Genomic DNA, 46,830 nt, shown 5'->3' on the forward strand with positions numbered 1-46,830 from the left:
ATGTCGCTCAGGATGAGCCCGAGGTGCACATCGAGCCTGGTTTCGAGAGCGAGCTTCGGGCATTCAATCTCTTCAAGTATCTGTCGCGCTCCGATGTGACGTGGAATCCGTCCGTTACGTCGGTCTGCGGTCGCAGCCTGTTCTGTCCGACGACCGAGGAGTTCATCCTGCCGGTATTCCACGGAAACGACCGCGTCGAATGGTTCCTGCAACTCTCCGATGAAATTGTCTGGGATGTCGGCGACAAGAACTCGGGGGCGCCGCGCGCACGCATCACGATGCGCGCAGGCGACATCTGCGCGATGCCGGCCGACATCCGGCATCAAGGGTACTCGACGAAGCGTTCGATGTTGCTCGTCTGGGAGAACGCCACACCGGATCTTCCGCAGCGATACGAGAGCGGCGAGTTCGCGCCGTACCCGATTGAATTCTAAGTAGCGAGTCAGCAACTCCCTGAGAACGAATTATGCAAAACCAACTTTTCATCGACGGCCGTTTTGTTGATGCCGCCGAAGGCGGCACCATCGACGTGCTCAATCCTCACGACGGTTCGCTTATCACGAAGATCGCAGCGGCGACCGCGGTCGACGTGGACCGCGCAGTCGAGGCGGCCAGTCGAGCTTTCCCGAAATGGTCGGCCATGGCGGCGGCAGAGCGCGGGCTGCTGTTACTTCGCCTCGCTGATGCCATCGAGGCCAACGCAGAGGAACTGGCCCAGTTGGAGTCGCTGGACACCGGTCACCCGATTCGCGATTCCCGGGCGCTCGATGTGCCGCGCACGGCAGCCTGCTTCCGGTATTTCGGTGGCATGGCTGACAAGCTTCAGGGTTCCGTGATTCCGGTCGAGACCGGCTTCCTGAACTACGTGCAGCGCGCCCCCATCGGGGTCGTCGGGCAGATTGTCCCCTGGAACTTTCCGCTCATGTTCACGAGCTGGAAGATGGGACCTGCACTCGCAGCAGGGAATACGGTTGTGCTTAAACCGTCGGAAATCACGCCGCTCTCGACCCTGCGCATCGCTGAGTTGATGGCCGAGGTTGGCTTTCCTTCGGGCGTGGTGAACGTCGTACCAGGCTATGGCCACACGGCTGGTCAGCGTCTCGCCGAGCATCCCGGCGTCGGCAAGATTGCATTCACGGGCTCGACGGCGACAGGGCGACGCATTGTCGAAGCGTCGCAGGGTAATCTGAAGCGCGTGCAACTGGAGCTGGGCGGAAAGGGCGCAAATATCGTCTTTGACGACGCAGACCTGGATGCCGCAATTAACGGCGCTGCGTGGGCAATCTTCCACAACCAGGGGCAGGCATGCATCGCTGGCTCGCGTCTCATTCTGCACGAGCGCATCGCCGATGCTTTCCTTGAGCGCTTCGTCTCGCTGGCGGCATCTATCCGTGTCGGCAATCCGCTCGACCCGAATACAGAAATGGGCCCGCTCACCTCGCTGCAACACCAGGAGCGCGTGCTTGCGTTCGTCGATGTGGCGCGCGAGCAGGGCGGTCGCGTGCTCACAGGCGGTAGCTCCCCGCAAGACCCTGCTCTCGCAAACGGCTACTACGTCCGGCCGACCGTCCTCGAGGCGAAAACGCCGGCTGACCGCGTGGCTCAGGAAGAGGTGTTCGGCCCCTTTGTGACGGTACTGCGTTTCAACAGTGACGAAGAGGCGCTGTCCATCGCGAACGGGACCGACTACGGTCTCGGCAGCGGCCTGTGGACCCGGGACCTTTCACGTGCCCACAAGATGGCTTCGCAAATTAACGCGGGAATGTGCTGGATTAACTGCTACAAGCGCGTCAATCCTGGCAGCCCATTTGGCGGCGTGGGGAAATCGGGCTACGGCCGTGAGATGGGGTTCGAGGCGATGCACGACTACACCGAGGCGCGGTCCGTGTGGGTCAACGTCGACGGCAACGTGCCGCCGCACTTCAAGCGCTGAGGTCAACGTGGAGCGCTTCGTCTATCAGGGTACACCGTCCCGTGTGGTGTTCGAATGGGGGGCGCTTGCGCGGCTCCCAGACGAGCTTACCCGACTCGGCGCGCGTCGTGCGCTCATTCTGTCAACGCCCGAGCAGCGCCACCTTGCTGACCGGGTGAGGGAGATCTTAGGCGAGCGGGCTGCCGGCGTATGCGCTCAAGCAGTCATGCATGTGCCCGTCGAAGTTGCGCGCGCAGCTCGCGAGATGGCTAGGGGACTGGACGCGGACTGCTGCATCGCGATTGGAGGCGGCTCGACAATCGGGCTCGGTAAGGCGATTGCGCTCGAGTCGTCGCTGCCCATCATCGCCGTGCCGACAACTTACGCTGGCTCGGAGATGACGCCGATTTTCGGTCTCACGGAAGGGCATCTGAAGAAGACGGGTCGCGATGCACGCGTGTTGCCGCGTACCGTGCTGTATGACCCGTCTTTGACGCTCTCCCTGCCGCCGGATATCTCCGCCGCTTCAGGAATGAACGCCATGGCGCACGCAGTGGAGGCGTTGTACGCCGAAGACGCGAACCCGGTTATCAGTCTTATGGCGGAGGAGTCGATACGGGCACTCGGTGAGGCCTTGCCTGTGGTCGTCCGCGCGCCGGACGACCAGGCGATGCGCGCACGCGCACTGTATGGCGCGTGGCTCGCTGGGACCTGTCTCGGCGCGGTGGGGATGGCGCTGCATCACAAGCTCTGCCATACCTTGGGCGGCACCTTCAATCTGCCCCACGCGCAGACCCACGCAGCGGTGCTTCCGCACACGGCCCACTACAACCACACTGCGGCGCCGGAAGCGCTGGGCAAAGTTGCCCGTGCCCTCGGCGGTAACCACGCTGCAGATGCCGGTCCGCTGCTGTTCAGACTAAACCAGCAGCTCGGCATATCGGTGGCGCTCGCAGATATCGGCATGCCGGAAAGTGGCCTCGGTAAGGCTGCGGACCTCGCTTGCCAGAACCCATACGCGAACCCTCGTCCCATTGAGCGCGAAGCGATTTACCAGTTGCTTCGGGACGCGTGGAAGGGGAGAGCACCACATTGAGCGGGGAGACAGAGAAATGGCGCGATTCTTCGCAGTTTTTGCCACGGACCAGCCAGGTATGCGTGAGGTCCGCGAACGCGTTCGTCCCAGCCATCGGACTTACCTGCGCTCAGCCGCGCAGCACGGTGTGTTTGTGAGGCTAGGTGGCTCGACGCTGGAGCCGCTTTGCAACGTAATGAACGGAACACTTCTGGTAGTCGAGGCCGACGATATCAACGCAGTCATGCAGTTCGTCGGCAACGACCCTTACATGAAGGAAGGCCTATTCGCGCGGGTCGAAGTACGCCCGTGGGACTGGAGCCTTGGGAATCCAGAGCGAAGGGTGTGAGCGATGAGTGCAGGTCAATTATGTCGGTTCGCCGAAGTGCCGGACGGTGGTGCGCGCGTTATCGACGAAGAACGTGCCGGCCGTCCAGTGGTGGTTGTGCGGCGTGGTCAGCAAGTGTGGGCGTATGTGAATCGTTGCCCGCACTTTTCGGTACAGCTCGATTTCGAGCCGGGAACCGTCTCGTGCTACCGGTCGCAAGTTCTGATGTGTGCGCACCATAGCGCGTTGTTCAGGTTCGATGACGGGCAGTGCATTGACGGTCCCTGTACAGGCTCTGCTCTGGAGGCGGTCCCGGTCAAGGTCGACGAGAAAGCGTGGGTGGCGCTCGTTTGATTCGCTCAATAGTGGTGGCGGCTCACGCGAAGGTCGACGACGCTTACGCGTCCCATTCCGGCGCGAACGGCGGAGTGACGAAACGCTGGTTCTTCGGCAATTCCGCAATAGCGTGCCGGTCTTCATCGTCGAGTTTCACCGCCAGCGCGTCGAGATTGGATTTTTGGCTTTCGCGGCGTTGAGCCTTAGGGATGACGGCGACCCCTTCTTGTTCCAGAAGCCAGGCAAGTGCGACCTGGGCCGCAGTCGCGCCGCGCCTGGCGCCGATTCCCTGAAGGACAGGGTCGCTTGCTGCCCTGCCTTGTGCAAGCGGGGCATAGGCGACGAGTGGAATGCCCTTCTCGCGCACGTAGCTCAGCATTTTCGACTGGCCCAGGAACGCGTGGTATTCAATCTGGTGGCAGGCAATCGGTGCGCCGATTTCTTCGACGGCCTTTCGCAACATCGTCATGTTGAAATTGCACACACCGATTGAACGAACGGTCCCGTTTTGCAGAAAGCCCTGCATTGTCTCCATGACGGCGCCGAGGTCCATGTCACGCGACGGCCAATGCACCATGTACAGGTCGACATAATCGACACCGAGCTTTCCGAGACTGGCGTCCAGTGCGCGACGAATAGACTCTGGCTTGAGGTTCTCGTGCCATACCTTGGTCGTCAGATGCAGTTGCTTGCGCGCGAGACCCGCAGCAGCAATGGCGGCGCCTACAGCTTCCTCGTTTTGATACATCTCGGCGGTGTCGATGTGCCGATATCCGAGCTCCAGTGCACTTTCGACTACCGGCTGGCAGCCGCCGCCCGGCATACGAAATGTGCCGAATCCGAGGCGCGGCAGTTCAATTCCCTGTGTCTTCAAAACTTCCATTGCTACTCTCCCAAGCTGGTTCAGGTCAGCCGCGCAAGCCACCGCGGGGTCAGGACGACAATCTCGCATTTTCTGATTGTTGAATAAAGTACGTGCTGTTCAAATCACTCGTGACTAAACTCTCCAAATGAGATAAGCATTGGAGAAAGCATGACGTTTGATGGCCGACTGTTTGCGGGCATCACCGTACTCGCTGCAGTCGCGGAGAGCGGCAGCTTTGTGCGTGCAGCAGACGCTCTGGGATTGTCGCCATCGGGCGTTAGCCGCGCTGTTTCCCGCCTCGAAAAGCGGGTAGGCGTGCGGCTGCTCGACCGTACGACGCGCTCGCAGACATTAACCGACGAAGGGAGGCGGCTGTATGAAGCGGTCGGCCCCCATCTGACCGGCATCGAAGAGGCGGCTTCAGCAGCGTCCGGTTCAGCGAACGTTGTGCAGGGAAAGCTCCGTGTCAACGTCGACCCGTTCTTTTCAAGGACGGTGCTGGCGTCACGATTGCCAGATTTTCTGGCGCGTCATCCTGACCTTTCGCTCGAACTCATCATGCGCGACGACGTCGGCGACCTCGTGGCTGATGGATTTGACCTCGCGGTGCGTTTTGGCTCCCCGCCAGGGGGAACACTGGTTGCACGCAAGCTGCTTGAGACGCGCATCATTACGGTCGCGTCTCCGCGGTACGTGGCTGAGCACGGGAAGCCAGGCAATCCGGAGGAGGTGAGGAAACATCAACGAATCATGTTTTACAACCCGGTGACAGCCAGGCCCTTCGAGTGGGAATTCCATCGGGGCAAGAAGGTCGCGGAAATACCCGCGGAGGGGCGCCTGCTCGTGTCGGATGTGGAAACCATGCTCGGCGCGTGCATCGCCGGCGCTGGCATCGCCCAAGTGATGGAAATTGGCATCGAGCAGATGATGCGCGACGGCTTGCTCGTGGACCTCTTCCCGGATTGGGCGGACGAAAGATTTCCGCTGTATGCGCTCTTCCCATCCCGGCGCCATCGGGCTGCGAAAGTCGAAGCGTTCATCATTTTCTGTCTTGAGTCATTGTCGGTGGCCGCGCCCGTCGCGCACCGTCAGGTGAGCTCTCGGGTGAACGGCCGCCGGGTACAAGCTAAGGCGCGTACGTCATGACGACCATCAGGATTTACGCGGCTCCGCCGGCAAGGAGCGAGTTAGCGCTTGCCCTTGAGTGACAGATGCTCTGCAAGCACCGCCTTAATCGAGTAGCGATTGCTGCCCGTCCTCCGGTGGCTTCTCTTTCGGAAACTTGGGTTTGGACGTTCTTGGCGGCAGCGGAAAGGGCTCTGCTTGCATCTCGCCCGCCGGGTACAGCTGGAGGAAAGACCTCGCCTCGTCGGTGTTCCGACATCGCAGCCAGTCCTCGTACGCATTCGGTCGAACCATGACCACCGACCTCTTCTCGTCTCCAGGTTTGTGAAAACGCCGCATTAGTGGATGGTCGTCGGCATTGAGCGTCAGCATCGTGAAAGAGAGCGATTTGCCGCCATCGGGCTCGTCCCATTCACGCCACAACCCTGCAACGGCTGTCGGCTCATTGCCAGCAAGCGCGATGCGCCAGCGGACCGGCTTTCCAGTCTCATAACCTGGCTCAAAGAACGATCGGCACGGTATGAGACAGAGTTGAAGCCGGCTCCATGCGCCACTGAAGCTACGCTTTTCGCCTACTGATTCGGCGCGTGCATTCATTGTGTCGAACTGCTTAACGTGGGGCAGAATGCGCTTACGCGGGACCATGCCGAATGTCGCGGGAGCTGTCTCGAAGCCGGTCTCTACGCGCCGAAATATTGGCGCCACGTAGTCCTTAAATATCTCAGCCTTGTAGTCAAAATCGGGCGCCGGGAAAATGCTGAACGCGTCGAAATCTTCCTTCGGATTATTGGACTCGTAACTTGTGCACATTCGCGTGACCTCCTCAGATGCCTGAATATATTATCGCTTTCGCATCGAACCGTTCGACCGGCTCGGAGGCGAGTCTCTCGATACCTTTATCGGCCGTCAGGTGACAAGACGTTGGTCTCTACGTTTAACGTTGCGGATAAAGCAGTCGGGGCTTTCACTTTGACATCAATCAGTTACCCTGCATTCAGGCAGGTTGTCCACAACCTTGCCCACAAAAAATGGGGATAACTCGCTGAGGTTGGTGGAGGATAGGGCGGACAGATCTTCCATTGGGAGTCTTTCGGATTTTTTGGCACCACAAAAACTGAGGCCTGAAAATTGCGATCAGGCGGGTGTCCGCAGTATCGTTACCATTTGAATTTATGAACATGGACGCGAGGCTAGAAAGGAATGGACTTGTGGATTCAACCCTGCGCACGTTGTGCAGATTTGTACGGGCAACCGGCAGCGGAGCCACCACACCAGGACCTGACGCTTAACGGCGCCGGGGCGGTCAAGGAGGCTCGTATCGAGGAACACTACACCTGCATCCGGTGCCGCGCAGTGTTTGCGCGCATTCTTGACGGCCCGGCGAGGCGGCAGGTTTGGATGCTACTGAACGCGGGCCAGCATTGACGCAATGCATGAACCGCTGTCCGGGGTTGCGGTCGCGGGTTCACTCGATGACGTCGCTTGCAGCGATGAGCGATACCGTCCGCGGTGTTGGCAAGCAAGCTATTTAACTCGTCAATGCCGCGCTCGTAGAGTTCACCCACGCCAATCAGATTTTCTTACTTACTGGAATCTTCACGACACCGGCGCAGTCGCAACCTGGCCGCTTTGCCACCGAGTTCGGCTTCGCCGGTCTGAGGGAACAAGAGGTCGGAAGTGCGATTCGAATTTATCCGCCACAGGTGTTTCCGGCCTCGCAATTTTCGGCGGCAAGCGAAGAAAGCTTCGTTGCCAGGCCAAACACCAGCTTCATCATGCCGGAGACACAGCCATAAGCTGACCATGTGAGGGACTATCAATGCGAAACCTACGGAAAATATCCCGCGTCGCAGGTATTTCCGGGGCTGACTGGCGAAGCGGTAGATGTCAGTTGCCGGTCGTCATCACAGATAGCGGCATTTCGAAATTTCAGGTTCGAGAGGCCTATCTGTACGATTACAAGATCTCGGTCAGACTGCTTGATATCGATGACGATGGACTGATTGTGTCACGCATTCGGAACGTCACGCTATCCCGATAGGCGGCCTGTTCGAACGCTTGCGGACCGCTTCTGTCGGAGGCAGAGAAAGCAGGGTCTTGGCGTTATCGCTGCACTCGTGCCAGTGGGCTGCCCGCAAACGGGTCATCGCGCCAGTCAACCTTTCCTGGTTTCTTCGACGATGGCTCCTGCTTCGACGACACTTCGAAGTGTTCGATGGCTTGTCCCGCGCTAATCGCCTGGTTCAACCATTGCGGCATCTCTCCTTCGCCATTCCAGGTGTCGCCCGTCGCACTGCGGTAGCGTGCTCCTTGCTGCGCTAGCTGGTCGCGCGCAATTGCTGACGCCAGGTCATCCGGCTTGATGCCAAATTCCTTCATACGGCGGCGGAGATAAGCCACTATGCTGTCCCGCTTTCTTTCATCCATACATTACCTCTTTGTCCACAATCAATTACAACGGATGAATCGCTCATCCAGCCGAGGTTTAAAGGCTAACGTTCATTTAGCAAATTGAGTGCCTTAAGCGTGCGGCGCGAAACGCCCCGCGCAGTTAGGCCAGGCATGCTCATACCGTATCGCCGCTACAGACACTATGAGTGAGGGTTCGAACCGGGGCGTGGTGCCGGGGCTGGCATCGAAATTCAGAAAGGCCGCAACGTCATAGCCATATTATGCGCGCTCACGGCACAGTGCGCGCAATCGAATTATGAAAAATGGAGTTGCCGTGGCTACATTAATACAAATCCACGAAGCTGGCCAGATTGCAGGCGCAGACGGACGGACTCATTGCAAAGCAATCGTCTGCCCTCATCGAGAAGATTCGTGACCTGATGGCAAAACACAATTTAACCATTGCCGACATCGACGCTCATGTTGGTGGCAAGAAGCGCAGACCCAAGCCGGGTACGAACGCCGCGGTAGCAACGGAAGCGTCGGCGGCCAAGGAGATTGTGGTCGGGAAGACCACCGCGAAGCAAGCTGTTGCGGAAAAGGCGGTGGTCTGAAGAACTGGAGCAGGCGACGATCTTGAGTGACTCCACCGCGGAAGTCGCCATCGTCGAGCGTGGATACGAGGGTGTCGCGCTCGAGGGCGTGAATATTTACCACCAGGGTTTGCGGGGGGCATTCAAAATCCGCGAAAAGGTGCATCGGCTTCCATTGGAGACACTGTCGCGTTTTAGCCATGAACGGTCTCTCTCAACGACGAAGTTTCATAAATTCTGGAGCAGCAGTTCGGCAACCTGAGATGAAACGGGCCTGAAATTTACTCTGATGATGCCCCGTTATAGCGATCTGGGGCGGGGAATCGTGCGCACGTGAGACGGGTCACACGGCCAGAGCGCGAGCGGACGGGTAATTAGCAGTACCGAGGTGCTGCGGGCATGCACTGCTACTCAGGTCGTTGCGGCCGGGAGGGCATATCTGTGAGTTGTATGGCGTGGTACGCGTGTTCGCAGGACCCTCGGATTGTCTTCTCAAGCGTTCCGATTTCCCTGGCGGACGTGATTGCGCGCACCGCCTGCGCACCGTCACCCACCCGTGGCTTTGCAGCCGTCACCAACCTTGCATCGTCGCAAGCAACTTCAGTCGGTATTAACCCGCTTGCGGGGGTGTCGCTGACCGGAATGGTGTTCTGCATAATCTGCCCGGGTACGATGCGACCATCCGTCTACGCGCCAGCAAACGAAGTGAACCTCAGCAGTGCCGCCGCTATATACATGGCGACAGCCCCGGACGCCTACCGACGAACCTTGGCGCGATTTGTGCGTTCCGTCACAGCAGTTTTGATCGGAACCGGACACAATCAGAGCGCCTTGGTCCTCGCAACACGATCTCGATACCAGAGGCTTTTAGCGTCGGCTTGAACAGCCGACGCTCCTTTTCTTCACCTAAATGCAATCGTCGGACGCTGTCACGAGCATCGAGCCTGTACTGCTCACCACCGACCCTAACCTATCCTGCTGCAAGGTTACGGAGTCGTAAGCGATCGCAAATGCGAATCCGTCGTCCATCCTTGGCAATCACACCGCGATCCTCAAGTGATCTGAGCACTCGGGACACTGTCTCGCGGCTAACTTTTGCCATTGCGGCAATTGTCGCCTGGTCCGGCAGTTCAATCAGCGGTGTTGTTTCGCCTTTTATGCCGTCAAGCGCCGATTCAATGATTGCTGAAATCCGCGAATCAGCGCGAGGTGATTCTTTGGCGGCATGGCGTGTCACCAGATATTGAACCTGTGATGCGAGGATCGTGCTCAATGCGCGCGAAATGCTTGGTTCCTTGAGCAATTCGGTTGCATCGCTGCGATTGAAGAGACCAACCTCACTGTCCTCGATAACCTCGATATTTACAATAATGGGTACGCCTTTAACAATTGCCGCTTCTCCCGCGGACTGTCCTGGGTAGACCATGCGTACAGGCACTTCGCTTCCTTCCTCTGAGACCGTCGAAGAGCGTAACCACCCCGAAATCACGAACACGAGAGGGGACTGCGGGTCGCCTTGGAAGCAAATGCGGTCACCGGCCTTAAATTGTGCGATACGCAGCATCGCGCTGGCTTTGGCTATGACACGGTCATCTGACAGAGAAAACAGGCTCTGCTGACGCAGCAGTGCTTCTTTTTCTTTATGCATTTCGCCGCCGCGACTGGCCGTGCTATGGAAATTCTGCAAACTTTTCAAGATGTTTCACATTAAAAACGCCCCGGTCAAAGTTGTGCACGTACCAAACGCTTGGTATGCCTTTCAAGTTATGGGATTTCATAGCTTTCAGGCAATAAAGACGAATAGCATCACGCAGCCAATAAAACATTGTTGCGTGAAGTTCTGCATAAAATTACAAATTGCTTTAGCCGGTCGCTAACTTGTGCAATGCAACGGAATCGAGGACTCGAATTCGTCGCCCCTCTTTTGAAATCATGCCGCGACGCTCAAGCGTCTTTAGCACGCGCGAGACGGTTTCTCGACTGACTTTTACCATGGCGGCAATAGTCACCTGGTCCGGAAGCTCGATTATTCCGGATCCGCTCTCTTTGATGACATTATACGATGCTTCGATTAAAGCGGAGATTCTGGAATCAGCGCGTGATGGTGCTTGCGTTGCATCTTGTTCAACAATGCGCCGAAACTCGCTGGCCAGGACGCTATTAAGCGCTGGCGATACGCTGGGCTCCTGCAGGAGAGTTCGCGCGTCGGCTCGATTGAGGATGCCAATGAGGCTAGTTTTCACTGCCGCGACATTTAGCGGACTCGGTGAACGGCCTAGTATTGCGAGAATTCCTGCAACTTCGCCTGGATTAATCACCTTAAATGGCGCTTCCACGCCGTATTCAGACACTGTCGAGGCGCGTAGTTGCCCTTTTATTACCATGACAAGTGGCGAACGGGGGTCCCCTTGGTAGTAAATGGGATCTCGAGTCTGGTATTCGACAAAGCGAATGACCCCGGCTGCGTGACTTATGACGCTCTCACTGGCAGCGGAAAATAGGATTTGATTTCTCAGTATTTTTTTTACGTCTACGTCCACTTCATCACCTCGGTAGCGGCGGGCGCAATTATATCCAGATTTTACTCCTGCATCGCACATCATTTTCTCGGAAACGTTTTCAGTTTGATTTAATGTCTGATTTGCAATAATCGCTGAAACTTGAGGCCAATTTCTCTATAAATTTGAACAATTGCTTCCCGAAAACGGTGTCAATTGCTGTGCTGGCAAGCATAGTCGACGACTGCGGAGCTCAAAGCATAGGCACCAAGGCATCGTTGTTTTTTCTTGCAAGACGTATGGGCCTACACTTTGCGTATCGCGCGAACACTGCGGCGCTCAGGTCATCAACGATTCCATGCCCGTTCGGGCTTTGCCAAGAACGCGTGTGGATTGCGGGGGCTCGACGCCTATGACTCTTCCAGCCGTGGGTAGCCGAGATGCCATTTGGGGTGACATTTTTCCCTGATGGTTCGCAAGTTCGACCTTAATGTCACGAGCGTCTAAAGTCCCCGTCACACCCAGTCATACGCTTTCCGTGCAGGGCGAGTACCGCCGTGCTCAGGTCGCGGGTAATCCGTCGTGCCTGCTCAGGCTGCAACGCCAGGGTGTATCGAAACACGAGATAGAGCCGCCAAGCAAAACGGGCCGCGCGAAAAAAATCGCGTGACCCGTTTTGCGAAATCTGGTGCCCCCTGTCTGATTCGAACAGACCACCTCATGATTACAAGTCAAGTGCTCTACCAAATGAGCTAAGGGGGCGGATACTGCTACGCGTTGACACCAAAAGTCATCAAGGCACAGCTTCAGACACAAACTTTGGTGCCCATGGGCAGGATCGAACTGCCGACCTCTCCCTTACCAAGGGAGTGCTCTACCACTGAGCCACATGGGCGTACATACCACTTAACGTTGCAGCGGCAGACCCTGCCCGAACTCGCGAGCTTAACCTTTGCAAGGTTGCGCTCTAGCAACTGAGCTATGAGGGAAGGGACCTTTGCGAACAGGGCGAGATTGTATCGCACCAGTTACGCTTACTAAACCCGGAACGGCGTCTATTTCCAAAAGAAAATAGTTGCGTGTCGTTGGCCAGGCCTGGTCGTTGGCCGCCCCGGCGTACCAGCTCCACTCGGGCGACCAATCCTTTGTCGCGCAGTCGGCGCAGCGAATGTTGAGTGCAGGCGATTGCGCTGCGCGACGCCGTCCCGTAAATGAGCAGCGCGACCTAGCGCGCGGTCATTGCTTCAACGCTCGCGATGCAACTTATTGTGTCGCGCTCGACCTCGAGCGCCCGATTTTTGTTGTTGTTCATTGTGGCGTATCCCCCCTTCATCAACGTATAGCAACTCGTTGCAACGGTAGAGACTAACATCAACGTCAACGACCGAAATCGTTCACTTCCCGTTGCTGAACGCGCCGACGTGAACTAGCTCGCTAGGGCCCCAAGAGGGTCCTGCCGCGAGACAATTCAGGTTATACACCATTGCCTATTCGTCCATGCCGGGATGACCGGCCACGAGACTCCAGAGTGCAAGTTACTCACGACTGAGCTGTGAGTCTTCGAAGTCAAACCCAGCGTTACGCTTTGCGTCCAGGGTGAGTACCGTTGCGCTCAGGTCCCGTATCATCTGACGCGTCTGCTCAGGCGCCAGAAGAAAGCCTTGTTCGCGAGCGGAAATCGAGAAGGCTGAAGGCCGTTCTGCGCATATACGCAGGACCACGTGTTGGCTCCTCGCATCAGTCTTCCACTTGTCCACCGGTATGAGCAAAGCGGAGTTTGTGCCGCCTCCCACTGATGCAGCGTTCTTTCTGTGTAACGCGGGTGTTCTGCAACCCTTCAGAAAACGAACGGCCCGGCAAGCGGATGGAACCGGAACCCTTGCTCGGCTAACGGTGCTTCGGCGGGTCAATCCTCCGGCTACGGGTAGTCCCAATGACTGACCAATCCTTCACCCTCGGCAGCCCGGGCAACGGCAGCAACCCGTTGGAGCTCCAGTTCGCGCAGGGCCGCATTCAGCGTCGAGATGAGCATGTGGGCCTGGTCTTGGGTGAGAAGGATGGTCTGCACCCGTTGCTCCAGTTTCGACATGTCCGAGAACGCGTGGCCGGACAGGCGGATGGAACCCTGGTCGTTGGTCGAGTCGGTGTCGGCGTCAACCTTCCAGCAGCCCGTGGGAATCAGCAATCGCGGCATGTTTGCGTTTGCCTGTGTACTAGATGTCGCTGGGGATGACATTTTTTTGGTTCGAAAATTGGTCAGATGAGACGCCATAGCGAAGCAAGGCATTCGCTCGGACAGTCGGATGGTGGCATGCCAGCCTCTGGAATGTAGCGGGATGAGCAAAGGAGGATTCACGTGTCTTCCTCTGGTGCCGGGTTATTTGCTTGTGACATATGTGTTCTGAAGCTCTTCAAAAAAGGCTAAGCGGAACGACGATGGGAATGTAGAAATGCTGGCCGGGGCGGCATTCAATTTGGCCACCGCGCGCATATCGATTGCGCTGGTTGGCCACTAGCCCACGTCCCCGACTACCGGGCGGCCTGGCGTGGTCTGCGTCTTTCCCACTTTCCGCGCGACCTGGACCGCCGCACCATCGACCCATCGCTCAAAAACGACTGCGAAAAGCGCCGTAACGATTGTCCCAACTACTCCCGCCACGGCGACGGCCGCTCCATAGCCCAGCGGTATGAACTCAAGGAATGTCGCGCAACTGATGGTGAACAATATGGGGAAGTGCACCAGATAAACGCTGAACGAGAGCTTGCCGAGGCGCTGAAATAGCCGCGAGGACAGCCATCGCTGAACCCAGACCGATGTGAGAACAGCCAGATAAACGAAGAGGGCACCGAGCTGGCTCTGGAAGTGAAACAGGTCGTCGCCCCGGACGGCCACCGGTGCAAACAATTGTCGGAGACTGTCGACTATGCGCCAGTCGCGGCTACAGCAAAGTGCAACGCCCAGCGCCAGGGAAGCCGCCGCCGCGAGCGAACGCCATACGGATTTTCCGTGTGGGTGCAGGGCGAAATCTGCCAGCAGGTGGCCGGCGACAAACAGCATCAGCGGATGACTCCAGAACAGGAACGGCGTCGTAATTAAGAACAAGCGATAGAGCTTGCCGCTGGCGTGCTGCATTGCCACGAGGGCCATCACGAGGAAAGAGCCCCAAAGTTCAACGTGCAGCGTCCAGAACGGTGCGTTGAAGGACCCGCTTATCGTATCGAGGTGCGGTTCGAGCGGTACAAAGAGCGTGCTCCACTGATAGCCGGTGAATAGCGACTCGATGGCGACTTCCCGCACAAAATGGCGCACTGAGAATGGGTCTGGGCCGATGGTTGCGAGCCATTTCGTCGAACCTGTGATGGCGCCAACGGCGACATGGCTGGTTGGGTAGAGCGAGAATAACAGGCTCGCTAGCGCGGCGGCAAAGAACACCGGCATGATGAGCCTGACCACGCGGCGCATGACCTGTTGGGGTATCTGCAGGGGAGCGGCGCGAAACGAATAGGTCAGTACCGTGCCGCTTAACAGGAAGAACAGATAGACCGCCGAATAACCGTCGAACAGCCAGAAGAGCGGTGATGGCCGGGCTATCCAGGCCTCCCAGCTGTAATGAAACGGAGCGGCGCCCCGGTCGTTGGCGCCGGGGAAAAATGCCGTCAGATAGTGCAGCAGAAATACCTGTAACGTAGCGGCACCCCGTAGGCCTTCGAGCCAGACAACTCGTGGGGCGTGGGAACGGTTTGGCGTCATGAGGCTCGCGTGAAGACGAACGAAAAGACTTTTCCCATGTACGCCCGCTGTGGAGCGTGACGCAGGCGCCAGATGATGCCGTCCATCACAAAGTGAGTCATCACCAGCGAGAGATAAACCCCGAAGAGGAACGCCCGCACCGGGCTGTCGCCTCCGCGCTGGAGAGCCGCGAGCAAGCCGCCAAGGGCGAGCGTTAGCACGATGAGTCGCGTCCAGCTGCTCAGTCTGTGGCGCTGGCGGTCGCCGATGTAGCCCATGAAGACGAGATATTGCAGGCCGTGCGCCAACGCGTAGGAAAGCACGGCATCAATCGGGTGGGTATAGAGAAAGCTAGGCAGGAAGAAAAGCGTGCCAAGGCCAATTACCAGAATGCGCCGGGCGGCACCCTGCTGGCGACGTATCGAGAAGGCGACGGTCAGCGCAGTCAGGACGGCGATGCCTTGCAGGCACGCGGCAGCAATCCAGATGACGTGCACGACCGGCGACTGCACGAGACCGTTGCCGAGGTCGTACAGCTTGACCAGCGCGAGGATTGCGGCAGCGACGGCCAACTGCATCGGAAGCTTCTCTTTGTTGCTTAGTGGCACCTGCTGGCCGGCGCGCATCATGAAGCTCGCGACGCCGAAATTCTGGCGCTGGTAGTGCCACGTCTGCCAGACGAAATAGAAAAGCAGCGCTGCGGCCTTCAGTGCTGGGGTTCCCTTCAGGAAGACCATGCCGTAGGCGATGGCAATGCATAGCGGTAAAAGGATGGTTCTGGGCCAGTGCGCAAGCAGGATGGCGCGTCCTTCTTTTTCCAGAAAGAAGTAGTAGCCGGCGGCGACGTGTGCGCCGCCACCCGCGAATTCGATGAGTATCAGCATCTCGGCCAGAGTTTTGATATTCGGCACGAAATTCAGGAGCGGTACGGCGAAATACGGCAACGCGGTGGCTAGTATCAAGGAGCTAATGAAAATCCGGAGTTGCATGGCGAGCGCGGGAGTTCTGCTTGTTGTCGGTTTATTCGAGCAGACCAGGCATGGTCTGTTGTGATGGAGTCCGGAAGAATTTGCTTAGTTATCCAAGTATGTCAACAGCAAAAAACCCCGCCCTCTTTTGAAGGGGGGGGTGGAGCCGGCGGCAAAAACACCGCCGGAAGCGATCTGGCGGTTTGGCTTCTGCACCTGCGGTTGCCCGAGGTTAGAAGCCAACCAATCCGCTGCGCTTACGCGAAGTGGAGAGCACCAGCTGCCGTGACCGTTGCGTGCGACAGGTCGACCGTGCCCGCAATCTTCACCAGTTCGGCCGTGGCGGTACCGCTACCCGAACCCGAACCACTTTCTTCGACGTAGGTGTTACCGCCAAACTGGAACCACGTCACCGTGTGAGCCGTTGCCGATTGAGCGTCTCCCACGATTTGCGCGAACGTCAGCGTGCCAGCACCCGCGCCGGACGGCAGCGCGGTTGCAACACCCAGAGCACCAGCCGCGTTAGCAACAGTCACACCCGTGAATGCCAGCGTGTTTCCGCTCAGCGTGCCGCCCAACGTCAGGTAGTCGGCCACACCGCTACCAAAGTGCAGACTGTCGTTGACCGTCGCCACGCCGGAGCCGAACGTAACGTTATGAAGGTCACCACCGACTGCGCCCGTGTCGTCGCCGACATTGACTGTCACGGCCGTGCCCGAGCCCAGCGTGACGCTGTCCGATAAGCCCGACAGGTTTGCTACCACGGACTTGCCCGAACCCAGCGTGGCGCTATCGCTAGTGCCGTTCAGGTTGACCGTATCGTTGCCCGAACCCAGCGTAGCGCTATCGTTGTTGCCCAACAGCGTGACGTGGTCGTTTGCAGCCGACGCGGAGTCGTTGATCGAAGCACTGTTGCCCGACGCGGTCAGCGTGTTGAACGCCGTAACGGTGCTCGAATCTGCAGCCGTTGCGCCTTCGGTAATAACACCGTTGTTGGTGGCGTTCACGATGGTGTCACCACCCGTGCCGCCGTGGATGGTCACGCCCGTGAAGTCGAGACCCATACTGTTGCCGCCGGTACCAGCAGCTTCAGTAGCGCCCACCGTGATGTGCAACGCACCGGTTGCGGCCGAGCCGTCAATCGTCTTTAGTGCGGACGCGACTGCTGCGGTAACGCCCGTATCAGCGAAATCTGCTGTCGTATCCAGAACCAGGTTCAGGTTAAGTGCAGCCGAACCCTTGATCGTCAGCGTCGAAAGATGGTTATCCGTCTCGAAGAGATTCAGGTTGTTCGTGCTGCCCGCTGCGCCGCCAGAAGCCACGGTTACGCTGGAGTCGCCCGTCGAGGTGATAAAGAGCGTCTGGACACCTGCCACAGCCGACGAGTCTGCGAAATTCACAGCCACGCTGTCCGTTGCCGTACCAGCGTGCGTCAGCACGAGCGTGCTGTCATCGCCGCTGAACGTGTCGGTCACCGTCACGGCTGCCGCCAGGTTTTCCAGCGTCGCAACTGCGCCCGTGTTCGAGCTGATAGCCACGCCCGAAATCGAGGTTGCCAGGAGCGACGTGTCGATCGTGCCGGTATAGCCCGAAACGTCCAGAATCTGGAAGTTTTCGACCGTAGCACCGACGCTGTTGGCGATCAGCGAAGCCGAGATGGTGTTCGCACCGCTTGCACCACCGTCAACCGTGACACCGCTAGCAATATATTGGCCGCTATTCGACGCCAGCAGGCTGTTGTCGCCTGAGCCGAACGTGATTGCCTTGGACAGGTCGTCCACACCAGCGCCCAGCGTCAGGACATCGTTGCCCGTGCCGGTCGAGGTGAATGCTTCGCTGGCATTGTTCAGGGTCAGCGTGACACCTGCGCTGCCGCTCACGTTGACAGCCGTAATCGCGGTCGAGCTTGCGTCGAGCGTGATGTTCTCCGTACCGGAAATGTTCAGCGTTGTCAGGGCTGCGTCATTGAACGCCAGCGTCGAAGCAGCAGCACCGCCCGTCACCAGATTCAACGTCGTGATGCCTGCGTCAATCACGGCGGCCGAGGCGCCAGTGACTGCGTCTGCAGTCAGGTTCAGCGTCGTGACCGGAGTCGCGAAAGTGCCAGCGTTGATAGTAACGGCAGCGCCCGTACCAGCCAGCGTCAGGTTGCTCAAACCGCTGTCGTAAATCGTTGCGCCACCGCTGAAATTGTTCAGCGAGACGGACGTAATCGCACCAACCGATTTCCCGGCGGTGTAGTTCACGTCAGTGATAGTCACAGCACCATCTGCAACGCCGCCGACAGCTGCAACAGCGGGGGTACCAATTACTGTGGGGGTGCCTGCCACAGCGGTGATGTTGGTCGTGCCGTCGTTGCCGGAATCGGTCAGCGGAGCGCCGACGCCAGTCGTCGCCGAGGTCAGGAGAATTTCGTTACCAGAGACAGAAGCGCCGGTGAAACCACCTACCCATGGCCCGGTAACTACAGCACCAGCCCCACCAGTAGTGGCAATTGCGCTTGTTGCGGCCGCAAGGCCCGAGCCGGTAGCCTCGGCCAGGTACAAGGCGGCTTCTTCTGCTGCCGAAACGCCGTTGGTGCCGCCGTTGATCGTAGTGCCACCGATGGTCACCGTCGCGCCGGCGGCGACGTTGCCAAAAATGATGTCATCGGTCGCGTGAGTGCCGGCATTTGACAGTACCACTGCCTGGCCCTCGACAGCCGCGACAGCAGCGGACTGGTTCACCGTAACCGACGTTGTCGTTGCGCTGCCGTTCACGTTAACCGCGCCGCCAACGGACGTCGCGGTAGTACCGGTAGAGCCGAGAACGTTCTGTGCGGCGATGTTTTCCGTCACGCTGACCGTGGTGCCGCCGTTAACGTTGATGATGCCTACTGTATTAACCAACTCCACGCCGCCGGCGTTACCAACAGACGTCGCTGCAGCCGTTGTTGTCGCCGTCACGGTGATTGCGCCTGTCGGAGCGACAGTGGCGGAACCGATGGTGATGCCATCAATAACCGCGCCCGTAGCCGACACTGTGACAGCGCCAGTCGTGGCGGTGTTCGCATCGATGGCAATCGTATTGACGTTTGTAGTCGATGCTGCCGTCACATTGACCGACGTGCCGCCATCGACCCCGACAGAACCCGTACCTGTCTCGTTCACCGTAATAGCACCGGCCGGGGCCGTCGTGCCACCGATAACGACGTCGCCGTTCGTGTTAACCGTGACGTTGTCGCCACCGTCAACGCTCACCTGAGCGGCAGTCGTAGTAGCCGCAGGCGTTTCCGTAACCGTCACGTTAGTCGTGGCAGCGGAAATCAGGGTAACCGAACCACCTACTGCATTGACATTGAAAGTCGTCAGGCCGGAGAAGCCCGTTGCGGTATCCAAAGTGACCGCGTGGTTACCAGATTCCGTGAAGTTAAATGTCTGAACGCCGCTCACCGTGGCGCCTGCAGGCACGCTGCTCTGCGTCTGCGCGGTGGCCACATTAAGCGTGTTGCCCGTGCCGGTACCCGTGATGGTGTCGAGCGCACTCCATGTTTGCGTGTTGCCGTTCGTGCCGCCGTCTGTCGCGTTGACGACGTTGTTGTTGCCCGTCAGGGTGATGTTGTCCACACCAGTAGTGAGCGTATAGACCGTACCAACCGTACCCGTACCAATGTTCGCCACCGTCGTCGACAGGTTAGCGGCCGCCGATGCTTCCGATGCCTCATCCGTCACACCTGACACTGCTGCGCGTGCATTGGTCCCTGCAGCTGTGCCCGAGTAAGCCAGTTCTGCCGAAACCGATTGGCTGACTGCCGACGTGAATGCGTCAGCGTATTCGAGCTTCGCAGCCAATTGCGTTGCGTCCGAGCCCATTGCGCCGTTGTAGATGTTCAGCGCAACCGAAGCCAGCGAGAACGTGCCGTTGTTAATGCCGTTCACGTAGAACGTCAGACCCGGGAGGTCAGCTTGACGGCCAAACAGCTGTTCATAGATCGCGTTGACCTGTGCTTGCACGCTCGAACCGCCGTACAGGGCGGTCGACTCGGTAGACGTACCGAATGCGTTGATGATCGAGCTCAGGTTGCCGTTTGCTGCATCCAGTTGCTGGGCCCAGTAAGCCTGGCCAGCGGGATCAGCCGGGCGGCCGTAGTAGGCCAGATACGCTTCTTGTACTTGTTCGTAATATTGTGCTGCAGCCATTTAATTCTTCTCCAAAAGGTCTTTTCATGAACCAACACACGTGTGATACGCAGCAAGCTCATGCGGTGATCAAGAAGCAAGCCACGATAGCGGTCCGGCTGCGTCGTGATCACAGCATGCTTACAACGCAGGGTGGATTCTCATTGGCCTCTTCCCCCCTTTGTGTGATGGCGCGCACAAAATCGCAAATAGTCTGACGTAAGAGGACGCGGCGCATAAGCGTGGGGTGATGGCTTCGCTGCGGGATCGAGCCGAAGCATCGGCGCGCCCTGAAGGAACGACCGGCATGGTGAATGATGTGCACTCTCGCCTGATGATGAAGGAATTCGCATCTCTTGATGCGCGGCACGCCGCAGAGCTGACACCTGTATTCGTACGAAGGTCAAACGCAAATATGCGCGCACGATAAATCAGGTGGGCAGGAAAAGTTGTGATGGCCGTCACATTTTGACAGCGCCTGTCACACAGGTTGATAAGCGCAGCAACCAGGCATAGGTCCCAGGCAAAGCCAGGCGCAAAGCAGGAATGTGCGCTCCCGCACAACTTGTGCTGCGAACGTGCGATAGATTACGCCGCATTGGCGCGGTGTCGATGATGTTTGTCTAACGCGCTGCGCAATCGAATCCACATCGCCAAAGAAACGCTATGCCACTCCCGTCAAACCCGAAAAGAAAATCAGCCCGCAGGAAAGCTAGCGGTCCGAAGCTATGGATTGCGGAGTGGCTTATCGAACCGTCAAGTCCGCCAGGTGAGGTCAACTTGTCGTTTGTCGCGGTGCAGGAGTCGGGCGATAACGTGAGTCGTTTGACTACACGGCGCTTCATGTTGCGTTGTGAGCGGGCAGAGGAGTTCGTCAAGGAACTCAAAGACGTGCTGGAGAATTTCGCGGCGACACGACGTCTGGAAGAGCAGGCTGCGAGCGAAACGCGAGGCTTCGGCGATGAGCCCGGTGCGACACCAGCTAGCGCGCCTGTTGATGACTTAGACGCGCTGTCGAACCATTTCGCCCTGGGTGCTTACGGCCTCGTTGGAAACTAACATCTAGACGCAAGGACGCCCTTTCGATCTGAACAGGCTCGAAAGGGCGTCCCCGGGTCGGCGCCTGCTTATGCAAAGCGGCACCGTAAATCAGTACCACGAATCACCTCAAGGCAGATGGAGGCTGGTTGCGCTGGTTTTAGCGGTCGACACCGTCTGGTTGGTTGGCAGGAACCACTGCGCTTCCTCGTAAAGATCTTGTGCCCTCAATACACCGGCTGCGTGCTTGAGTTGCAGGTCGGCTAGCAGGTACTGATAGCGAGCGTGGGCGAGATCGCGTTTCGCCTCATACAGTTGCTGCTCCGCCGTCAAAACATCCAGATTGGTCCGCATGCCCGCCTGCACGCTTTTGTGAGTGGCCGTGATCAGCAGCGTGGCCGACGCAACTGCGCTTTGCAGCGCATCGATCCTCGCAAGACTGCTCACACACAGGTTGTATTGCTTGCGCACGTCGAGCAATACCTTGTTCGTTTTGTCCTGCAGTTCAAACTGCATGCGCTCGTAGTTCGCCCGCGCCTGCGCCGAGCTGGCGCTGACCATTCCGCCCGAATAAAGCGGAATGGTGATCTCCACGCCAATCGATTTGGTCAGATAGCGCTGGTCGATCGTATCGACGCTATTGGACTGGCTCTTGCCGAGACTGCCCACCAGGTCGACGTGCGGATAGAAGCCGGCTCGCACGACTTCGAGTTGCTGGTGGCTGGCCTCGACCGAATGCCGTTCTGCATCGAGTTCGGCATTGTTGTCGAGGGCGATGTCGCGCCATTGTTCATAGCTCGCAGGTGAGATCATTTTCGGCTGATAGTTGTCGCTCAACCGGTCGAGATCGTCGACATTGAGCGTAGCCGGCAAACCAGTGAGCGTTTCTAGCACATGGGATGTGTTATCAACATTGTCTTGCGCATCAGCGACATCGGCCTGCGCCAGTGCCTGTTTTGAGCGGGTTTCGAGAATGTCGGTACGGGTGCCTTCGCCATTGCTGAACATCGCCTCGTTGCTGGCAAGCTGTTCATCCAGCGCTTTCTTTTGGGCGGACGCAAAGGCAAGCTGGTCAAGCGCAAAGACCGTATCCGTATAGGCGGCAAGCACGCGCACAAGCAACTCTTCACTGTGGTCAGCGAAGGTTGCGTCGCTGGCTAGTGCAGTTGCCTTGCCGTAGCGGTAACGGGCAAGGCCTTCAAGATTGATAATCGGCTGACGCAGCGTAATCCCTTCCGAATAGGCGCGGTAGCTCTGATTGGTCGAGGTGTCACCTTCGGGTGACCCAAAGAAGGTTGTACCCGTCGCATCGCGGTAGTTCGAATAATTGGCCGACAGATTGGGCAACAGATACGATCGCCCAATGCCGATGTTTGCGTCGCCGGCTTCCTTTTCTTTCAGGGCGCCCGCATACACAGGATCAGCACTCAAGGCTGCATCGTACGCATCGGCGAGGCCGATTGCGTGCGCTGGCGCAGTCATCCCGATCAGGACCGCTATCGAAGTTGCGAGACACACCCTACGCAGGCGCGTTGGAGCCGGGGCGGGCAATGAGCCGCCGGCGCGTGCGGCGTGGTTCCGCGCGCGCATTTTATTCACTGCTTGCACGTCATTCCTCCGTCAGTGCTGTATGCGCCCGATCGAAGATCGGCTTCAGGAGGTAGCTCAGCATGGAGCGCTCGCCTGCATTCACGAACACCTCGACCGGCATGCCCGGCTTGACGTTCAGGTGCTGGAGCAGCTTCATGCCACGCGGCGTCACGTTCGCACGGACGCGGTAGTAGGGCTGGCCGGTATGTTCATCCTGCAACCGGTCCGCCGAAATGAAGGTCAGCACCCCAGGGATTCTCGGCGTGCTGTTCTGGTTGAATGCGGTAAACATCATGTCGACCGGCATGCCTTCCTTTACCTTGTCGATCAGATTGACGGGCAACTGGCCTTCAATCTCCAGCGGCGCACCGCTCGGCACAACCTCCATCAGTTTCGCACCGGCGCCAACAACGCCGCCGCTGGTAAACACATTCACGCCAATCACTGTGCCGTCGACTGGCGAGCGAACCTCGCTATTGGCTAGCTGGAATTCGCTTGCGTCCAGACGGCTGCGCAGCGTGTCCGTATCGCGCTGCACTTCGGTGAGTTGAGTGCGCACGTCCTTCATATAGTCTTCCTGCTGCTCGACTACATGCAGGCGAGCTTCAGCAATCTCGCTCGTCAGTTGCCCCGTGGCACCCGTCTGGGAGGATATTTCGCCGTCAAGGCGAGCATCTTCGCGTTCGAGATCCTGGAGTTTCGACTGCGGCACGTAGCCTTCGCTCGCGAGTTGACGTACGCCGTTCAGCTGACTATCCAGTGCCTTTTGTTCTGTCAGCTTGTATCCGCGTAACTGATTTGCGCCGGCCAGTTGCGCGTCGTATCCCGTGATGGTTTCCTGCAATGCACCGACCGATGATTGCAGGGCCATCCGGCGCGCGCTGAACAGTTGCTGCTGCAACTTCATGTCGTCTTCGACCTGCTGGTTGTGCGCGGCGGCACTCGCGACGAGTTCCGGCGCGAACGTGATGGTTTTGGCGTTCGTCGCTTCCGCGACGAGGCGTGCTTTCATCGCGAGTTCAGTCAGATACTGCGCGCGGACCGTTGATTCCTCCGATTGCGCCTGGACATTATTCATCGTGACAAGCACCTGTCCGGCTTTCACCTGGTCGCCGTCGTGCACCAGGATGTTCTGGATGATGCCGCCGGTCGGATGCTGAATCTCCTTGCGGTTGCCTGTGACGACCACCGTGCTTTGCACGGGAACGCCTTTGCTCAGGGGCGCAAATGTGGCCCAGAGCAGGGAGCCGACGACGCCGACCAGAACGATCGTCCAGCCTGCCTTGACATAGCGTGATTCGTCGGTATTGAGGGTAGGCGGCAGGGCGGCGCCGACGATCTCTACCGCGGGAAGACCCGTTTTCTTGGATGTGGTATTGAACATGGGACTGTGCGGGTCAAACGGAGGCTTCCGCTGCGTCAGCGGTTGCGGCCTGATGGTTCGAGGATGGCGTGGCGCTGGCGGCAGGTTGCGGCTGCTGTGCGGGTGCTTTTTGCAGTGCGGCGAGTACTTGCGATGTTTCGCCAAATAACCGCAGTTGCCCTTCGACCAGCAGAAGCAGCTTGGTGGTGGCCGCGATGATGCTGGTTCGATGCGTAATCAGCACAACGGTCTTGCCAGCCGCACGCAAGCGGTCGATCGCCAGCTTCAGCGCGGCTTCGCCGATTTCGTCCAGATTCGAGTTGGGTTCGTCGAGAACGATCAGCGCCGGGTTGCGATAGAGCGCACGGGCGAGGCCGATACGCTGCTTCTGGCCGCCGGAGAGTCCGGCACCGGCATCGCCGACGAGCGTGTCGTAACCTTGCGGCAAACGCAGGATCATGTCGTGCACACCGGCGAGCTGCGCGGCCTCGATCACCAGTTGCGAGTCGATCTGACCGAAGCGGGCAATATTTTCGGCAATCGATCCGCCGAACAGTTCGATGTCCTGAGGCAAGTAGCCAATATGCGGGCCGAGCTGATCCTTGTCCCACTGATAAATGTCCGCGCCGTCCAGGCGCACGGTACCGACCGCGGCTGGCCATGCCCCGACGAGCAGGCGCGCAAGCGTCGACTTGCCTGATGCGCTCGGTCCGATTACGCCAACCACGTCGCCAGCTTCAATCGAGAAGCTCAGTCCTTGCAGCACCGCAACGCGACCGCCAGGAGGCGCCGCACTCACGCCTTCGAGGGTCATCCGTCCAGACGGCGCCGGAAGGCTCATGCCGATCCGGCGTTCCGGGTTAGAGTCGAGCAGGTCAACGAGACGCTCGTATGCGCTTTTCGCGCTGCTCCATTGACGCCACACGGCAATCACGGTTTCGAGCGGGCTCAACGCCCGGCCCATCAGGATCGAGCCGGCGATCATCATGCCTGGCGAAACTTTCCCGTCGATGGCCAGCAAAGCGCCAAGTCCCAGCACGAGTGACTGCAGCGTCAGGCGGACGAATTTGGTGACGTTGCCCACGAGCGCCGCTTTCTCGCTCGCGTCGGCCTGCCGGGAGAGAAATCCCGCGTTGAGCACCGACCAGCGCGCCATCAGGTCCGGCAGCATACCCATCGCCTCGATCACTTCAGCGTTGCGCAGGTTACTGGTGGCAAGCGAGGTGGAGCGGATCGATAGCGTTGTCGCTTCCGAAAGGGGGCGTCTGGAAACACGCTCGTTGGCGATCGCGAGCACAACAAGCAGCGCAGACCCGAGCAGCGAGAAGACGCCGAGCCAGACGTTGAATATAAAAATGACGATCAGATAGATCGGGAACCAGGGTGCGTCAAAGAACGCGAACAATGCATTGCCGGTCACGAACTGACGGATGGTAGTCAGGTCGTTGAGCGACTGGCCGGCATTAACGCCCTGCTGCTTGAGGTTGGTCTCGAATGCGGCGGTGTAGACACGCTTGTTCAGATGCATGTCGAGTTTCGCGCCAATGCGGATCACGATGAAGCTGCGTACATATTCCAGCGCGCTGATCATGCCGTACATGCCCATCATAATGAGCGACAGCATCGCAAGTGTGACGCCGTTTCGGCTAGGTAGCACGCGGTCGTAGACCTGCAACATGTAGAGAGACGGCACTAGCATCAGCAGGTTGATGAGCATGCTGAACGCGCCGATCGTGCGAAACACACGTCGGTAGCTTAATAGTGCCTGAATGATCTCATTCGACGGAAGCTTGATTTTCTTGGCCATCTTCTAATGCGCAGTCGCTTGCAGGCTCGCTCGCGACTATCCCTCGGCTGGTCTATGTTTTGATTGTTTCTGGCCGGTTGGACTGCCCGGTCCCGGTAACGACGGCGCAATTCTGAGTGATCGACGCGCGGTGAAATGTGATGGCCGTCACATTTATTCGGGGAAACCGGTCTGATACTTACGCTGCTTTCGGGGTTGTCTATATAAGGCAGTGAATGACCACAAAATATTTATCTGACGCGCCGCTTGAGATAGCGATGGGAGGGCGCGCACTGCTGACGCCATTGACCGGCATCGGTCAGTACGCGTCGCATCTCGCGCGTGAATTCGCGCAGCAAGGCCACAACGTCAGGCTGTTTTATGGCACGCACTGGTCGTCCTCGATTGCCGAAGGCCGGGGCAACTCGCTGGTGGAGAGCGGAGGCGGTGCGTCGCTGCTAACCACCGCGGCGAGCATGGCGAAGCGCTTTGCGCGGGCCTACGTGCCCAGCATTTACCGCTTCATGCCGCATGTGGAGCAGTATCGGTTCAATTCCGGTCTGCGTCGGCGGCAGACGCCGCATGTCTATCACGATCCGAATTTCATTCCGTTCCGCTTCCGCGGACCGACAGTCATTACCGTGCATGACGTGTCCTGGGTGCGGTATCCGGAATACCATCCGCCGCATCGGCTGCAGCTGCTGCGCGCGAATTTCGACAAGGCGCTGGAGCGCGCAGACCGCGTGATCGTGGTGTCGGACTTCGTGAGGGATGACCTGATTGCCTGCTTTCCCGTTTCGCCAAGCAAGGTGAGTGTGGTCTACAACGGCGTGTCGCGGCGCTTTAAGCCCTATACCGCCGATGCGACACGCGGCGTGCTGGAGCGACACGGCCTCTCGCATGGTCAATATTTCGCTGCGGTCGGCACACTCGAGCCTCGCAAGAACCTGCTGACCGCGCTTGCTGCCCACGCGCGGCTTCCCGCAGCGGTGCGCCGCTCGGTTCCGCTGGTGCTGATCGGGGTCGAGGGCTGGATGACAGATTCGCTGCATACGGCGCTTAGCGCTTCGTTGAAGGACGGCACGGTGCGCAAGCTGGGTTATGTATCCGACGAAGACATGCCGTTGTTGATGGCCGGCGCGCGCGCGCTGGTGTATCCGTCCATCTATGAAGGTTTTGGCTTGCCGGTACTGGAGGCCATGGCAGCGGGCGTGCCGGTACTCTGTTCGACTGCGCAAGCCTTGCTGGAAGTGGTCGGCGACGCTGGCCTGACGCGCGATCCCCACGACATCGAGGGTTTTGCCGAGGACATGCAGGCGTTGATCGACGACAGCGCACTGTGCGATCGTCTGGTCGCGGCAGGTAGTGCACGAGCGGGCCAGTTCAGTTGGCGGCATACGGCCGAGGAGACGCTCAACGTCTACCGGCAGGTACTGATGTAACTCTCCGGCTTGCATACCCCGTACGCAGCGGTCCAACTCAAACTCTTCAATGAATAATTTGCGAACCAGCCTCGGTCACGTCTGGCTACTGTCGCGCCAGGAACTGGTTGACCGGCACCGTGAAAACGCACTTGGCGCAGCGTGGCTGTTGATTCAGCCGCTGATGTTTGTGGTTCTGTTCAGCACGGTGTTTTCCCATTTCATGCGCTCGCGGCTTGGCGCGGACACGGACCCGTATCTCTACACGGTGTATCTGATCGGCGGACTCCTGACATGGAACCTGTTCGCCAATCTTCTGAACCGGTTGACGCCCGTTTATGGCGCAAAGGCTCATCTGATCCGCAAGATTAGCGTCGATCTATGGCTGATGCCGCTGCATATCGTCGTCGCGGAATGGGTGGTGTATCTGATTACGATGACGTTCTTCGCGGTGTTTCTGCTGGTGATCGGTTACCCGATCGGTGTGCAATGGTTGATGCTGCCGGTCGTAGCCGTGCTGCTAAGCGGCTTTGCGTATGGTATCGGGATCATGCTCGGGACGCTCGATGTTTTCATTCCAGACATCAAGAACCTGTTGAATATCGTGCTGCAGTTTGGCTTCTGGCTCACTCCGGTTGTCTACCTCGCAACGATTCTGCCGCCGTGGGCGGCGAGAAGCCTGCATTTCAGCCCGATTTTCTGGGCCGTCGATGCTGTGCACGGTGTCGTCGTGTGGCATCGGTACCCGCCCTTCAAGGAACTGGCGGGTCTCGGCGTTGCGGCGCTTGCAAGTCTGTACGCGAGCCGCCTGCTGTTAGCGCGTCTGCAATCGGAAGTGAGGAATCTGTTGTGATGGACCGTTTGCAAGGCGATGGGCCTGTGCTTGAAGTCAAACATCTGTTCAAGCAATTCAGGATTTATAACAGGGCCGCTGATCGTCTGATCGAGGCCTTGGCGAATCGAAAGCGACACCGGCTGCATGTCGCGCTCGACGATATTTCGTTCTCGCTGAAGCAGGGCGAAGCGATCGGCGTGCTGGGACAAAACGGTGCGGGCAAGTCTACGTTGCTCAAGCTCGTCAGCGGCGTGCTGCTGCCGGACGCCGGCCAGATTGAACGGCGTGGCCGCATTACCGGTTTGCTTGAACTCGGTACCGGCTTCGACGGCAAGCTGTCCGGACGCGACAACATCGCGGTCAACGCGCGGCTGATCGGCATGACAGGTGCTGAGATCGCTGAACGTTTCGACGAGATCGTGGCGTTCTCCGAGCTGGGCGAGTTCATCGACGCGCCGGTGCGTACCTATTCGTCGGGTATGGTGATGCGACTGGGATTCGCCGTGGCGATCCACGCCGATCCCGTTTGCTTCATTGTCGACGAAGCGCTTGCGGTGGGCGATGCCCGCTTCCAGCAGAAGTGCCTCAAGCGTATTCGCGAGTTTCGGGATCGCGGGGGGTCGATTCTCTACGTGTCGCACGACATCAACTCGGTCAAGATCCTGTGTGACCGGGCGCTGTTACTTTCGCACGGCAAAATCGCATTCGACGGGTCGCCCGATGAGGCAGCCCAGAATTACTTCCGCTTGATTGCAGGCGTCGACGGCGAGGAGCCTCAAGCGTATGAGGCGGAATCAGCTTCGTACGGCGCGCTTCGCACGCGCATCAAGCACGTCGTGGTGGCGAACCGGTTTGGACCTTCCGAGCGCTTTGCGTCGGGAGAGGAAGTCACGATCACGCTGGATTGCGAGTCCAGCCAGGATGTCGCGCTGTCGGTGGGCATTCTGATTCGCGACCGGTTTGGACAGGATGTATTCGGCACGAATACGGCGTTACTGCGCAAGGAAGTCCGCTTTTCAAGCGGTGAGCGTGTGTCTTGCCGTTTTTCGTTGCCGCTCAATTTCGCACCTGGTAAATACACGGTGACAGTGGCCTTGCATTCAGATGATACGCACGTCCACGACTGCCAGCACTGGTGGGATGCCGCTGCGACCTTCGAGATCGCCGGTTTTACGAGCGAGGCATTTTCCGGGCTGTGCTACGTGCCGGTGCAGTTCGAGCAGCGCTGCGAGCAGGACCTTCTGGAATCAACACGATAACAACTATGACTAACGCGGTACTCCATGCGCTAATCCAGCGCGTCAAGGCCGAAGCGGCAGCGCACGACCATGCGAATCGCAGCGGCACTGAAGCTTTCGAAGACGGCGACAAGCTGCAGTACACCGGTGTCGTTGCCGGCTCTTACATGATGGACCTCACAGGCGAATCGATTGTCGACCAGTTGCTGATGGCCGAGCCTGGCGAGTTCGTCGACGCAGTGTATCGGTTGTTGCTGCGCCGCGAAGCGGATGACGTCGGTCGGGCCAACTATGACGCTCAACTGGCGAGCGGGACAGGCCGGCTCGTTCTGGCCGCGAAAATCCGTTTGTCCGGTGAAGGGCGGCGCATCGGTGTGCCATTGACGGGGCTCAGAACGGCGATCGTGCTTGCGGCGGCCCACAAGGTCATGGGGCGCATCGGTCTAAGCAAATTGGCTTCCTGCGTGCAGCGGTATCTCGACGCGGCCGGCGAAAAACGTGCGTTCAAGCGCACGCTCGTTAGTTGGCGCAGACGTGTCGCCGGTTCCGCGCAGCAACATGAGGCTCGACTCGGCGAACTGTCCCAGTCGCTGCAACGGCTTCAACGCATGATGAAGCCGGTGCCGCCCGTGCCGCCTGAAGTGATCGATGAGTATTACCTGGCATTCGAGAACGCGAACCGTGGGTCCAGGCAGAGCGTGCTCGACAAACTGCGGATCTATGAGCACTGGCTCGCCTACAGTGTCCCTATCCAACCGGGCCTTAAATACGAGATCGTCGATATCGGCTGCGGCCGAGGGGAATGGCTGCAGTTCATCACAGGGAAGGGCAAGGCGGCGATTGGCGTTGACGCTAACCCTGTGATGGTGGCTGCGTGCGAGGCAAGCGGGTATAACGCTCGCCACGTCGATGCGCTCACCTTCCTGCGTAGTCTACCGAGCGGCTCGGTAGCGGCGGTAACGGGCTTTCACATCATCGAACACCTGCCGTTCGATTACCTGTTCGCGATCGTCGAGGAATGTTTTCGCGTGCTGGTCGAGGGCGGCTCCGTGCTGTTTGAGACGCCGAATCCGGAGAATGTCCTGGTGGGCAGCCACACGTTCTATCACGACTTCACCCACCGCAATCCGGTTACGCCCACTGCGGTCTCGTTTCTGCTGAAGCATCATGGCTTCGAGGCAATCGACATCATTCGCAGCAGTCCCTATCCGGATGAAGCGAGGGTGCCGGGAGACGATCCGCTCACCGCACGTGTGAACGGGCATCTGTGCGGACCTCAGGATTATGCTGTCATAGGGACCAGGCGTCGCGCTGCAACGGGAGAGCGGGCTTGAAGATCCTGGTGACGGCGAACCTCGTGCCTTTCATGCACGGGGGCGCCACCTATCACATTGCCGGCGTGGTCGCCGCGTTGCAGCGGGCGGGGCACGAGGTCGAACTGCTGCGCCTGCCCTTCCGGTTTTCGCCTGAAGCCGACATCGTGCGCGCCATGCAGCATGCTTCGTCGCTGGACCTCGTTCAGCCCAATGGCGTATCGATCGACCAGGTGATCAGTCTGCAGTTTCCTGGGTACGGTGTCGCTCATCCGGATCACCGCGCATGGGTCATGCATCAGCATCGCGCCGTCTATGAGCTGTTCGATGCTGCGCAGGCGTCACCCGAACTGGTCGAGCTGCGCAAACAGATCATCGAATTCGATAATCTGTCACTGGGTCGCGCCAAGGCGGTGTTCGCCAATTCGCGTCGTGTCGCGGGGCGGCTCAGGGACTATAACGGGGTCGCCGCGACGCCGCTTTATCATCCACCGGCTCAGGTTCAGGCGTTCCGCTGCGATAGCGCGCTGCGGTATGTATTTTTCCCGAGCCGTCTGGAAACCCTGAAGCGGCAACACCTGGTCGTCGAGGCCGCGCGATTCATGCGCTCAGACCTCAAGATCGTACTGGCCGGTGACGGAGGTCAACGCACTGCGCTTGCCGAATTGATCGAACGCCACGGAGTGGGCGACCGCGTCGCGCTGATCGGACATATCAGCGAAGCCGAGAAGTACGCGTTTTACGCGCGGGCATCTGCCGTCGTATTCCCTGCATTCGACGAAGACTACGGCTACGTGACGCTCGAAGCGATGCTATCGTCGAAACCCGTTGTGACCTGCACGGATTCAGGCGGCCCGCTCGAGTTCATTCGCGATGGCGATGCCGGCTGGGTCGAAGCACCCAATGCGCAGGCACTTGCCGAACGACTGGACTGGATCGCCGCACATCCTCGTGAGGCAACTGCGGCGGGTGAGCGCGGGCGAGAAGCCTATCTGCGCGCAGACATCTCATGGGATCGTGTCGTCGACACATTGACCCAAAAACTTCACTAGTTTTACTTATGAAAATTGCTATTGTCGCGCCGAGCCCAGTGCCGTTTGTGATCGGCGGCGCAGAAAACCTCTGGTGGGGCCTGCTCGATGCACTGAATGCGCGACCGGGGATTCAGGCGGACTTGCTGAAAGTACCGAGCCCAGAACGAAACATGGGCGAACTGCTTGCGAGCTATCGACGCTTCTCCGAACTGGATCTGAGCCACTTCGATCTGGTAATCAGCACCAAGTACCCAGCATGGGCAATCCGTCATCCGCGTCATGTCGTTTATCTGCAGCACACGCTGCGCGGGCTGTATGACTGCTACCCGCAAGGCATGCCGACGCACTTTGATCCCCAAACGCTGCGTGCGCTGGGGATGCCGTCGCACATTGTCGACGCACTGGCGAACTATCGTGCTGACGACGTCGAGTTAGACGCGCTGCTGGATGCGCTCGACGCCGCATTCAGGCGTGCGCCGCAATCGACTTGCTGGACCTTTCCTGGCCCCGTCACGCGTGCCGTGATCCGTCTGCTCGACGCGGTTGCGATGCGCCCAGACAAGATCGTGCACTACGCAGCGATTTCAAAGGTGGTCGCCGCACGTGAGGGCTACTTCCCGGTCGGCGTGGACGTGGCCGTCCATCACCATCCGACCAACCTGAAAGGGCTGGCAGCCGGACCGCAGCAGACTATCTTCAGTGCCAGCCGTCTTGATCCGGCCAAACGGATTGACCTGATCATCGAGGGTTATAAGCGCAGCGGTGTTGATGTACCGCTGCACATCGCGGGTAGCGGAAGTGACGAAGCGCGTCTGCGCGCCGCTGCCGGGAACCACCCTGGCATCCGGTTTCTCGGCCGCATTCCCGATTCGCTGCTCGCCCAGGAATACGCGCAGGCGATCTGCGTGCCGTTCGTGCCACGCGATGAAGACTATGGGTTGATTACGCTGGAAGCGATGCTCGCGGCCAAGCCAGTGATTGCGACCACCGATTCCGGCGGCCCGATTGAGCTCATCGAAGATGGCCGTACGGGACTCATTGTCCGTCCCGAGGCTGCATCGCTGGCGGGCGCCATGCGCCGGCTGACCGAAGATCGGCCAGCCGCGTTGAAGATGGGTCTCGCGGCACAGACGCGTGCGGCGGCCGTCTCGTGGGAGGCGCTGTGCGATGCGCTGTTGGCTGGCGGAGGCCCGGCGTCCGCGCAAGGGTCGCTTAAGCCTGACAGCACACTGAGCGCGCCTGCCGTCGTTGGCAAGGCCAAGCCGCTTATTGGTGTGCTCAACACTTTTCCGATTGCACCGGTGATCAGCGGCGGAAAGCTGCGTCTGTATGGGCTCTACTCGCGGGTCGCCGAACAGTTCCGCGTGCAGTTCATCAACCTCGGATCTGCGCATTCGTCGCGTCAGGTGCGTGCGCTCGGCGACGATTTCAGCGAGGAACTCGTACCGAAGTCGCAAGCGTTGTTCAAAGAGGAGCAACGTTTGCAGGCATCGCTCGGCGCATCGGTCGAAGATCTGGCAGCGGCGTTTTCTCCGTCGAGCGCGCCGCAATGGCTGGAGGCGATCGATGCGCTCGCGCGGCGGGCGGACATGATCGTGTGTTCCCATCCGTATGCGATGCCGGCGTTGCGCGAGGTGTCGTCAGCCGCGTTCGTGTATGAAGCGCACAACGTTGAAGCTGACCTCAAAGCGGACATCTTTCGCGGGCATCAGTGGGCGATCGATCGGGTGTCTGCACTTGAGCAACGAGCGGTTCGGGACGCGGCCCTCGTGACCGCATGCTCGGCACAAGATCGCGAGCGTTTAAGCGGTTTGTATGGGCGTGAGGTCGATCACCGCTTCGTCGTGGTGCCGAACGGTGTCGACATGGCGGCGACGCCGTTTCGCGACGCCAGTCGCACTGCGGGCCGCCGTTCGGAGTTGGGCGTGACACGTCCGCTCGCGCTCTTTATGGGCAGCGCGCATGGTCCGAATATCGATGCGGCGCGTGTCGTGTTCGAAGCGGCCGGACGCTTGCCCAAGGTGCATTTTCTGTTGCTAGGGTCGGTGTGCCGTGCGGTCGAAACGTGGCAACGACCGGCTAACGTGGGTCTTGCCGGCGTAGTGAGTGACACTGAAAAGAGTGCGTGGCTCGAGATCTGCGATGCAGGTCTGAACCCGGTGATCTCGGGATCGGGCACAAATCTCAAGCTGATCGAATATGCCGCAGCGGGTGTGCCCGTAGTGAGTACTGAGTTCGGCGCACGCGGTGTCGGCTTTGGTGCGGGTAGCGAGTACGTCTCGGCTACGGGAGAGGACTTCGCTCAGGGTATCGAAGCCATGCTTCGATTGTCGTTGGCCGAACGCAAGGCGATTGCCGTCAACGCGCGGCGGCGGGTGGAGCAAGACGCGGATTGGGCGACAATTGCTCGCGCTTTCTCCCAATCGCTAATGGAAATGCTTGCTTAATGCTCTTATGCGCCCCTTCGAAGATGAAACGAGGGGGCTTTAGAGGAACAGGTGACCGAACTGTGCCAGTCCGTCGAGCTGGCCGACGACCGTCACCTGGACAGCGCTAGCGTGATCGGTCTGTTGTGTGGCGGCGGAATGAACGAAGGCGCGCAGCAGGCTGTCGACCGAGTCGTACGACTGGTTCAGGAAGCCATGGGCCTCCAGGCAAACTGAATGGTCTTCGGCGTTCGGCGTGCTGCTGCCGTCAAGCAGGTCGGCGAGATGTTGCATAGCGATGGGTCATTGACGAGTTAAGTGCGAATTCTATATCGAGTCTGAATCCACGTCTCGTCAATATTTCCACGATACCCCGAGTGAGCCGTCATGCACGGTATAGGAGAAGAGCGAGATCGAGTCTGAAATACGTTGCTCCGATACCTGTGCGTAAAGCGACCAGCCCCGCGGGAGCGGGTAGGAATAGCGCAACGACGCGGTCTGCACGGTTTGTCGCTCAGCTATGCTGCCGAAGAACACCGGGTCGTAGGGGGCCGCGTCGTTCAATGTGCTCTGCTCAAGGATGGCTTCGAATTGACCGCGGCGCCCCGCGTCGTAATCAAGCGATAGCCACGCCGAGTAGCCGCGGCGCATTCCGCCTGGGCGGCTGCCATTTGGGCGGTCCCAGCCTGGGCCTACGAACATCAGCATGGTCGTGCGCTCGCCGATATGCGCCTGGAATGCGGCACGTACCTCGGCATGCACCGAGTCGTACAACGAGTTGCCTGGATAGGCGGAGTCCGTCAAGGTGAAATCGAGTCCCGCGCGGGCCACCGAGCTGACGAAAGCGCGAGGCAGTGTCCAGTACGCGCTGTGCCATTCGAGGTTGCGTTGATAGACACTCGCACCGAGCCAGAGCAGATCCGCAGCAATCTGATTGTCGACCTCACCGCCTGAAAACCGCTTCTGGTCGTCGACACCCAAAGTCCCTGTACGTTGGTCGAAACCGTGCTGGCTGCGATATTGGCGATCCGTCAGGCCGCCAAGCAGGGTGATATCTGGCCAGAAGGAAACCGGCAACTCGCCCTGAATTGCCGACTCGATGTATTGATCGCGATGCGCGAGGCTTTCCGGCGCGAGTTCGAGCGAGCTAATCGGCGCGCCCGGTGCGAAAGTCACGAGCGAGTCGGAAGGGCCGAAGTTCGCGTTCGACGTGACACCCGCCGCCACGCTTACAGTCAGCGTTGGGCGCGGCGTGGTGGGTGTACAGGTGTTGGTCCTGTAGATCGAGATGAGCTTCTCGATGGCTGGCGGCACCTTGTATTGCGAATCGATGCGCGCGAGGGCGCGAAGCGACAGGTCACGTTGGCCCAATTTGCAGTAGAGCACGGCGGCATCGAGCAGCGCGCCGGCCTGGCGTGGGTCTCGGCGAACGATCTCGTTGAGCAACGCCAGTGCCTCGGTGTCGTGCCCCGTGTCCATTTCAGACTGCGCCTGCGCTTGCAGATCGGCGTCGATAGTCTGATCGAACGACGCATCAGCCGTCTGAGCAAGGGCGCTTTGCGCCAGAGTGCAGCACGCGAGCACGCACGCGGCGAAGAGTACGGGCGTTGCGAAACCGGACACTGCTCTCGATGCGGCTTGCATTGGGCTTCTTGACCTAACCAACCGCATCGAACTCCCGCTTGTCGAGAACATAAAGGAGTTCAGGAGCGACGCGGCCCCGTAGTGTCGCCTGCGCAAAAAGCTGCAACTTGTGACGCGTCGACAGGCGAGCCGTTTCCTGTCCGATCAGGAGGTCGGTTGCGACAACCTTCGCATGTTCCTGCAAGCGCGACGCCACGTTGATCGCGTCACCAATCGCCGTATACGATTGACGCAGCGTTGAACCCAGTTCGCCGACTACGGCGCTACCGCTGTTCACCCCGATCCGCACGCGAATCGTCCGGCCCTCGAACAGCAGTTCCGCTTTGCGGTTCATGGCGTCCAGTTCGCGGAGCATCGTGCGGGCGCAGTCAAGCGCCCGGTCGGCATGGTCCTTCTGTTCAAGGGGCGCGCCCCAGAAGGCCATCAAGGCATCGCCCATGTATTTGTCGAGCGTACCTTCCGTGTCGTATACGCAGCGCGTCAGGCGGGTAAGAATGGTCTCGGTCATGGCGACCAGTCGCTCGGGCGGTATCTGTTCGGCAAGCCGGGTATAGCCCTCGATGTCGACAAACAGCACCGAGATGAGCCGGCGCTCCGGCTTGATGACGCTGAGTCCATGGTGCCGGACGATCTGGTGTAGTACAGCGGGCGGCAAGTAGTGGCTAAAGCGCCGCTCGAACGAGCGCATCGCAGCTTGCGACCAGATCCATTCAATCGGCGCCTGGACCAGCAGGAACACCGATGCAGGTACGAGCGGCAGCGCGATCAGTTCGGCCGGAACGCGGTTGGTCAACAGTGCAAGGGCAAGCCACAGGGCCGTCGTGACGATGATTAGCGGCAGCGCGACGACCGCGCGAAGCAGCACGAACGACAGTGCGAATGCAATGATCTCCGTGGCAGCCCACAGGATGGGCATCCATGCGGCGGGTTGTGTGAATCCCTGGTGGGCCTGGATGTCGAGGAGTTCCGATAGCAACTCCGCGTGCACAACCACGGCGGGCAGCCACGGACCGATCGGCGACGCGATGTGGTCGGTCAGGCCGAGCGCTGAAGAACCAATCAGCACGTACCGGTTGGCCAGCAGCGCGGACGGTGCGGTGCCCGCAAGGACGTCGACGGCGGACACCACATCGAACGAGCGCGTGGCATGCCGGTATGGAATGCGCATCATGCCCAATGAATCGACAGGCAGTGACGTGATCGGCTCACTGGTGACCTTATCCGCAGCACGGCAGTGGAGCAATTGCCAGGCGAGCATGGGGTACGCAGAGCCCGCATAGGCGATGAGTGGCGGAACCGAGCGCACGACGCCATCCATATCGGCATGCGGTGTGACGTGTCCAATGCAGACATCGGGGCTATCGAAGAAATTGCCGACGAAGCCGCGTGCCACTGGAATATGCGACGTATCCACCGGAATCGCGGATAGCGGCGCAAGCGCGCCGCCCACATGGCCGGCGTGGGGCGTTTGTGTATCGGTCGACAGGTCGAATGCCTGCGCAAATACGAGTGGATACCGGTGCGCTACAGCGAGCAGCGCCCGATCGCCAACGGGTGTGTCGGCATCGGGGAACATGACATCGATGCCGACAGCCTTGGCGTGATATTGCGTAAACAGGTTCTGCGCAAGCTGCGCAATCACTGCGCGTGACCAGGGCCACGCGCCAATCCTGTCGAGCGAACGCTCATCGATGTCAACCAGTGCGAGCCGCGTGTCAGTCCCAGAGGCCTGCGTGTGCGCCTGACGCCAGTCATCCAGTGCGAAATTGAGCCGACGGTATGCCTCCGGTGACCACGTACCGCCAACCAGCAACCATGACGCCAGTGAGATGAGTACAAATATCGCCAAACGGATCCAGGCAAGTCTGGAGGGCCTTGCTATCGCGACCACAAGGTCGCTCCAACCGCCGTGTATTTCGAACTAACCGCTTGCGTGAACAGATAACCGGCCTGCGTGGCCGCGTTGCCCGCCAGCGCACCTTGGATCTGTGCGGGCGACGTGTAGTCACTGATGAGTTTGCCGTTGCTGGCACCGGTGCCGGACTGGACACCGCCGTGCCCAGAAACGTTATACGTATTGCCGTTTGCGCTCAGTTCGAGACTGGTGGTGAACGTGCGCGCGCCAAAGTCGATGGCCAGCAAGGCATTGCTGACCCCAGCGGGAGTGGCATTGCCTGCGGTCGTGTTGACCAGGTACGCCTCTGAGTTTTGCAAGGTGAAGTTGAAAACGCCGTTGACCGGCATAACCATATTGGTTTGCGGCGTGCGGGTCATGGCAAATGCCTGGATTTGCCCCTCCAGGTCACTACCTTGCTGCAATAGAGCGGCCATCGTTGTGTCCGCACTCAATGATGCAAGTGGCGTAAAGCGGCCCCAGAAAATCTCCGCGGCCGGCGGGGCGGCCGGAGCGCTCGGTGCAAGCGGGGGTGCAGGCGGAGCGGGCGGCGTGGCAGGCGGCGCTGGCGGGGGTGGCGTGAGCGGGAAAGTCAGTTCCGCAGGCGCCACGTCTGGTTGAACAGTGCTCTGGGTGGTTGCGGAGCGTGCTGCGTTATCTTCGTTCTTTAGTGCCGGGTTTGCCTGGTCCGGACCGAGTTGCAAGCGCTTTGCTTCCACGACTAATGGGTGATCGCCTCTGCGATCGACCTGCAACATGAGATCGCGCTGATCCGCGAACAACTGTGCTGTGGCCGCGCCTTCACAAGGTCCGATGCCAGTGGCAGCGCAATTTCCCCCAAGCGGAGTCATGACGATACCGCCGCTGCGAACGTTTGCGCGCGTGACGTTGGCATCTGTGAAAACGGAGAAATCAGTGCCGCGCACGCCAAGCGCGGCAACGGGGGTATTCAGGCGATAGTGGTCGCGCGCAGCTTGAGCACCTTTGCCGGATATCTCACGCACGACCCCATGGTGCAGGGCAAGCTTGATTTCGGTCTTGGCGGGTGCGGCCGGATCATATGCATAGTGCTCGACCGTGAGCGACGAATTGGGCCGTACGCTAATGAAGCCGTGATCGACCGTCGTGATGTACACGTAGCCGTCCGTGCCGGTCTCGATCGTGTCACCTTGTCTGATCGCATCGCTGCGCACGAGTTCTGCGTGCCGGTGCTCGTCGATCCGTGTCGCATGGCCTACTACCACAACCGCGTTACCAATCACGGGTTCCTCGGTTGGCGCAGCTTGTGCAAACGCGCTCGCGCAAAAAAGCGATATGGCGAGAGCTCTCAATCCCCGATTGTTGCTTGTTGGCATCTAGTTATTTTCCTGGCGGTCCGTCTGGTCGCGCGCACGATCCATAGCGTAATCTTAGTCACAATCTGCAAATTCGATGTGACGGCCGTCACAAAAATTGGTGACCTGCGCGTTTATTGTGGCTGCGGGTCCAAGACCATACCCCTAAAAAACAGGCCGTCATTTCGAGAGATGTCGATAGAAGAGCTAAAGAGCAATGGCCCGCTGAAGGCCATCGATCTCTTGAAACAACAGAAGCTGCTACGCAACGTGGCAAACGATGTGATCGAAGAGACCAGTCGTCACATCCGTTATCGCCGTTTCGGCAAGCGGGATTTCGTCGTGCATAAAGGCGACGCAGGATCGTCCCTGCTGATGCTGATGTCAGGGCGACTGCAGGTTATCGCCCTTTCAGAAGATGGCCGCGAGGTGGGACTTAATTTTGTGGAACCGGGAGATTACTTCGGAGAGTTGTCGATCATCGACGGTGGTCCACGTTCGGCTTCTATCGTTGCGACGACGGAATCGGTGGTTGGATTTCTGCCTAAGGTACACGCGCAAGCGCTCTTTTACCGCAATCCTGCGGTGGTAGAGGCGTTATTGCAGCGCTTGTGCCGCACCATCAGACAGGCTTCGAATTATCGCTCCATGCTAGGGCTGACACGCGCGTATGCACGCGTGTATTCGGTGCTTGAAGCGTCGATGAAAGAAGGCGTCGGAAATCTGTTGACGATCGAAAATCTGCCAAATCAACAGGCTATCGCAATCATGGCAAACGTTAGCCGGGAGACGGTGTCGCGGGCGATCCGGTCGCTCGTCGATGGGCAGGTGATAGAGCGTGATTACCGTCGCCTGATTGTTCGTGATCCAGCATTACTGAAGAAGCTTGCGAAGGGCGAGGCGGAGCTTCAGTTTCGCGACAAGATTGCGGCCAGCGATCGAGAAGCGAACCGGAAATTCGGCTGACGCATCACACGATGCCCTTTTGTTTGTAGCCCGTTTGAATCCAGGTGGCGAGAAGTTCGACACCTTGCTTGAGTAACCAACTGATGCGCGTTTTACATTTTTACCGGACGTATCTTCCCGACACGATCGGGGGCGCCGAACAGGCCATTTATCATCTATGCCGCGCCGGCGCCGACCTGGGCGTTGAAAACCGCGTCCTGACGCTGACGTCCAAGGTCGATGCCCCGCCGCGTATCAGTTTGCCCGGTCATGATGTCGAACGCGTAGTGAGCCGTTTCAAGATGGCTTCTGTCGAGCTGTCATGGTCCGTGTTGCGCCGGTTTCGTGAATTAGCCAGCGAGTCCGACGTGGTTCATTACCACTTCCCTTGGCCGATGGGTGATATCGCACACCTTGCCACTCAGTTGGGTAAGCCGTCCATCGTCACCTATCACGCGGACATTCAGCGTCAGCGGCATTTGCTGGCAATGTACAGGCCGGTGATGCACCGGTTCTTACGAAGCGTCGACCGGATCGTTGCGACTTCACCTAATTATGTGGCGACCAGCGATGTGCTCCAATCCTATCGCCATAAGATCGACAGCGTCCCGCTTGGGCTGACACGTACCTACTACCCAACACCAGATGAGACCGTGTTAGATCACTGGAGGGAGCGCATCGGGACACCATTCTTTTTGTTTGTCGGAGTCTTCCGGTACTACAAGGGTTTGCCGATCCTGATTGAGGCAATCAGGCGTACTGGCTATCCCGTCGTGTTGGTGGGCGACGGGCCACTACATCAGGAAATACGGAAATTGAGCCAGCAGTGCGGCGTAACTACCGCGCACTTTACTGGCGCACTTTCAGAGAACGACAAGATGGCGTTGATCCGTCTGTGCCGGGCGATTGTGTTTCCATCGCCGAATCGGGCAGAGGCGTTTGGCATGTCGCTGCTCGAAGGCGCGATGATGGGCAAGCCGATGATCACGTGCGAGATCGGCACCGGCACGAGTTACGTGAATGCGCATGGAACGACAGGTCTCGTAGTCGCACCCAACGATCCCGCGGAACTGGCGCTCGCCATGAGAGCCCTTTGGGAAGACCCAGAGCTGTGCGCAGAGATGGGGCGCAACGCGGCCCTGCGCTTTGAAGATCTCTTTACTGCACGGCGCACAGCGAGTGAGTATCGACGGATCTATGAAGCGGCCGTGGAAAATCGGCGCGGCGCTGCCCGGAACAGAACTCAAGTGAGCGTGGGTGCGGTGCCGTCAGCGGTGCAATCAGACGTGGCAATTGAGAAACGATAATGGACATGACATTTCCCCCCGTCGCTGACGCGATGCCAGACCCAGGCACAAGCGATGTTCGCGCCGCGGGCCTGTCGGCTCCGACGTTGTTGCCCGTCCTGTTGGCGGGTGGTTCCGGCACGCGACTATGGCCGCTTTCGCGAGAGGCACATCCAAAGCAACTGATTGCGTTGCTAGGCGAGCGCTCGCTGCTAGAGGCAGGCGTGGCCCGTCTCGATGGGGCTGCGACGCCTGAGGCCAATCGTGGGCTGTTGGTGTGTGCCGAAGCGCACCGTTTTATGGCCGCTGAGCAGTTGAAGGCGAGTCGTCGTGACTGGCAAATGATTATTGAACCGTTTGCGCGCAATACAGCTCCGGCGCTTACGCTCGCGGCGATGCATGCGCGAGCTGACGGCAGCGATCCAGTGCTCGTCGCGATGCCAGCCGATCACGCGATTGCGGATGTCGCCGCGTTCGAGATGGCCGTCGCGGCTGCGGCCAGGCTTGCTTCGGCGTCGTACATTGTGACGCTTGGTGTTGCACCAACGCGGCCTGAAACCGGCTATGGCTACATTGAGACGGGCGGGCCGATCGACGAGGATGTACCGAACGGCCCAAGGACATTGCGTCAGTTCGTTGAAAAGCCCAGCCTTGAATTGGCTGAGGCGTTCGTTGCCGGTAAGCGGCACTGGTGGAATAGCGGCATCTTCGTGATGCGCGCCTCAACGTGGCTTCATGCCATCACCACATTGCGGCCAGATATTGCACATGCGTGCGCGCTCGCGTATCAGGGCGTCGAATCCGAAGGCGACTTGCTGCGAATGCCGGCTCGCGAGTTTGCGGCATGTCCGTCCGATTCGATCGACTACGCAGTCATGGAACGGCTTTCCCAGGCCGGTCTTGCGGGCGCCGTTGTGCCACTCGACGCGGGGTGGTCGGATGTCGGAGCGTGGGATGCAGTATGGGACGCTTCTCCGAAAGATCAGGCGGGTAACGTAGCACGGGGTGATGTGCTGCTCGAAGATACTTCCGGCACTTATGTGCATTCGGATGGACGGTTGGTCGCGTGCGTTGGCGTCAAGGATCTGATCGTGGTCGAAACTGCAGACGCCGTGCTGGTCGCCGACAGGCGCCAGGCGCAAGATGTCAAGACGGTCGTCAGCCAGATTCGTAAGCAGGCGCGCAGCGAAGCGACTCAGCATCGCAAGGTGAGTCGCCCGTGGGGACACTACGATTCGATAGAACGCGGGGAGCGCTTCCAGGTCAAGCGCATTGTCGTGGCGCCGGGTGAGAGGTTATCGCTGCAATTGCATTATCACCGCGCCGAACACTGGATCGTGGTGCGCGGCACGGCCCGGGTCACAAGGGGCGACGAGACGTTCCTGCTCGCTGAAAACGAATCGACGTTCGTGCCACTCGGCGTGAAGCATCGGTTGGAGAATGTCGGACGCATTCCGCTCGAGATGATTGAAGTGCAGTGCGGCACGTATCTCGGCGAAGACGACATCGTACGATTTGACGATCACTATGGCCGTCACAACGGCTCTGAGACGACCAACTAAGGGATAGGACCGCTTTTTGTCCGGTGAAGTTTGACTCCAAACCCAAACTTCACCGTTGTCACCTCAGCCTGCAATCAGCACCGCTAAGCTCAAACCAGCCCAGTGGTGTAGTACACCGCAATCACAAAGAACACCGCCAGAGTCTTGATGATCGTCACCGCGAAGATGTCGCGGTACGACTCGCGGTGGGTCAACCCGGTCACCGCCAGCAGCGTGATCACAGCGCCGTTATGCGGCAAGGTGTCCATACCGCCACTCGCCATCGCCACCACCCGGTGCAGCACTTCCATCGGAATGTGCGCAGCAGTAGCCGCCTTGATGAAGGTATCGGACATCGCCGCGAGCGCGATACTCATACCGCCCGAGGCCGACCCCGTAATGCCCGCCAACGAACTGACCGAGACAGCAGCATTGACGAGCGGATTGGGAATGCTCTTGAGCGCATCGCTCACCACCAGGAAGCCCGGCAGTGCGGCAATCACGCCGCCAAAGCCATATTCCGACGCGGTGTTCAGCGACGCCAGCAGCGCACCCCCGACAGCGGCCTTGGTGCCGCTCGCGAAACGCTCGCGCATCCGGCTGAAGGCGGTCAACATCACCAGCACAATGCCCAGCAGCAGCGCGCCTTCGACGGCCCAGATGCCCACGACGGCCTTGATCGACGTTGTCACAGGCGCATGAATGCCGGGCAGCACATCCGGTGCAACGGTGTACGACGCGCCGTACCAGTCAGGAATCAGCTTGGTGAGCGCGAAGTTCGCCACGCCAACCAGTACGAGCGGCGCCACGGCCAGCAGCGGATGCGGCAGTTGCTTCGACTCGATGCGTTCCGGCTCGTTGACGAGCGACGTGCCATAGCCTTCACCCTTGGCCATTGCCGCACGGCGGCGCCATTCCAGATAGGTCAGGCCCACGATGATGATGAACACCGAGCCGATCGTGCCCAGTGCAGGCGCGGCCCACGAAGTGGTCTTGAAGAACGTGGTCGGGATGATGTTCTGGATCTGCGGGGTTCCTGGCAGCGAATCCATCGTGAACGAGAATGCGCCCAGCGCGATGGCGCCCGGCATCAGGCGCTTCGGAATATTGCTCTGGCGATAAAGTTCAGCCGCGAACGGATACACCGCGAACACCACGACGAACAGCGATACGCCACCGTAGGTCAGCAGCGCGCACACCGCGACGATCACCGCGTTGGCGCGCGAACGGCCAATGTAGCGAATTGCGGCAGCCACGATCGACTCCGAAAAGCCTGACAGTTCGATGACCTTGCCGAATACTGCACCGAGCATGAACACCGGAAAGTAGAGCTTCACGAAGCCGACCATTTTGTCCATGAAGATGCCGGAGAACACCGGCGCCACGGCAGAGGGGTCGGTCAGCAGCACTGCGCCGAGCGCGGCGATAGGTGCGACCAGAATGACGCTGTAGCCTCGATAGGCTGCAAACATCAGAAACGCCAGAGCGGCGAGGACGATTACAAAGGACATTGAGTCTCCAAAGCTTGGTTGTTCTACGTAGGCACGCGCCGTGCGGCGCAATGACCCGGCCCGCGTATGCAGGTTTCGTGCCATTCATGGCGGATCGGCGTCCTGCCTGCCTTGTCGGTTCAGGCGCCGGCACGTGGTTCGAGCGATTGTACCGAATCGTCTCATTATCGGGACAAACAACAACATGAAGATTGCGTCGCCGCGTGAGCAGCCGTGACAGGTGGACTTGTCGCTCGTCTCTCCATTGAGATAAGCTTGTCTCTAAATGGAGACAAGCGCCTTCAAAACGATACCCGGAGACCACGTCAGGATGATGAACGACTGGGCAGGACTGCCCGCCACCTACGGTGATGTATTGCGTCGCGCGATGGATTCGCTGTTCCGTACCTTCGAAAATTTCAGCGAAGGCACCTTCATCGTCGACGCCGATGCGCGCGTGGTGTGGATCAACAAGCGCTATGCCGCGCGCTTTGGCTTCTCCGATCCGGAGCAGGCGATTGGCCGCGACTGCGAGGCGGTCATTCCAAACAGCTTGATGCGCGAGGTCGTGAAAACCGGCAAGCCAATCCTGCTGGATATCCTCGAGACGGATCGCGAGCCGCTGGTCGTTACCCGTCTGCCGTTGAAGGACGAGAGCGGCGCGACAGTGGGCGCGGTCGGCTTCGCCCTATTCGACGAACTGAAAGCCCTGACGCCGTTGTTCTCGCACTATTCGCGTGTCCAGCAGGAACTGATCGTGACGCGCCAGTCGCTGGCCCAGGCGCGGCGGGCGAAATATACGTTCGCGAGCTTCGTCGGCACGAGCGCCGCGAGTCTCGAAGTGAAGCGACAGGGACGGCGCGCGGCACAAATGGAATCGCCGGTGCTGCTGCTCGGCGAGACCGGCACGGGCAAGGAATTGCTGGCCCATGCCATTCACGGCGCGTCAGCGCGCGCGAACCAGCCGCTGGTGACGGTCAACGTGGCGGCAATTCCCGATACGCTGCTCGAAGTCGAATTCTTTGGTGCCGCGCCCGGCGCGTATACCGGCGCGGACCGCAAGGGACGCGTCGGCAAGTTCGAACTGGCCGATGGCGGGACACTGTTTCTCGACGAGATCGGCGACATGCCGATTCCGCTGCAAGGCAAACTGTTACGCGTGCTGCAGGACAAGGAATTTGAACCGCTGGGTTCGAACCGGATCGTGCGCGCCGATGTGCGCATCATCGCGGCAACGTCGGCGGACTTGCCCACCCTGGTGGCTGCGGGGCGGTTCCGTGCGGACCTGTTCTATCGTCTGAACGTGCTGACAATTCACGCTCCACCCTTGCGCGAGCGGCTGGGGGATATCGAATCGCTGGCGTATGCGATGCTGGAGGATCTGTCCACCCGGGTGCGCGGCGGCGCCCACTTCGAACTGGACGAGGACGCGTTAAGTCTGTTGTGTTCGCACGCCTGGCCGGGCAATGTGCGGGAATTGCGCAACACGCTGGAGCGCGCCGTGATGCTCTCCGATAGCGAGCGTATTGATGGCGCCGCGCTGGCGCCGTTTATCGGTCCGGTGCAGGGGAATGCACGCGCAATTCCGGGCGGAGCGACCGCACCACACGGCGCCGGGCCGTCCGCCCACAGCGGAGCCTCTTTGTCTGACCAACCGACCTGGGCTGAAGCGATGGCCGACTTCGAAAAGCGCTTTCTGTGCAACGCGTTGCGTGCCAACGGTGGGCGCGTGGTCGACGCGGCGGCGCAGATCGGAATGGGTCGCGCCACGCTTTACAAGAAGATTGCGGCATACGGCATCGAAGTCTGAGCGGGTGGGTGGGATTGCTGTTTGCTGCGGTAATCCCGAGCGGTTTGATCGATCAATGCAGTCGGGAGGTTTCATGAAGCCTTGGTCTGTCGTCGTCCTGCTGGCCGTGTTGGGTATGCTGGGCCGTGAGTTGCGCGCACAGGAAACCGATCTCAAGAACTGGTACAGCGATCCTTTCTTCGCACTGTCGGAGGGGTTTGCCGATTGTCAGGTGCCGCTCGGGCCTTTCATGACCCGCACGGAAATGGAGGACGACGCGCACTATCGCGTGGAGCGCGGCACGACCTGCTGGCTCGCGCATAAATGCACGAAGCCGAATTCGTATATGTACGACGCGCCGATCGCCGAGGCGATTCACGCGCATTTCCCCAATCCCCATGCGTTCGATGGCACGAGTGTATGGATCACGGTGCAGCGCCGTTTCGTCTATGCAGAAGGATGTGCACCGGCCTCGTTCGATGTTCACGCGCTGCAGCAGCAACTCGAAGCCATCCCGGATGTGGAGCAGGTTTTCATGCGCGTGAGCACGACCGCGCACGGACCGCTGCCTTACAAAACACTCGCGGCACCGAACGCGTCGCTCGCTGATCCAACCAATTGATCCTTTGGACTGAGCCGGCAGATTGGGTCTTAAATCGATCCGCAAAACATCGCCTGCACCCCGGTCAAGCGCCGAACCGCTCATCAACCGCGCAGAACCCCGCTTGCGAATGACGCAGTGCGGCGTGCGCATGGCACAATCGCTGGGTCGAAGAAAAAGAAAAGGATCGGGGTTTTCAAATGAAACGCAGCTATTCATTCACCGTTCGAACGGACCGCGTGGCGCGCGCGGCGCTGGGCGCGACCGCCTGCGCGCTGCTCGCC

The 46,830-nt window shown here is 59.4% G+C and carries 37 protein-coding genes and 2 tRNA genes (1 of these 39 cut by a window edge); 20 read left to right on the forward strand and 19 right to left on the reverse strand.

All coding sequences use genetic code 11. The features are described 5' to 3' along the window. The 5 genes in view from WCA85_RS02700 to WCA85_RS02720 are tightly spaced (at most 32 nt apart) and all read left to right on the forward strand, a layout consistent with a single transcriptional unit that may run on beyond the window. Window positions 1–434, forward strand: partial view of a hydroxyquinol 1,2-dioxygenase gene (locus WCA85_RS02700; RefSeq protein WP_424061605.1) — the final stretch only. Its footprint begins 586 nt before the window's first position; only the last 434 of its 1,020 coding nucleotides appear in the window; the start codon falls outside the window, past its left edge; the stop codon is at window positions 432–434. A gap of 32 nt (window positions 435–466) precedes the next feature. Beyond that, complete coding sequence (locus tag WCA85_RS02705) at window positions 467–1,933, forward strand: aldehyde dehydrogenase family protein (RefSeq protein WP_424061606.1); 1,467 nt, start codon at window positions 467–469, stop codon at window positions 1,931–1,933. A 7-nt stretch (window positions 1,934–1,940) separates the two neighbouring features. Beyond that, entirely contained in the window at window positions 1,941–3,008 is a 1,068-nt protein-coding gene (locus WCA85_RS02710; RefSeq protein ID WP_424061607.1) for a maleylacetate reductase, read from the forward strand. A 16-nt stretch (window positions 3,009–3,024) separates the two neighbouring features. Next, window positions 3,025–3,336 (forward strand): YciI family protein, encoded by a 312-nt coding sequence (locus WCA85_RS02715; protein WP_424061609.1) that lies wholly within the window; start codon window positions 3,025–3,027, stop codon window positions 3,334–3,336. 3 nt (window positions 3,337–3,339) lie between these two features. Beyond that, window positions 3,340–3,669: a Rieske (2Fe-2S) protein gene (locus tag WCA85_RS02720; RefSeq protein WP_424061610.1), complete on the forward strand. Its 330-nt coding sequence runs from the start codon at window positions 3,340–3,342 to the stop codon at window positions 3,667–3,669. Window positions 3,670–3,712: 43 nt separating this feature from the next. On the opposite strand, the gene WCA85_RS02725 is transcribed toward WCA85_RS02720, so the two are convergent. Next, entirely contained in the window at window positions 3,713–4,534 is an 822-nt protein-coding gene (locus WCA85_RS02725; RefSeq protein ID WP_424061611.1) for an aldo/keto reductase, read from the reverse strand. 150 nt (window positions 4,535–4,684) lie between these two features. Between WCA85_RS02725 and WCA85_RS02730 the strand changes: the two genes are divergently transcribed. Further along, window positions 4,685–5,662, forward strand: coding sequence for a LysR family transcriptional regulator (locus tag WCA85_RS02730; RefSeq protein ID WP_424061613.1), 978 nt, complete (start codon window positions 4,685–4,687; stop codon window positions 5,660–5,662). An 84-nt stretch (window positions 5,663–5,746) separates the two neighbouring features. Here WCA85_RS02730 and WCA85_RS02735 read toward each other — a convergent pair whose 3' ends face one another. Beyond that, entirely contained in the window at window positions 5,747–6,451 is a 705-nt protein-coding gene (locus WCA85_RS02735; protein WP_424061614.1) for an SOS response-associated peptidase, read from the reverse strand. Window positions 6,452–7,744: 1,293 nt separating this feature from the next. Beyond that, window positions 7,745–8,068: an H-NS family nucleoid-associated regulatory protein gene (locus WCA85_RS02740; protein WP_424061615.1), complete on the reverse strand. Its 324-nt coding sequence runs from the start codon at window positions 8,066–8,068 to the stop codon at window positions 7,745–7,747. Window positions 8,069–8,403: 335 nt separating this feature from the next. On the opposite strand from WCA85_RS02740, the gene WCA85_RS02745 reads away from it, so the two are divergent. Then, window positions 8,404–8,646, forward strand: a complete 243-nt coding sequence (locus WCA85_RS02745; protein WP_424061617.1) for a hypothetical protein — start codon at window positions 8,404–8,406, stop codon at window positions 8,644–8,646. 22 nt (window positions 8,647–8,668) lie between these two features. After that, window positions 8,669–8,887 (forward strand): hypothetical protein, encoded by a 219-nt coding sequence (locus tag WCA85_RS02750; RefSeq protein ID WP_424061657.1) that lies wholly within the window; start codon window positions 8,669–8,671, stop codon window positions 8,885–8,887. A gap of 708 nt (window positions 8,888–9,595) precedes the next feature. On the opposite strand, the gene WCA85_RS02755 is transcribed toward WCA85_RS02750, so the two are convergent. From WCA85_RS02755 to WCA85_RS02790, 8 genes are all read right to left on the reverse strand, one after another. Beyond that, window positions 9,596–10,321 carry a Crp/Fnr family transcriptional regulator gene (locus WCA85_RS02755; protein WP_424061618.1) on the reverse strand — a complete coding sequence of 242 codons (726 nt, stop codon included), beginning with the start codon at window positions 10,319–10,321 and terminating at the stop codon, window positions 9,596–9,598. Between the two features lie 166 nt (window positions 10,322–10,487). Then, entirely contained in the window at window positions 10,488–11,165 is a 678-nt protein-coding gene (locus WCA85_RS02760) for a Crp/Fnr family transcriptional regulator (protein WP_424061619.1), read from the reverse strand. A gap of 644 nt (window positions 11,166–11,809) precedes the next feature. After that, window positions 11,810–11,885 (reverse strand) — tRNA-Thr (locus WCA85_RS02765). Between the two features lie 58 nt (window positions 11,886–11,943). Beyond that, window positions 11,944–12,018, reverse strand: a tRNA-Thr gene (locus WCA85_RS02770). Between the two features lie 1,023 nt (window positions 12,019–13,041). After that, complete coding sequence (locus tag WCA85_RS02775; protein WP_424061620.1) at window positions 13,042–13,317, reverse strand: hypothetical protein; 276 nt, start codon at window positions 13,315–13,317, stop codon at window positions 13,042–13,044. A 318-nt stretch (window positions 13,318–13,635) separates the two neighbouring features. Further along, window positions 13,636–14,874 carry an acyltransferase family protein gene (locus WCA85_RS02780; protein WP_424061621.1) on the reverse strand — a complete coding sequence of 413 codons (1,239 nt, stop codon included), beginning with the start codon at window positions 14,872–14,874 and terminating at the stop codon, window positions 13,636–13,638. Then, the gene (locus tag WCA85_RS02785; RefSeq protein ID WP_424061622.1) at window positions 14,871–15,797 is read right to left on the reverse strand and encodes a hypothetical protein; all 927 of its coding nucleotides are present in this window, start codon (window positions 15,795–15,797) and stop codon (window positions 14,871–14,873) included. Before WCA85_RS02785 ends, WCA85_RS02780 begins: the two co-directional genes overlap by 4 nt. Window positions 15,798–16,078: 281 nt before the next feature. After that, window positions 16,079–19,999, reverse strand: a complete 3,921-nt coding sequence (locus WCA85_RS02790) for a beta strand repeat-containing protein (protein WP_424061623.1) — start codon at window positions 19,997–19,999, stop codon at window positions 16,079–16,081. A gap of 795 nt (window positions 20,000–20,794) precedes the next feature. On the opposite strand from WCA85_RS02790, the gene WCA85_RS02795 reads away from it, so the two are divergent. Next, a complete protein-coding gene (locus tag WCA85_RS02795; protein ID WP_424061624.1) occupies window positions 20,795–21,037 on the forward strand; it encodes a hypothetical protein in 243 nt (80 codons plus the stop codon). A gap of 108 nt (window positions 21,038–21,145) precedes the next feature. Here the strand turns inward: WCA85_RS02795 and WCA85_RS02800 are convergent, their stop codons facing one another. Genes WCA85_RS02800 through WCA85_RS02810 form a run of 3 tightly spaced genes read right to left on the reverse strand, consistent with a single transcriptional unit; the run spans window position 21,146 to window position 25,776 of the window. After that, entirely contained in the window at window positions 21,146–22,606 is a 1,461-nt protein-coding gene (locus WCA85_RS02800) for a TolC family outer membrane protein (RefSeq protein WP_424061625.1), read from the reverse strand. 19 nt (window positions 22,607–22,625) lie between these two features. Then, window positions 22,626–23,990 carry an HlyD family type I secretion periplasmic adaptor subunit gene (locus tag WCA85_RS02805; protein ID WP_424061626.1) on the reverse strand — a complete coding sequence of 455 codons (1,365 nt, stop codon included), beginning with the start codon at window positions 23,988–23,990 and terminating at the stop codon, window positions 22,626–22,628. Window positions 23,991–24,003: 13 nt separating this feature from the next. Beyond that, a complete protein-coding gene (locus WCA85_RS02810) occupies window positions 24,004–25,776 on the reverse strand; it encodes a type I secretion system permease/ATPase (protein WP_424061627.1) in 1,773 nt (590 codons plus the stop codon). 215 nt (window positions 25,777–25,991) lie between these two features. Here WCA85_RS02810 and WCA85_RS02815 point away from each other — a divergent pair, with 215 nt between their 5' ends. From WCA85_RS02815 to WCA85_RS02840, 6 genes are read left to right on the forward strand one after another with little or no spacing between them, the layout of a single operon-like run. Continuing rightward, window positions 25,992–27,197, forward strand: coding sequence for a glycosyltransferase family 4 protein (locus WCA85_RS02815; RefSeq protein WP_424061628.1), 1,206 nt, complete (start codon window positions 25,992–25,994; stop codon window positions 27,195–27,197). Between the two features lie 49 nt (window positions 27,198–27,246). After that, entirely contained in the window at window positions 27,247–28,029 is a 783-nt protein-coding gene (locus WCA85_RS02820) for an ABC transporter permease (protein WP_424061629.1), read from the forward strand. After that, window positions 28,029–29,270: an ABC transporter ATP-binding protein gene (locus WCA85_RS02825; protein WP_424061630.1), complete on the forward strand. Its 1,242-nt coding sequence runs from the start codon at window positions 28,029–28,031 to the stop codon at window positions 29,268–29,270. The genes WCA85_RS02820 and WCA85_RS02825 overlap by 1 nt, the downstream gene beginning before the upstream one ends. A 5-nt stretch (window positions 29,271–29,275) precedes the next feature. Further along, window positions 29,276–30,583 (forward strand): class I SAM-dependent methyltransferase, encoded by a 1,308-nt coding sequence (locus WCA85_RS02830; protein WP_424061631.1) that lies wholly within the window; start codon window positions 29,276–29,278, stop codon window positions 30,581–30,583. After that, window positions 30,580–31,614: a glycosyltransferase family 4 protein gene (locus WCA85_RS02835; RefSeq protein WP_424061632.1), complete on the forward strand. Its 1,035-nt coding sequence runs from the start codon at window positions 30,580–30,582 to the stop codon at window positions 31,612–31,614. Before WCA85_RS02830 ends, WCA85_RS02835 begins: the two co-directional genes overlap by 4 nt. An 8-nt stretch (window positions 31,615–31,622) precedes the next feature. Continuing rightward, window positions 31,623–34,043 carry a glycosyltransferase family 4 protein gene (locus tag WCA85_RS02840; protein WP_424061634.1) on the forward strand — a complete coding sequence of 807 codons (2,421 nt, stop codon included), beginning with the start codon at window positions 31,623–31,625 and terminating at the stop codon, window positions 34,041–34,043. Between the two features lie 39 nt (window positions 34,044–34,082). Here the strand turns inward: WCA85_RS02840 and WCA85_RS02845 are convergent, their stop codons facing one another. The 4 genes from WCA85_RS02845 to WCA85_RS02860 are packed head-to-tail and all read right to left on the reverse strand — an operon-like array spanning window position 34,083 to window position 38,822. After that, window positions 34,083–34,316, reverse strand: coding sequence for a hypothetical protein (locus WCA85_RS02845; protein WP_424061636.1), 234 nt, complete (start codon window positions 34,314–34,316; stop codon window positions 34,083–34,085). 60 nt (window positions 34,317–34,376) lie between these two features. Further along, complete coding sequence (locus tag WCA85_RS02850; protein WP_424061638.1) at window positions 34,377–35,645, reverse strand: tetratricopeptide repeat protein; 1,269 nt, start codon at window positions 35,643–35,645, stop codon at window positions 34,377–34,379. 34 nt (window positions 35,646–35,679) lie between these two features. Then, window positions 35,680–37,515 (reverse strand): CHASE2 domain-containing protein, encoded by a 1,836-nt coding sequence (locus WCA85_RS02855; protein WP_424061641.1) that lies wholly within the window; start codon window positions 37,513–37,515, stop codon window positions 35,680–35,682. A 29-nt stretch (window positions 37,516–37,544) separates the two neighbouring features. Then, window positions 37,545–38,822, reverse strand: a complete 1,278-nt coding sequence (locus WCA85_RS02860; RefSeq protein ID WP_424061642.1) for a FecR family protein — start codon at window positions 38,820–38,822, stop codon at window positions 37,545–37,547. Here WCA85_RS02860 and WCA85_RS02865 point away from each other — a divergent pair. From WCA85_RS02865 to WCA85_RS02875, 3 genes are all read left to right on the forward strand, one after another. Continuing rightward, complete coding sequence (locus WCA85_RS02865) at window positions 38,790–39,860, forward strand: Crp/Fnr family transcriptional regulator (RefSeq protein WP_424061644.1); 1,071 nt, start codon at window positions 38,790–38,792, stop codon at window positions 39,858–39,860. The two genes, WCA85_RS02860 and WCA85_RS02865, sit on opposite strands and share 33 nt — an antisense overlap. A gap of 68 nt (window positions 39,861–39,928) precedes the next feature. Next, complete coding sequence (locus tag WCA85_RS02870; RefSeq protein ID WP_424061645.1) at window positions 39,929–41,146, forward strand: glycosyltransferase; 1,218 nt, start codon at window positions 39,929–39,931, stop codon at window positions 41,144–41,146. A 32-nt stretch (window positions 41,147–41,178) separates the two neighbouring features. Further along, window positions 41,179–42,687 carry a mannose-1-phosphate guanylyltransferase/mannose-6-phosphate isomerase gene (locus WCA85_RS02875; protein ID WP_424061656.1) on the forward strand — a complete coding sequence of 503 codons (1,509 nt, stop codon included), beginning with the start codon at window positions 41,179–41,181 and terminating at the stop codon, window positions 42,685–42,687. Window positions 42,688–42,776: 89 nt separating this feature from the next. On the opposite strand, the gene WCA85_RS02880 is transcribed toward WCA85_RS02875, so the two are convergent. Then, window positions 42,777–44,177, reverse strand: coding sequence for a GntP family permease (locus tag WCA85_RS02880; protein ID WP_424061646.1), 1,401 nt, complete (start codon window positions 44,175–44,177; stop codon window positions 42,777–42,779). 310 nt (window positions 44,178–44,487) lie between these two features. Here WCA85_RS02880 and WCA85_RS02885 point away from each other — a divergent pair, with 310 nt between their 5' ends. Together WCA85_RS02885 and WCA85_RS02890 are read left to right on the forward strand one after the other, a co-directional pair. Then, window positions 44,488–45,966, forward strand: coding sequence for a sigma-54 interaction domain-containing protein (locus WCA85_RS02885; RefSeq protein WP_424061647.1), 1,479 nt, complete (start codon window positions 44,488–44,490; stop codon window positions 45,964–45,966). Window positions 45,967–46,039: 73 nt separating this feature from the next. Then, window positions 46,040–46,567, forward strand: a complete 528-nt coding sequence (locus tag WCA85_RS02890; protein ID WP_424061649.1) for a BON domain-containing protein — start codon at window positions 46,040–46,042, stop codon at window positions 46,565–46,567. The last annotated feature ends 263 nt before the right edge of the window (window positions 46,568–46,830 follow it).

It is taken from the genome of Paraburkholderia sp., from assembly GCF_049581445.1.
In the GTDB taxonomy this organism is placed as follows: Bacteria; Pseudomonadota; Gammaproteobacteria; order Burkholderiales; family Burkholderiaceae; genus Paraburkholderia.

What these genes read in the sequence shown, in the direction of transcription:
- WCA85_RS02740 (WP_424061615.1), bottom strand. Translation starts at nt 8,068, where the DNA reads ATGGATGAAAGAAAGCGGGACAGCATAGTGGCTTATCTCCGCCGCCGT.
- WCA85_RS02775 (WP_424061620.1), bottom strand. Translation starts at nt 13,317, where the DNA reads ATGCCGCGATTGCTGATTCCCACGGGCTGCTGGAAGGTTGACGCCGAC.
- WCA85_RS02875 (WP_424061656.1), top strand. Translation starts at nt 41,179, where the DNA reads ATGCCAGACCCAGGCACAAGCGATGTTCGCGCCGCGGGCCTGTCGGCT.
- WCA85_RS02820 (WP_424061629.1), top strand. Translation starts at nt 27,247, where the DNA reads ATGAATAATTTGCGAACCAGCCTCGGTCACGTCTGGCTACTGTCGCGC.
- WCA85_RS02825 (WP_424061630.1), top strand. Translation starts at nt 28,029, where the DNA reads ATGGACCGTTTGCAAGGCGATGGGCCTGTGCTTGAAGTCAAACATCTG.
- WCA85_RS02810 (WP_424061627.1), bottom strand. Translation starts at nt 25,776, where the DNA reads ATGGCCAAGAAAATCAAGCTTCCGTCGAATGAGATCATTCAGGCACTA.
- WCA85_RS02830 (WP_424061631.1), top strand. Translation starts at nt 29,276, where the DNA reads ATGACTAACGCGGTACTCCATGCGCTAATCCAGCGCGTCAAGGCCGAA.
- WCA85_RS02720 (WP_424061610.1), top strand. Translation starts at nt 3,340, where the DNA reads ATGAGTGCAGGTCAATTATGTCGGTTCGCCGAAGTGCCGGACGGTGGT.
- WCA85_RS02815 (WP_424061628.1), top strand. Translation starts at nt 25,992, where the DNA reads ATGACCACAAAATATTTATCTGACGCGCCGCTTGAGATAGCGATGGGA.
- WCA85_RS02800 (WP_424061625.1), bottom strand. Translation starts at nt 22,606, where the DNA reads ATGCGCGCGCGGAACCACGCCGCACGCGCCGGCGGCTCATTGCCCGCC.
- WCA85_RS02885 (WP_424061647.1), top strand. Translation starts at nt 44,488, where the DNA reads ATGATGAACGACTGGGCAGGACTGCCCGCCACCTACGGTGATGTATTG.
- WCA85_RS02735 (WP_424061614.1), bottom strand. Translation starts at nt 6,451, where the DNA reads ATGTGCACAAGTTACGAGTCCAATAATCCGAAGGAAGATTTCGACGCG.
- WCA85_RS02890 (WP_424061649.1), top strand. Translation starts at nt 46,040, where the DNA reads ATGAAGCCTTGGTCTGTCGTCGTCCTGCTGGCCGTGTTGGGTATGCTG.
- WCA85_RS02805 (WP_424061626.1), bottom strand. Translation starts at nt 23,990, where the DNA reads ATGTTCAATACCACATCCAAGAAAACGGGTCTTCCCGCGGTAGAGATC.
- WCA85_RS02790 (WP_424061623.1), bottom strand. Translation starts at nt 19,999, where the DNA reads ATGGCTGCAGCACAATATTACGAACAAGTACAAGAAGCGTATCTGGCC.
- WCA85_RS02730 (WP_424061613.1), top strand. Translation starts at nt 4,685, where the DNA reads ATGACGTTTGATGGCCGACTGTTTGCGGGCATCACCGTACTCGCTGCA.
- WCA85_RS02715 (WP_424061609.1), top strand. Translation starts at nt 3,025, where the DNA reads ATGGCGCGATTCTTCGCAGTTTTTGCCACGGACCAGCCAGGTATGCGT.
- WCA85_RS02880 (WP_424061646.1), bottom strand. Translation starts at nt 44,177, where the DNA reads ATGTCCTTTGTAATCGTCCTCGCCGCTCTGGCGTTTCTGATGTTTGCA.
- WCA85_RS02840 (WP_424061634.1), top strand. Translation starts at nt 31,623, where the DNA reads ATGAAAATTGCTATTGTCGCGCCGAGCCCAGTGCCGTTTGTGATCGGC.
- WCA85_RS02725 (WP_424061611.1), bottom strand. Translation starts at nt 4,534, where the DNA reads ATGGAAGTTTTGAAGACACAGGGAATTGAACTGCCGCGCCTCGGATTC.
- WCA85_RS02865 (WP_424061644.1), top strand. Translation starts at nt 38,790, where the DNA reads ATGGCCTACTACCACAACCGCGTTACCAATCACGGGTTCCTCGGTTGG.
- WCA85_RS02845 (WP_424061636.1), bottom strand. Translation starts at nt 34,316, where the DNA reads ATGCAACATCTCGCCGACCTGCTTGACGGCAGCAGCACGCCGAACGCC.
- WCA85_RS02780 (WP_424061621.1), bottom strand. Translation starts at nt 14,874, where the DNA reads ATGACGCCAAACCGTTCCCACGCCCCACGAGTTGTCTGGCTCGAAGGC.
- WCA85_RS02705 (WP_424061606.1), top strand. Translation starts at nt 467, where the DNA reads ATGCAAAACCAACTTTTCATCGACGGCCGTTTTGTTGATGCCGCCGAA.